The 56654-nt window shown below is 49.3% G+C and carries 65 protein-coding genes and 4 tRNA genes (2 of these 69 only partly in view); 6 read left to right on the top strand and 63 right to left on the bottom strand.

Features of this window, described 5'->3' with window-relative positions:
* The 3 genes in view from QNH46_RS07940 to QNH46_RS07930 are tightly spaced (at most 14 nt apart) and all read right to left on the bottom strand, a layout consistent with a single transcriptional unit that may run on beyond the window.
* Positions 1-212: the 5' end (the start) of a hypothetical protein gene (locus QNH46_RS07940; protein ID WP_283927627.1), read on the bottom strand. The gene continues 292 nt to the left of window position 1, outside the view; the window shows 212 of its 504 coding nt (coding positions 1-212); its start codon is at positions 210-212; the stop codon falls past the left edge of the window.
* Between the two features lie 14 nt (positions 213-226).
* Positions 227-3373 carry a hypothetical protein gene (locus QNH46_RS07935; RefSeq protein WP_283927626.1) on the bottom strand — a complete coding sequence of 1049 codons (3147 nt, stop codon included), beginning with the start codon at positions 3371-3373 and terminating at the stop codon, positions 227-229.
* The gene (locus QNH46_RS07930; protein WP_283927625.1) at positions 3339-3554 is read right to left on the bottom strand and encodes a hypothetical protein; all 216 of its coding nucleotides are present in this window, start codon (positions 3552-3554) and stop codon (positions 3339-3341) included. Before QNH46_RS07930 ends, QNH46_RS07935 begins: the two co-directional genes overlap by 35 nt.
* Before the next feature lie 98 nt (positions 3555-3652).
* Between QNH46_RS07930 and QNH46_RS07925 the strand changes: the two genes are divergently transcribed.
* Positions 3653-3991 (top strand): hypothetical protein, encoded by a 339-nt coding sequence (locus QNH46_RS07925; protein WP_283927624.1) that lies wholly within the window; start codon positions 3653-3655, stop codon positions 3989-3991.
* On the opposite strand, the gene QNH46_RS07920 is transcribed toward QNH46_RS07925, so the two are convergent.
* From QNH46_RS07920 to QNH46_RS07715, 42 genes are all read right to left on the bottom strand, one after another.
* Positions 3964-4191: a hypothetical protein gene (locus tag QNH46_RS07920; RefSeq protein ID WP_283927623.1), complete on the bottom strand. Its 228-nt coding sequence runs from the start codon at positions 4189-4191 to the stop codon at positions 3964-3966. The genes QNH46_RS07925 and QNH46_RS07920 overlap by 28 nt on opposite strands.
* 59 nt (positions 4192-4250) lie before the next feature.
* Positions 4251-4817 (bottom strand): stalk domain-containing protein, encoded by a 567-nt coding sequence (locus QNH46_RS07915; protein WP_283927622.1) that lies wholly within the window; start codon positions 4815-4817, stop codon positions 4251-4253.
* 40 nt (positions 4818-4857) lie between these two features.
* Positions 4858-6897 carry a hypothetical protein gene (locus tag QNH46_RS07910; RefSeq protein ID WP_283927621.1) on the bottom strand — a complete coding sequence of 680 codons (2040 nt, stop codon included), beginning with the start codon at positions 6895-6897 and terminating at the stop codon, positions 4858-4860.
* Between the two features lie 4 nt (positions 6898-6901).
* Positions 6902-7264, bottom strand: a complete 363-nt coding sequence (locus QNH46_RS07905) for a DUF6711 family protein (protein ID WP_283927620.1) — start codon at positions 7262-7264, stop codon at positions 6902-6904.
* 11 nt (positions 7265-7275) lie between these two features.
* Positions 7276-10089, bottom strand: coding sequence for a phage tail protein (locus QNH46_RS07900; RefSeq protein WP_283927619.1), 2814 nt, complete (start codon positions 10087-10089; stop codon positions 7276-7278).
* 58 nt (positions 10090-10147) lie between these two features.
* Positions 10148-10423 carry a Gp15 family bacteriophage protein gene (locus tag QNH46_RS07895; protein ID WP_283927618.1) on the bottom strand — a complete coding sequence of 92 codons (276 nt, stop codon included), beginning with the start codon at positions 10421-10423 and terminating at the stop codon, positions 10148-10150.
* 52 nt (positions 10424-10475) lie between these two features.
* On the bottom strand, positions 10476-10799 hold the full coding sequence (locus tag QNH46_RS07890) for a hypothetical protein (RefSeq protein ID WP_283927617.1): 324 nt from the start codon (positions 10797-10799) through the stop codon (positions 10476-10478).
* Positions 10800-10847: 48 nt separating this feature from the next.
* Complete coding sequence (locus QNH46_RS07885) at positions 10848-11294, bottom strand: phage tail tube protein (RefSeq protein ID WP_283927616.1); 447 nt, start codon at positions 11292-11294, stop codon at positions 10848-10850.
* A gap of 8 nt (positions 11295-11302) precedes the next feature.
* Positions 11303-11698, bottom strand: coding sequence for a phage tail terminator protein (locus QNH46_RS07880; RefSeq protein ID WP_283927615.1), 396 nt, complete (start codon positions 11696-11698; stop codon positions 11303-11305).
* The gene (locus QNH46_RS07875; protein ID WP_283927614.1) at positions 11695-12069 is read right to left on the bottom strand and encodes a minor capsid protein; all 375 of its coding nucleotides are present in this window, start codon (positions 12067-12069) and stop codon (positions 11695-11697) included. Before QNH46_RS07875 ends, QNH46_RS07880 begins: the two co-directional genes overlap by 4 nt.
* A 1-nt stretch (position 12070) precedes the next feature.
* Positions 12071-12388, bottom strand: coding sequence for a hypothetical protein (locus QNH46_RS07870; RefSeq protein WP_283927613.1), 318 nt, complete (start codon positions 12386-12388; stop codon positions 12071-12073).
* 1 nt (position 12389) lies between these two features.
* On the bottom strand, positions 12390-12755 hold the full coding sequence (locus QNH46_RS07865; RefSeq protein ID WP_283927612.1) for a head-tail connector protein: 366 nt from the start codon (positions 12753-12755) through the stop codon (positions 12390-12392).
* Positions 12756-12766: 11 nt separating this feature from the next.
* Complete coding sequence (locus QNH46_RS07860) at positions 12767-13108, bottom strand: hypothetical protein (protein WP_283927611.1); 342 nt, start codon at positions 13106-13108, stop codon at positions 12767-12769.
* A gap of 17 nt (positions 13109-13125) precedes the next feature.
* A complete protein-coding gene (locus QNH46_RS07855; protein WP_283927610.1) occupies positions 13126-13317 on the bottom strand; it encodes a hypothetical protein in 192 nt (63 codons plus the stop codon).
* 13 nt (positions 13318-13330) lie between these two features.
* Entirely contained in the window at positions 13331-14284 is a 954-nt protein-coding gene (locus QNH46_RS07850; RefSeq protein WP_283927609.1) for a major capsid protein, read from the bottom strand.
* A gap of 18 nt (positions 14285-14302) precedes the next feature.
* Positions 14303-14893, bottom strand: coding sequence for a phage scaffolding protein (locus tag QNH46_RS07845; protein WP_283927608.1), 591 nt, complete (start codon positions 14891-14893; stop codon positions 14303-14305).
* Between the two features lie 141 nt (positions 14894-15034).
* Positions 15035-15232, bottom strand: a complete 198-nt coding sequence (locus QNH46_RS07840; protein ID WP_283927607.1) for a hypothetical protein — start codon at positions 15230-15232, stop codon at positions 15035-15037.
* A gap of 5 nt (positions 15233-15237) precedes the next feature.
* Positions 15238-16977, bottom strand: a complete 1740-nt coding sequence (locus QNH46_RS07835) for a phage minor capsid protein (protein ID WP_283927606.1) — start codon at positions 16975-16977, stop codon at positions 15238-15240.
* Positions 16977-18485, bottom strand: coding sequence for a capsid protein (locus QNH46_RS07830; RefSeq protein WP_283927605.1), 1509 nt, complete (start codon positions 18483-18485; stop codon positions 16977-16979). Before QNH46_RS07830 ends, QNH46_RS07835 begins: the two co-directional genes overlap by 1 nt.
* Positions 18486-18487: 2 nt before the next feature.
* Positions 18488-19807: a phage terminase large subunit gene (locus tag QNH46_RS07825; RefSeq protein ID WP_283927604.1), complete on the bottom strand. Its 1320-nt coding sequence runs from the start codon at positions 19805-19807 to the stop codon at positions 18488-18490.
* Positions 19800-20525: a phage terminase small subunit gene (gene terS / locus QNH46_RS07820; RefSeq protein ID WP_283927603.1), complete on the bottom strand. Its 726-nt coding sequence runs from the start codon at positions 20523-20525 to the stop codon at positions 19800-19802. Before terS ends, QNH46_RS07825 begins: the two co-directional genes overlap by 8 nt.
* A 65-nt stretch (positions 20526-20590) precedes the next feature.
* The gene (locus QNH46_RS07815; RefSeq protein ID WP_283927602.1) at positions 20591-21250 is read right to left on the bottom strand and encodes a hypothetical protein; all 660 of its coding nucleotides are present in this window, start codon (positions 21248-21250) and stop codon (positions 20591-20593) included.
* A gap of 14 nt (positions 21251-21264) precedes the next feature.
* On the bottom strand, positions 21265-21981 hold the full coding sequence (locus QNH46_RS07810) for a hypothetical protein (protein WP_283927601.1): 717 nt from the start codon (positions 21979-21981) through the stop codon (positions 21265-21267).
* 149 nt (positions 21982-22130) lie between these two features.
* Positions 22131-22204 (bottom strand) — tRNA-Pro (locus QNH46_RS07805).
* A 3-nt stretch (positions 22205-22207) separates the two neighbouring features.
* Positions 22208-22291 (bottom strand) — tRNA-OTHER (locus tag QNH46_RS07800).
* A gap of 145 nt (positions 22292-22436) precedes the next feature.
* On the bottom strand, positions 22437-22886 hold the full coding sequence (locus tag QNH46_RS07795) for a hypothetical protein (RefSeq protein ID WP_283927600.1): 450 nt from the start codon (positions 22884-22886) through the stop codon (positions 22437-22439).
* A 101-nt stretch (positions 22887-22987) separates the two neighbouring features.
* Positions 22988-23527: a hypothetical protein gene (locus tag QNH46_RS07790; RefSeq protein WP_283927599.1), complete on the bottom strand. Its 540-nt coding sequence runs from the start codon at positions 23525-23527 to the stop codon at positions 22988-22990.
* Between the two features lie 5 nt (positions 23528-23532).
* Positions 23533-24753: a DEAD/DEAH box helicase gene (locus QNH46_RS07785; RefSeq protein WP_283928382.1), complete on the bottom strand. Its 1221-nt coding sequence runs from the start codon at positions 24751-24753 to the stop codon at positions 23533-23535.
* A 146-nt stretch (positions 24754-24899) separates the two neighbouring features.
* On the bottom strand, positions 24900-25382 hold the full coding sequence (locus QNH46_RS07780) for an HNH endonuclease signature motif containing protein (RefSeq protein WP_283927598.1): 483 nt from the start codon (positions 25380-25382) through the stop codon (positions 24900-24902).
* Positions 25379-25660 (bottom strand): PDDEXK family nuclease, encoded by a 282-nt coding sequence (locus tag QNH46_RS07775; RefSeq protein ID WP_283927597.1) that lies wholly within the window; start codon positions 25658-25660, stop codon positions 25379-25381. Before QNH46_RS07775 ends, QNH46_RS07780 begins: the two co-directional genes overlap by 4 nt.
* A 259-nt stretch (positions 25661-25919) precedes the next feature.
* Positions 25920-28322 carry a virulence-associated E family protein gene (locus QNH46_RS07770; RefSeq protein ID WP_283927596.1) on the bottom strand — a complete coding sequence of 801 codons (2403 nt, stop codon included), beginning with the start codon at positions 28320-28322 and terminating at the stop codon, positions 25920-25922.
* A 41-nt stretch (positions 28323-28363) separates the two neighbouring features.
* The gene (locus tag QNH46_RS07765; RefSeq protein WP_430691924.1) at positions 28364-28801 is read right to left on the bottom strand and encodes a nucleoside triphosphate pyrophosphohydrolase family protein; all 438 of its coding nucleotides are present in this window, start codon (positions 28799-28801) and stop codon (positions 28364-28366) included.
* 186 nt (positions 28802-28987) lie between these two features.
* On the bottom strand, positions 28988-29239 hold the full coding sequence (locus tag QNH46_RS07760) for a hypothetical protein (protein ID WP_283927594.1): 252 nt from the start codon (positions 29237-29239) through the stop codon (positions 28988-28990).
* Between the two features lie 5 nt (positions 29240-29244).
* The gene (locus QNH46_RS07755) at positions 29245-29763 is read right to left on the bottom strand and encodes a hypothetical protein (protein WP_283927593.1); all 519 of its coding nucleotides are present in this window, start codon (positions 29761-29763) and stop codon (positions 29245-29247) included.
* Between the two features lie 145 nt (positions 29764-29908).
* The gene (locus QNH46_RS07750; RefSeq protein WP_283927592.1) at positions 29909-30844 is read right to left on the bottom strand and encodes an AAA family ATPase; all 936 of its coding nucleotides are present in this window, start codon (positions 30842-30844) and stop codon (positions 29909-29911) included.
* Between the two features lie 5 nt (positions 30845-30849).
* Complete coding sequence (locus QNH46_RS07745; RefSeq protein WP_283927591.1) at positions 30850-32826, bottom strand: DNA polymerase; 1977 nt, start codon at positions 32824-32826, stop codon at positions 30850-30852.
* Between the two features lie 56 nt (positions 32827-32882).
* Positions 32883-33680, bottom strand: coding sequence for a DUF2815 family protein (locus QNH46_RS07740; protein ID WP_283927590.1), 798 nt, complete (start codon positions 33678-33680; stop codon positions 32883-32885).
* Positions 33681-33772: 92 nt separating this feature from the next.
* Entirely contained in the window at positions 33773-34960 is a 1188-nt protein-coding gene (locus tag QNH46_RS07735; RefSeq protein ID WP_283927589.1) for a DUF2800 domain-containing protein, read from the bottom strand.
* Entirely contained in the window at positions 34957-35463 is a 507-nt protein-coding gene (locus QNH46_RS07730) for a hypothetical protein (RefSeq protein WP_283927588.1), read from the bottom strand. The genes QNH46_RS07735 and QNH46_RS07730 overlap by 4 nt, the downstream gene beginning before the upstream one ends.
* 24 nt (positions 35464-35487) lie before the next feature.
* Positions 35488-35742, bottom strand: coding sequence for an AbrB/MazE/SpoVT family DNA-binding domain-containing protein (locus tag QNH46_RS07725; RefSeq protein WP_283927587.1), 255 nt, complete (start codon positions 35740-35742; stop codon positions 35488-35490).
* 115 nt (positions 35743-35857) lie between these two features.
* A complete protein-coding gene (locus tag QNH46_RS07720) occupies positions 35858-36736 on the bottom strand; it encodes a DNA adenine methylase (protein WP_283927586.1) in 879 nt (292 codons plus the stop codon).
* A 196-nt stretch (positions 36737-36932) separates the two neighbouring features.
* On the bottom strand, positions 36933-37211 hold the full coding sequence (locus tag QNH46_RS07715) for a helix-turn-helix domain-containing protein (RefSeq protein WP_283927585.1): 279 nt from the start codon (positions 37209-37211) through the stop codon (positions 36933-36935).
* 93 nt (positions 37212-37304) lie between these two features.
* Here QNH46_RS07715 and QNH46_RS07710 point away from each other — a divergent pair, with 93 nt between their 5' ends.
* Entirely contained in the window at positions 37305-37529 is a 225-nt protein-coding gene (locus QNH46_RS07710) for a YozE family protein (RefSeq protein WP_283927584.1), read from the top strand.
* Here the strand turns inward: QNH46_RS07710 and QNH46_RS07705 are convergent.
* The gene (locus tag QNH46_RS07705; RefSeq protein ID WP_283927583.1) at positions 37514-37696 is read right to left on the bottom strand and encodes a hypothetical protein; all 183 of its coding nucleotides are present in this window, start codon (positions 37694-37696) and stop codon (positions 37514-37516) included. The genes QNH46_RS07710 and QNH46_RS07705 overlap by 16 nt on opposite strands.
* 87 nt (positions 37697-37783) lie before the next feature.
* Positions 37784-37975 carry a helix-turn-helix domain-containing protein gene (locus tag QNH46_RS07700; RefSeq protein ID WP_283927582.1) on the bottom strand — a complete coding sequence of 64 codons (192 nt, stop codon included), beginning with the start codon at positions 37973-37975 and terminating at the stop codon, positions 37784-37786.
* Positions 37976-38269: 294 nt separating this feature from the next.
* Between QNH46_RS07700 and QNH46_RS07695 the strand changes: the two genes are divergently transcribed.
* From QNH46_RS07695 to QNH46_RS07685, 3 genes are all read left to right on the top strand, one after another.
* Entirely contained in the window at positions 38270-38695 is a 426-nt protein-coding gene (locus QNH46_RS07695) for a helix-turn-helix domain-containing protein (RefSeq protein ID WP_283927581.1), read from the top strand.
* Positions 38696-38713: 18 nt separating this feature from the next.
* Positions 38714-39124, top strand: coding sequence for an ImmA/IrrE family metallo-endopeptidase (locus tag QNH46_RS07690; RefSeq protein WP_283927580.1), 411 nt, complete (start codon positions 38714-38716; stop codon positions 39122-39124).
* Positions 39125-39199: 75 nt separating this feature from the next.
* Positions 39200-40438 carry a tyrosine-type recombinase/integrase gene (locus QNH46_RS07685; RefSeq protein WP_283927579.1) on the top strand — a complete coding sequence of 413 codons (1239 nt, stop codon included), beginning with the start codon at positions 39200-39202 and terminating at the stop codon, positions 40436-40438.
* A 96-nt stretch (positions 40439-40534) separates the two neighbouring features.
* Here the strand turns inward: QNH46_RS07685 and QNH46_RS07680 are convergent.
* From QNH46_RS07680 to ilvB, 11 genes are all read right to left on the bottom strand, one after another.
* Positions 40535-40605 (bottom strand) — tRNA-Gly (locus QNH46_RS07680).
* 69 nt (positions 40606-40674) lie between these two features.
* Positions 40675-40751: transfer RNA gene (locus tag QNH46_RS07675), tRNA-Pro, on the bottom strand.
* 132 nt (positions 40752-40883) lie between these two features.
* Positions 40884-43004, bottom strand: a complete 2121-nt coding sequence (locus tag QNH46_RS07670; RefSeq protein ID WP_283927578.1) for a putative bifunctional diguanylate cyclase/phosphodiesterase — start codon at positions 43002-43004, stop codon at positions 40884-40886.
* A 177-nt stretch (positions 43005-43181) separates the two neighbouring features.
* Positions 43182-44141: an aldolase catalytic domain-containing protein gene (locus QNH46_RS07665; protein ID WP_155609366.1), complete on the bottom strand. Its 960-nt coding sequence runs from the start codon at positions 44139-44141 to the stop codon at positions 43182-43184.
* A 334-nt stretch (positions 44142-44475) separates the two neighbouring features.
* Positions 44476-45597, bottom strand: a complete 1122-nt coding sequence (locus QNH46_RS07660) for an ATP-binding protein (RefSeq protein ID WP_283927577.1) — start codon at positions 45595-45597, stop codon at positions 44476-44478.
* A 289-nt stretch (positions 45598-45886) separates the two neighbouring features.
* Positions 45887-46294, bottom strand: coding sequence for a hypothetical protein (locus QNH46_RS07655; RefSeq protein WP_283927576.1), 408 nt, complete (start codon positions 46292-46294; stop codon positions 45887-45889).
* Positions 46295-46575: 281 nt separating this feature from the next.
* Positions 46576-47655: a 3-isopropylmalate dehydrogenase gene (leuB, locus tag QNH46_RS07650; protein WP_155609369.1), complete on the bottom strand. Its 1080-nt coding sequence runs from the start codon at positions 47653-47655 to the stop codon at positions 46576-46578.
* Positions 47656-47845: 190 nt separating this feature from the next.
* Positions 47846-48952, bottom strand: coding sequence for a glycerol dehydrogenase (locus tag QNH46_RS07645; RefSeq protein WP_283927575.1), 1107 nt, complete (start codon positions 48950-48952; stop codon positions 47846-47848).
* 152 nt (positions 48953-49104) lie between these two features.
* The gene (gene ilvC, locus QNH46_RS07640; protein WP_213589091.1) at positions 49105-50097 is read right to left on the bottom strand and encodes a ketol-acid reductoisomerase; all 993 of its coding nucleotides are present in this window, start codon (positions 50095-50097) and stop codon (positions 49105-49107) included.
* A gap of 165 nt (positions 50098-50262) precedes the next feature.
* A complete protein-coding gene (gene ilvN, locus QNH46_RS07635) occupies positions 50263-50757 on the bottom strand; it encodes an acetolactate synthase small subunit (protein ID WP_196427049.1) in 495 nt (164 codons plus the stop codon).
* Positions 50757-52502: a biosynthetic-type acetolactate synthase large subunit gene (ilvB, locus tag QNH46_RS07630; RefSeq protein WP_283927574.1), complete on the bottom strand. Its 1746-nt coding sequence runs from the start codon at positions 52500-52502 to the stop codon at positions 50757-50759. Before ilvB ends, ilvN begins: the two co-directional genes overlap by 1 nt.
* Positions 52503-53188: 686 nt before the next feature.
* Between ilvB and QNH46_RS07625 the strand changes: the two genes are divergently transcribed.
* Entirely contained in the window at positions 53189-53644 is a 456-nt protein-coding gene (locus tag QNH46_RS07625; RefSeq protein ID WP_283927573.1) for a GNAT family N-acetyltransferase, read from the top strand.
* Between the two features lie 21 nt (positions 53645-53665).
* Here the strand turns inward: QNH46_RS07625 and QNH46_RS07620 are convergent, their stop codons facing one another.
* From QNH46_RS07620 to QNH46_RS07600, 5 genes are all read right to left on the bottom strand, one after another.
* Positions 53666-53992, bottom strand: coding sequence for a hypothetical protein (locus tag QNH46_RS07620; protein WP_283927572.1), 327 nt, complete (start codon positions 53990-53992; stop codon positions 53666-53668).
* Between the two features lie 179 nt (positions 53993-54171).
* Positions 54172-54531 (bottom strand): 50S ribosomal protein L20, encoded by a 360-nt coding sequence (gene rplT, locus QNH46_RS07615; RefSeq protein ID WP_055109039.1) that lies wholly within the window; start codon positions 54529-54531, stop codon positions 54172-54174.
* 30 nt (positions 54532-54561) lie between these two features.
* A complete protein-coding gene (gene rpmI / locus QNH46_RS07610) occupies positions 54562-54762 on the bottom strand; it encodes a 50S ribosomal protein L35 (protein WP_019639356.1) in 201 nt (66 codons plus the stop codon).
* A gap of 73 nt (positions 54763-54835) precedes the next feature.
* Positions 54836-55330 carry a translation initiation factor IF-3 gene (gene infC / locus QNH46_RS07605; protein ID WP_213589095.1) on the bottom strand — a complete coding sequence of 165 codons (495 nt, stop codon included), beginning with the start codon at positions 55328-55330 and terminating at the stop codon, positions 54836-54838.
* A gap of 262 nt (positions 55331-55592) precedes the next feature.
* On the bottom strand, positions 55593-56654 hold the 3' portion of the coding sequence (locus QNH46_RS07600; RefSeq protein ID WP_155609375.1) for a glycosyltransferase family 2 protein. Its footprint extends 177 nt past the window's final position; the window shows 1062 of its 1239 coding nt (coding positions 178-1239); its start codon lies off the right edge, out of view; the stop codon is at positions 55593-55595.

The following is a 56654-nucleotide window of genomic DNA, read 5'->3' as shown; positions in this document are numbered from 1 at the left end:
GAGTTGTCCTTGTTCCAGGCTTCTAAATCGAACCTCGGCCGAAACAATCCCTGTGGTACAGGCACACCGACGATATAACCAGCAGCCTCAGGCTCGATCTCTTCCGTCCGTTCGGGTGGATCGTAAAAAGGGACGACACCTAAAAAGGAATCGTCCACTAATTCGACATCCAGATATAAGCCGTCCATATTTACTTTAGGTACTGCTTTCAATTGAATTCACTCCTTTACTGTTCGGCCAAGAATGAAGCGTGTAATGTTAAAAATCCGGTGGATGCCTTACCAACTCTCACATGGCCTAGCGTGTCAATCATTATACGGCCCACGGACTCTGTGCTTGTACTGCTATCTAGTGTAACTTGCGGTATTTGCATATTAGCAGTCTTAGGTCTGTATCCCGGTGGCAAAGTAAAAATGATTGTATCCGAGACGGTCGCCCCGCTTTTAATAAGTCCGCGTATATGGACTATCCCGGAAGAGTCTTTAAAAAAGGCAGCAGGGTAAACGCCGCTGTAATCAAGCCACCCATTCAGCAATACCGGCTTGATCCACCCCGGAGCGTCCTTCTCCGCCTTCTTCTGTTCGACCACGCTTACCCGCTGCAGTGCTTCGGCCACGCCTGCAGTCAAGTCTGAGAGCTGCGCTTTTTCGTTTGCCGCTAGGCTGCCTGTGATAGGGGCAATAGGTGACTTGTCTAGCTTAAGATAAGTGACGCTATAGGCTGCGGATTGGTCATAGTTCGCGTTGCTTATATACGCCTGCTCGATACCCCATGCCCCGATTACAGCCTCCTTAACCCATTTATAGTCGCGTCGGGAATCTCGATATATCGCCTTAATTGCAGATACCTTATTAGAGAGCGATGTTCCTACGCCCATATTATTGATTATCCAGTTTGTATTGGCGTGCTGCTTCGGCTTTACACTTTCTCGCAGCACAATTCCAGTACCGACCTCGACCATGTTATTACCTTCGGTTAGCGTCAGACTCCCTTCTAATGTGATAGACTCAACGGCTTCAAGGGCAAGGCGGTACAATAGCTGGTACGGCGTCCACTCAGCGTAAGAACTCGTAGGGAGAACATCCACGCTTGATTCATTGATTTTATTTATCTTGAACCATTGCTTTTTCCCGCTCGTGTAAGGAGTGTCGCGGTTTCCCTCTTGATACATCTTCCATCCGTTGAAATAAGCCTTAATTTCGTCCGCTGTGGGTGAGTAGGTATCTCCCCATCCACTGTCTGTGTTGGGTATAGAAAGTACTATGTTGCTACTGTCGATATAAAATCCACCTTCAGCGTTTGGTGTAGACGGAGATAGTATAGAACCTCTATAGTTCGTTACACAGCCCTGATTAGTACCTTTTATTTTAGGCAAGCCCGAAATGGATGCAATTGGATTTTTATATCCAGTCCCCGCCGCATGAATAAGACGCCAAGGTAGTGACCCATCGACTATAACCTTTTTCCATTTCGCCAGCTTACGGTACTCACCGTCCTGCTCAAACAGCACGTCTTGATCGCTACCGTCAACTGGATTTGCATGTATCTCCGTTTGAAACGCAAGCACAGATTTGCGCTGCGGCTCAAAAGGCTTAGGGGCGGCCCCGACAGAGAGCATCGGCCGCACCACATGAATAGTATAGGCGTCTAAGGTATTTCGATCGGCACCATCTATTTCGGCTTGTACGTCGTAAGCGTAAAAATGTACTCTAACCACGCCTGTCTGTGTTGCAGTAAAGGACACACTATACGGGGCTCCATCATCCGGATTTCTACTCTCCTTAATTAGATAAGTCGGCACCGAAGCATTATTATCGTGTATAACAACGTATCGGCACCTAAGAATGTCTATTGATAGAGTGTACTCCAACTCAGGAATCACATTAATGTCCGCAAATAAAACTTGAGCCGTGGCTGCCGGAAGGCTTGTACTGTAAGGCTCTTTAATGCCGGAGTAAGATATCCGAGTAACCCAACCATCATAAAACGGCGGCAACAAATTGTCAGATGTAGCAATCGCATACGGATTTTCCGAACCGATTATACCCGAGGGAACGAGTGGATATTTGTCGGCAATTTGATCGTTTGTCATCCCGTCTAGCGCAGCGTATTCAGCGTCGGAAATCTTATATAGATATGCAGAATCAAGGTTTAAGCCTTCTGCCCCGGTTCCGGTAAAATCTAGCTGTCCGTTACTATCTGTGATGCTAACTTGCACCATAAGCCACGCCGCCCCTGCCGGCACTGTTGCCGATACTGTTACGGGCGAAAATCTCGTCGTATCAAATGTCGGCTCAGAGTTTGCCCCTCCTATATTAGATGTAAAAGACGCATCAAAAAAGATAAGAGTAACCGATGCTCCGCTATTTATAAGCGGTTTAACCCAAGCGCCAAGCAGTACCTTTTCACCCGGTGTAACGGGTATTAAATTTTCTAATGTGTTCATGAAGCGAAAATAGTGTGAGCCTGCCGCTGTATTGGAGAGTACTTGTAGTGATGCTGACCCGCTATGCTTAACCGCTGTATCAACGCTTAGTGTGGCTCTGCCAAGATAGTATGACGGGTTTGTTGAATCACAGTTGCCCCGGTTACCTAACAAGTTAATCAACGTACGACCCCGGATCTCGCCCAGCTTAAACCGCGCGTCCTTGGCTGCTGTGACCACCTGTAGGCCCGGCTGAAGTGTAACCGGAACAACTTCGGCTGCGTCCAGACGATCCTCCAGATCTGTTATAGCCGCAGCGTGCTCATCTAGCAGCTCGCCATGGGTGATGATCTCCGCAAGCTGGGCAGCTGACAGCAAACCGCCTTCGGTTAGTGTGGCTGTGGGAATCGGGTCTGCTCCGTGTTCGGTGTGGGTTATGCCGTGAGCCCCTGGGGCAGCTGACCCGGTAGCCGTTACGGTAATTTCACCAGTATTCGGATTAGTAGTCACTGTTATCCCAATCCCGCCGACGATATAAAACTGAGAGGACGGATCCGCCGCCTCGATATCATTCACCTTGGCGAAGGCGTTCTGGTTAACCTGGGCGCCCGTTTCGATGCTGCCTAGCTTGTCGTGATCAGCCTGGGTAACGTGTACCTCCTGATCGGCAATGTGCGCAGCCAGTTCGGTAGAAGTGCTACCGTCGGCCTTCGCGTCCCATGCAGCCTTTTGGGCCGCTGTGACGTGGATATCAGCGTTGGCTACATGGCCGTCCCATTTAGTCTTATCGGCCTTAGTGACGTGGATATCAGCATTTGCGATATGGCTATTGACTGTTGCGGCCTTCGCGTCCACATCGGCCTGGACTTTATCAAATGCGAGGTTTATATTGTTCCAATCCTCGCTAATCTTCTTACTTCCGGTTATTCCTCCGTACCGGTTCGCCATGTGCCTCAACTCCTTTCAATTGCTTAACTGCAACGCCGAGCTCGTCCTGAATCGCTTCAATGATGGCAGCCCGTTCAGCTATTGTATACATGCTGATAATAGCCTGGATAACCTGGCAAGCTTCAGGAACTGGATTATTCGGGTCAAGTTCAACCCTGAGTACATTTTGTATCTGAGCCAAGTTCATCACCTTCCTTGTTGGAATAAAAGGTAAAACCTCCCTAATTGTCGAAGGTATAGGCGGTCAGACCTATTATCGTTAGAAAGGAGGTTTTATAAATGGGTGAAAATTATAAACGGGATTTGACAGTCAAACTACATCAATATCTAAAAGAAATAGAATCAAAGCTAGATAAGTCAGGGAATAGTAACGTACCGATTCTTATTTTCACAAACTTTGGTCATATTGAATGCCACCTAGCAAAACCAGAAAATGTTGATAATGACCCTGTCGCTACAATATTCACTGGAGCTGTTGAACTAGCAAACATCACCGATCTTCCTGCACTCCATCTAAAGGATGCTAAGATAACACCTTATGGGGAAAAGCAGCCAGCTCACATTGTAAAAGATATGGTATTGTTCACTGATCAAATCATTGGATTAAGCTTCAGATAATCAGCTAAAGCCTGTTTCTTATCTTTACTTAAACCAATGATCTCAGGGATAATATTTAGCCGTTCCTCATGAGCGGCTATTTCCTCTCTCACAATCTCCCGAATATAGTTCCGCAACGGGAAACCTTTTTCCTTATCTAGTTCATATTGAGATTTCTCAACAATATCACTACTCTTGATTGTTCCGCCTGTGATTCCCATCCATCTTCACCCTTTCAATGCATAATAAAAGGCCCCGCTGATCAGCGAGACCTCAATGATTATTTTTCTAGAAGCTGTAGAGCTTCGTTTACTAAGCGAAGTTCTTCGGTGTATTTCTTAATATCTGCATTATACTGTTCGAGCTGCTTTTCCTTTGCTTCTAAACCAGGTGAAGGTTCACCGTTTATCCCTGAAGTCTTTAGAATCTCAATATCGGCTAGGATTTCACTTCGCTCTGAGCCAAGTACTTTCAAAGTATCATTCTCCAAACCACTTTTAATTTTCTCAAGTGAAGCCTCAGGTTGCCCAACGTAAGGATTATCCGTTGATGGCAGTGTCCCCGGTGCCGAATCTGTTCCGCTTTGATCGGTAGTAATAGTTATCACCTTACCACTCACTTGTACATCAGCCCCCATTGCTTCTGATAAGGCGCGAGCAGGCACATTGGCCTTACTATCAATTATTGCGCCTTTGTCAGCCAATTCGACGCCATTTACAAATACAGTATATTCACCTGTTACTTTTTTCCCTATCAGACTCTTAACTTGAGCGGACACATCTCCAGCAGATAACGTTACAACAACCCCTAGCAAAAACGCTGCAGCAATAGACACCCATTTTTTCATGACTTGACCTCCGAATGGTATATTTATCCTATATAATACCTTACGGACGAGAGGTCGTAAAGGTTCCGCCCCAGTTCTGGTTGGCTGTATTGCCATGGTTGTGCGTGCCGATATTGACGGTATGAGTGTGATTTCTCAACTCCGATTTAATAGATTCCAACTCACTTCGCAATCCCGATATATCTGCTATACTAAGGCTCAGCCCCGTTACAGATGAGCCATTTGTGAAATGGACAGGCCCCTGCAAGTAGATACTGCCCCCTAAAGCTGCTAACATCATACTACTACTCGCAAGCAGTTGCAGGTACGAGCCTAACCCTATTAGGGTACCGCTCCATGAGCCGCTAGGCCCCGAGAGGTAAAGTCCCCCCATGTCGTTACCGTCGGCGGAGTCTACGCTGATACGCTCCCGTCCACTACTGTCATAGATTCTGAGCCCGGACTGGTCAATTTCAATCCGTCGCCCACTCGCGGCGGTTCGAAGTGTGCTACCAGTGATGGTACTACCGCTAATATTGGATGCTGTGATGGTTCCGCTAAAAGTGCCGTCAACACCCTGTAGCGTCCCGGTGAACGTTCCACCGGCTGCGGATAGGTTACCCGAAAAAGTCCCCGTAGCGGCTTGCAGCGAACCGCTGAATGTACCATCAACGCCTTGCAGCGTGCCGCGGAAAGTCCCTCCGGCTGCCGACAGGTCGCCCGAAAAGGTTCCTGTAGCGGCCTCCAGGTGCCCAGTAAATTTAAGCCGATTGGCCTGAGCATCATAATAAAGAGACGACCGCCCGTTGACTTGCCAGTCCATCTTATCGGAGTTAAGAGTCAGCTTACTCTTATGGTCTTCCCGCTCAATTACGATCCCCTCAGTGCGGCTGTGAGTTACCCCGAAGTACGGCTTGCCATAGCGGACCGTATTTTGATTCAGCCGGTTGACTTGTTGCGTCAGACCGCCTTCAAGTTGGAATTCAGACTGTTGATCAGACTTGGACGGCGCCTCGATCTTGTGCGTCAGGCCACCTTTAAAGCTGTATGTTTGCCGCAGGATGTAAGTCGTGTAGCGCATAATTCCATCCCAGGGGATGTGCATATCCTGCCAGGCAACATTCGTATCAATCCAGCTGCCGCCTTCCCGCTGCTCAAAGCCGATCACGTCGCCCTGGTCAAATTGCGGAAAACCGCGAGCAGTCATTTGCAGCGGCAAGTAGGTTAAGCCGTTGAGCCTCACATGCAACGCATTAACCTGCGCCTGCGTCATAAACGGATTTTCCAAGTATAGTGTATGATTTTCATCCCCGCTGCCAGCTTCGTAGGTCAGGCCGTCCTCCGTGTTATACGTGACCACTATCCGCGTAAAAGTCTTGATCGGGTTCAACTGCTTGACCCTGATATAATCTGCCGTGGTTAGCTCCACCGCTGCCGGTTCCCCGGCCGAAAAACGCTTGAAGCGCATGATGCCGTCTTTGCCCATGTATATGCTGGCGCCGTTGGCTCCGGCGATATAGGCCAGTACCTGACGGCATGTGTAGCCGGCAGGCCCTGCCTGAATTTGATAGCTCGAATTAATAACCACGCTGCTGTCATACGTAAAGCCGATTCGAGAACATATCTCATCAAAAACAGCCTTCTGACTGGCAGGGTAATTGAGCTGAGAGATATAGGCCACGTCGGCCATAATCAGTTTGTCATAGCAAGTGTACGTCCAAACGTCATTGATCTTCTCGCGGCTATCGATGTAGAATTCACCCAGCGGCAGCCATTCCGTCATTCCAGTCGCCCAGGGAATGTGCATGTCCTGCCATGGGTATTTCGCATCCAGCCAGGTCATGCTTTCCAGGGATAGCGCCAGATAGGGAATCACTTTGGCATTAGGTTTGATCGCATCCGGGAGCCGAAGCTTCATTATGAGTTTGGACGGTATGGCCGTCCCGATCTCAAACTCGTCAGCTGCTGCTAGGATGTTCTCGATCTCAAATTCCACGATATTGGCACTGGTGTACTCTACTCCATCGATCAGCGCCTTAACTTTATAAGTCTTGTCGCGGCGCTTAATGTAATCCGCAAATATAGGGCTAATTGGATACATAATATCACTGCTCCGTTAGGGTTACTTTCAACCCATTCCACATAATTTCATTGCCCTGGGCCACGGCAAACGGTGCGGGCCTGTTGCCCACGTAAAAAGTCTTGGTTTCATACCGTCCGGTCATCGGGTCCGGGTAGGTGACTGGAAAAAATACGTCTTCCATCGACCGCAGAATAGAGGATATTTCAGCCCATCTGAGCGGCCCCCACGTCATTTCAATTTGCCGTTTCACGGCGATCCTGTCCCGGCTTAATTTTCCGTCGGTTGTCCGGACGGATGATTCACCGTCATCCAAGTCGAGCACCGTAACCATAAAAGAGGACGGGTACGCAGCGGGCTCTTGGCCGTTAAATCTCAGCAGTTCCATTCCGCGTCCTCCTATCTGGCAAACAGCGGTCTACCGGCTTGTCTTTCGGCAGCACCAATAGCCCGGGCCGCAATGCGTCCGAGCTCTGTTTCCCCAACTTTGATTACTGTCTCTTTGTCGCTGCTCCGTAGAGCGTCCAAAATCATCACCAGCACGTCCACAACGGCCTGGTTACTGGAGCTAAGCATATCCTGCAACGTTGAGAGCGGCGAGATAACTTCCGGATCCGCTGCAGCCCCTTTGTTGTCCCCGACCATGGCTAATGTTGGGCCGTATGCAAGGCCGCCTTTTGCGAGTTTCGGAATTTCCTTAACAGTGAACCCGAGGCTCTTACCGCCAATGCCTGGCACCCACTCCGGCACGTCGATGTTGACCTTGTTAACCTGCCTAATCATGTAGTTCAGTGCATCTATGATAAGGTTAACAGCACCCTTGAAGATGCCGACCAGTGCGTCCTTCCAGCCCTCCATAAAGGTCTGAATACCTTCCCAAGCGCGTTTCCAGTCCAGTGTAAAGACACCGGCCAGAAAGTCTGCAACGCCGCCAAGCGCTTTAATGATCCCTTTCGATACATCGGAAATAACTCCTAGCGCAGTGCCGATCACGTCACCGATAAACGACATCATATTCGCCCAAGTCGGACCCAGCGTTTTAACAAGCCAGTTTATAACCGGCATGATGAATTTATTAAAAATATCCTGTGCCGCTGTAACAAGCTTGCCAATAAAGTTGCCAATCTCTTTTACTAAGTCTTTAAGATGTTCCTCCCAAAGCCATTCCAGCATATCCAACATGTTTGAAATGAAAGGTTCCAGGAAGTTTTCCCATATGTTATTCCAGAGCTCCTTAATCTTATCGAGAGACTCTTTTAAACCATCGACAATCTTCTTTCCCCATTTATCCCACCAGTCGAAAATGATATCGAGAGTGTCCTGGATAATGTTAGAGACAAGCTTCATTGCCGGGTCAACTGCATCTCGCCAAATGTCATCAAATATTTCTTTAACGAGATCGAATAATTTGCCGAAAATCTCTTGCACACCGTTTAAGAATTCTGTGAATCTTGGCAGACCTTCTGATATTAACTTCTCCCAAATCGGAAACACTGCATCCCAGATACTCGACACCACATTACGGATTGATTCGAGCAAACCAGACCATATGTGACCTACTAACTCAATCCCATTTTGCCAGCTTGGAACCAAGTGTTCATGGAACCAACTCTTCAATGGCTCTCCTAATGCCATTACATCGTTGAACATCTTCCCGAACTGTTGTTTCCACTTTTCAAGTTCAGGTGAGATAGAGCTCCAGGCAGTTTGGAACGACGGGCCGAATGTAGATACAACCCAATCCCAGCCTTGCTTAACGCCAGCCCAAGCTCTATCAAATGCAGCCTTAACGTTAGCAGCCAGAGTATCCATCTTAGCCTGTATGCCTGTGATATCCATGTCAGGCATTTGCATCTCAAAGCCTTTGGACCCGCCGCCTGTATCGGCGTCAGCGTCGCTTTTGGAAAAGTCTAAGGTGTTGAGCTCATCAAATGAGGCCAGCGCTCCCTTGGCATCCTTGCCGGCCTTCTTCGCCTTCTTGCCGTAACCCTCCATCGCCTTCTTGGCCGTTTCGATCCCCTTAGCCGCCTGATAGGATTGCTGATATGTCTTGCCAAACAGCGCAGAGATAAACGCCGCGATGTAGGCCGTAATCTTAGCGAGTCCCGCCATGAGCGCATTAATCGCTGGCAAGATCGCCTCATAGATCGGCTGGAAGGCTACTCGCAGGTTCGTCTGAATAGCGTTCAGACTGGCTGCGAATTGAGCGTTAGTCTTAAGCGAGCTGCCCAGGTAAGAATTAAAGTCCCGGATTGCCTTATACAGTACCGCGAAGACAAACACCTGCTTAAGTATTCGCCCCAACGCTCGAGTGAAGGAATTACCCATCATACCCGCGCTGCGCCCAGCGGAAGAAAACGACTTGTCTGCTCCTGCAGCTGCCTTGGCCGCTTTGTTTAAATTGTCCTTTACCTGCTTAATCGGCTTGTTTGTGTTAACGAGCTTCTGCCCAAGATTTTGAACTGGCTTCTCAGCGTTATCCGCAACTTCGCTGGCATTCTTGATGCTATCATCCAGCTCCCAGATCTTCTTAGCTGTCTTGTCGGAGGTCTGAGTCAGCCGGAGCAAAGCGGCTTCGGTGTTGACGATTTTCTCCTGAAGCTTGTTTTTCTTGTCCTCGTTAAATGTCTCGGCATAAGCCAACCTCAGCTCCCCTAGTTTCCGCTCCTGTATCTCGATCTTTGCGTTCACGTTATCTAAGACAGCGGTTAACCTCTCCATCTCAGCCTTAGCCGCTTCGACATCTATTTTTGGAGTCTTTGCTTTGGGAGTAGCAACGGCTGGCGTGGCAGCTCCTGCGGCTGCTGGTTGAAGATTCGGCACCAGTCTACTAAATATTGACGGAGCTTTTAATCCAGCCAATTTATCAGATATGCTGTCAATCGCTTGTTCGGCAGCCGTTTTGTTCTCTTCAATGGACTGCTTCATGGCTTGGCTTGCCGTATCGATAGACTTCACTAAGCGGGCCTCTACAGCTGCCACGGATTGCTCCATACCGTCAGCTATACCTCTCATGGCCGTCTCGGTGGTAGCTTTAAGCGTCTGTGAAATGTTCGACGCAAAGCCTTTCAGGCTAAAGCCGCCGAACGTAGATTGCAGGGACTTGGTCAGCTGCTGGCCGATCGCTCCGGCGGCCATAGTGATCTGTCTATTTAGATCGCTGCCACCCACTAGCTCCAGCCCTAAACTGACCTTACCAACTTCGTCTGACATTCGTTCACCCCCTCGCCAGACAACGTAAAAAAAGGCGGCCCCTATTTCGGAGTCGCCCCTAACCGAATGCTTGCTGAATTATTTTCTGGAATTCCTGTACAGCCTTTCTGGCTTCTTCGTCCGTCCACTTCGCCTGTTTAAGCTCCCGGGTTCGCCACTCGTTTCGGATCCGCTTCTGCTCAGGGGAAAAGTTCTTCAGCTTCTCCCGGTCGTTCTCTGAGCGGATCTGCACGATCTGCCCCAGCGGTGTCTCCGGCATAATGCCGGCCAGTAGAGTGCAAAACTCATCCCAGGACATATCTGGTTCAGCGCGCAGCCGAATGCCATATTGCATCGCGATGGAGGACTCGATCAGGCCCCAATCCTCATACAGGTCATACCACTGCTCAGGTTGCTTGCTTGGCCGTAAGAAATCGCGCCTCTACGGCCTCGTAATCATCGTCAAGCGCTCCTGCCATCGTGGCAATAAAAATGATCTGATAATCAGCAAAAGAGATATCAGAATCATTGATCTCCTTTACGGCTTTCTTACCGAGCGCCATTTCAAGTACTTCGTCAAAATAGCCCACACCTTCAGAACCTTCATCCATCTTGGCTTGGATTGCCAGGACGGTATTCTTTCTATTATCGATTTCATACGTTTTATCGCCCAGTTTCAGCTTCGGGCGCTCATTGGTCAACTTACTAGTAATATCAATTGTCCTTGACATGATTGTCATCCTCCAAATTATGAAATAAGGCGGCCACGAAGGCCACCATTAAGCTGCTGTATAGACTGGCTTCCCGTCGCTCATCAGTTCGCATTCAAGAGCCGACACCGCTGTGCTGTCGCCTCCGTTGGGAGCTGTGACGTTTACGATGCAGTCGAAAGTCAACTTGCTACCGTCTGGAAATTCAATCTCTGCTTTACTGGAGCAATCCAGTCCAGACTGCCAAGCTGTGTTGGCAACGTAATCATTACCTGGGTCGCCTACGTGCCGCTTGCCGTTGAGGGTAATGCTAAATCCCTTTCCAGTCATCAATCGACGGATCCAGCCCTCTGTCTCCATTGGTGTCCACTCTTCAACATTACCGTCAATCGCGATTTGAAACGTCTCCATTTCCTTAATTAGCTCCATTTCAGCCTCTGTGCTGTCGCGACCATTAGTCCCGATCTTAAACTTAATGTCGAAAACGGGAAACACGCCACTTGTTACTTTTGGCATCAAGCTCACTACCTTTCGTGATAAATGTGTACTTCAATTACATATTCGAAAACGCCTTCGCTATCGGTCCCAACGTTAACCGGCTGTGGCGTGACCATTTGAAACTGGGTTACCCGCTTGCCGCCGATCATGGCGCCAGAAACGCCAAAGAAGGCATTGTATACTTCCTGAGCCTTACGCTCTGCAACGTCTGCATTTCGCCCCCAATGGACGAGAATAGAAATAGGCTTGATAACATACCCGGTAGCTTCCAATCCGCCCAAGGCAAGCCGGGGCTGCGCTCCAGTTGTGTTATACAAGCCTATACATTGTTCCTTTTTCCCGTCGATTTTTCCAACGTACCAATAGGTGCTATCGATCACAGTTTCAAGCCAATTCACTACATCACCCAGCGTTATTGTCATTTGATCATCCCCTTGCTGAGCTGCTTCACAAACTGCCCAAAGGTCTGCTGAACAAACTTCTTCTTTTCGCCAGCATAATAAGGCTCCATCCATTTACCCCGAGCGTTCGGGTTTTTATCCGTACGGAAATCATATTCCGGATGCCAGTACAACCTTCGGGCATAAGGGGTATCATACACCAGTTTGGCTTTCCCTTTTCCAGGAACAACATGGCCGCTGCGCTCGAGCTCCCCTATATCCTTTGGAACAACAGCAGATGTGACGATATCCGACTTGACAGCATCCGCAGTCATTTCGATAGCCTGCTGCTGGATCTGCTCTAGGTTCTTAAGGGCTGCCTGGTTAAGCGTTACCTTAACATTCACCTTCATGTTAGCTCAACTCCAACTCTGTCGAGAATACGCTGCCGTCAGGGTTACGCGGCCGCTTTGCCCGGTAAATGTTCTTTCTCTCACCATCGACAACCACATACCCCTCAATGACCTTGCCCGGGTTAATGTCACCCTCAATGACAATCAATCCAGAGAGCAGCACCAGGCGACGTTCAGCGTCGAGTACCTGTCTGGACTTCTCGTCGTAAAAGCACTTGCCGTCATAGATCAGCGTCTCTTCCTCACCATACCTGCCTTGCTCTATCTGATACACCTTAACAGGAGTGACCTGGTTCCATTTTGGGAAGGGAAATTTCATATCACCGCAGCCTCCGATCCGTCAAACCTGTAGGCAGCAGCAAGTCAAGTACAGCGTCAGAGGTCTGCACGCCGCCCGCTCCCGTGGCCGCCTTAAAAGTCATGCTGGTGCTGCCGGCACTATATCCAGATAACGGCATGGTCAAGTAATCACCGTACTTGTAAACAAAATCAGCCTGCTGACAGGTCGCCTTGGTTACGTTGAGTTGCTGAAAAGGAGTGAGGTTATCGAAACCACACGCCACTATCCGGTTATAGGTTAAGCGGTCGATCTGATCGGATGCCCGGTCCAGTGCCTTCTCCAGCTGCTCGACGGGAATTACTCCATCACCGTACCGATCGTAATCCTCTGGTGTTGCGTAGGCCATAGGATCACCGCCTATTCTTTATCGGCCGGCGGTTGATCCTCGCCTTTTTGCTGATCTTTACCGTCACTTAGCTGCTGGGCATCTTGAATTACCTTGAGGATATCTTCTTTCTTAGTAGCCTCTCCTAGGTCAATCTTCTTCTCTGCAGCGTATTCCTTGAGCTGGGGAACCGTCATTTTGTCGATCGGCACATCGCTATTCGAACTATCTAGCTCTGGATGCTCCACCGTATAGCCCTTAGACTCAAACCATGCAAGCAAATGCGGATCGTCTGTCTCGCCCACACCATTCAAAAACATGACAGATGCTGACAAGCCATTATATTGTTTATTCGGCGCGTATACTTTCGTCATTGTTTTTCCCTCCCAAATTACGGATCAACCGGTTCTGGATAATTAGGCTCCAAAGCATCTGGCGTTACCGTGCCCTGTCTCACCGTTCCGCGAGGCACTTCATAGCCGTCCGCAGCAGGCTCCAGCTTATCCGGTGTAGGCGTACCCTGCCGAATACCGACATAGTGGCCGTTAACATAACCGTTTGCTAAATCGTCTTTATACTGCATCAGTCAGCCCTCCTTATTGGACTTTGATTTTCCGCATAACGCCAGCTGCTTTAGTCGCCTTTAGTGCAACGGCTGCAACCATCTCAGCCTCACCCTTTTTGACTGCTCCAGCTGTGGAGAAATCAGGCAGCCATGCCTTTACAGGTGGGTGACCTGCCATGCTTACGCCGTGGAATCCATCCAAACCTAGACGAGCAACGTAAAGACTTGTTTCACCCGATCCGTTTGTTCCGACAATTGGATCATTCGTTCCTGGCTTTGCTCCCAAGTCGATCAACGGAATTTGACCGTAGTACTCAACTTGGTTGCCGAATTCATTCAGCTTTGTCATATACATACCGGACCGACGAGCAACGGCGCGAATTTTGGCGATCAGCTTGAGGTTACCCATTATGGCAGACGGCGTACCATCCAAGCCCATCAAAAATTCATCCAATACGTCTAGAAACTCCTTGTAATTAGTATCAAGCGCCGCCGAAGTGGATAAGTCAATTGCCTCACTAGGGATGAATTCTGTTGCAGATCCCGCCAAAGCCTTATCCAATCCATCGAATGATTTTGCTTCGACTGCACTGTCCCCGTTGATAACCGTATCATTGAATAGCGCTTGCGCTGCCTTGATCTTCTGCGACATTTGCAACTGTACCTCATCGGCAATGCCACCCATACCTGCAATAATACGATCGAGTTCAAATGCACCGCCGAAGACTTTCAAGTCCACATTAAAACGCTGTTTGCTGACCTCTTGCGGTGTGTATTCTTCGTTCACGGCTCGGAATTGAGCTGTCGGTTGCGTAATCAGGCGGGTATAACCATAGGTCAATGTTGCACCGCCGCCAGTCGGGGATACTGCATCATCGAACGTCAGATTCTCCAGTAAAAAGTTATTTTTTCGAAACTCATCGATCACGCCCATCGTCAATGCGTCCTGGACGTTTTTCTTCGCTTCACTCAGAGTTACTGCCATTTAAATCACTCCATTTCGTTATTTTTGAAAATGTGCTGCAATTGCGTCCTTAAGGGTCAACGTAGCTGCAGGTGGGTTAGGGTTACCGCCTCCACCAACTCGGAAGCCTGGAGGCGACTGCTGCTGTTGCTGGTTGTCTTCTTGTTTCCATAGAAACGCCTTAGACTCTTGCAGCGTCTTTTCTTGCTCTTCATAGCCTTGAACGATGTTCCCATCGTCTCCAAGCTTGATGACTTGCTTATCAAGCATGCCGATAACTAGATCTACATCGTGAACCTTGCCTTCAAGCTTCTGCCTTAAAGCATTTGTCATCTTAATATCGTGCAGTTCAGCTGCGTATCTTTCTGCAGCTGCCTGGTTCTCTGTCTGTAGCGTCTCAATCTGCTTTTTCAGTTCTTCAGACAGCCCGGCCGTTTTGCCTAAATCCGCAATCTGCTTGTCACGTTCAGCGATATCCTTCTCGGCCTTCTTCTTGGCTTCGGACAATTCGTTATACTGAGACTTCGGTACAAAATGCATAGGCAGCTCCTTGCGGACTTCAGCATCGATCTTGTCCACATCTGCTTCCGCAACGCCCAATTTCTTCAAAAGCTCTTTCAACCAATCCATTTATAATCAGCCTCCATTGATTTTTATAGCTGCTCTCCAGCTACGGGAGCGGGCCGCTATGCTCCGGCCTGAGCAAATAAGGCCCCGGTAGTCTCAACCGGAGCCCATAGAAAAAGCACCCTCGCTTATTGCGTGAGTGCTCTACTCAATGACTTCTATGCTTTTAATATCTGGCTCATCGATCATAGCCACGTGTGAGCTCTGGTCAAGCCCAATGGAATCATAATCCCGATCCTCCATCTCGCCTACTTCATAACTGATGGCCTCGCCTTCGAAAACCTCGTCATCCTTGGTCACAATGCGAAGGCGCTTATGCATATAACTTGTTAATTTCTCCAATGTTATCACCCCTTTTTGCTTGGGTAGTCCGGTACAATATGGACTCCCTTTTTCCCGTAATGTATTTTAAAGACCGTCGTTTCAGCTTCCTTGCCTGTCAGGTTATCGACGGCAACGCCAATTACTCGGTCATTGGTCACTATCAATTCCTTATTAGTCCAACCATTTTTACCAAACAGTGCTTTACCTGTTCCCGCGTACTGCTTCACCAACTCAGCAGCTTCATCCTGTGTTATGGTCAGCCTCGACGGACCGTGTTGTCCTTTGGCCTTCAGCTTATCCACGTACTGGTTATATTCATGAGTACCCGGTATGTGCTTGTTCTGTTGGCCGCGAAGGATGTCTTTCGGATGCTGATCGCGAATGAGCTTCCGCGTTTCTTCAATCTTGGCATTAAGCTCTGCATTTTTCAAGAGCTCCTTCCGTTCGGCTGCCGGCACTTCGCCGTCAATCTTCTCTCGCCGTTTGTCGCGCCGGAGATGCGGATACTCGGCAAGATGCGCCTTAAGCCGTTCCTGCCACTCAATAACCTTGTTCCCGTACTTGACTTGGTTCGCCTCATCGATCGAGCCAAGTTCCAGACGCTTGTACTTCCTGATCACGTTCTCCATATAGCGCTGCTTCTGCTCAGCTTCATAAAGCGCAACAGCCTCTTCGGGATCCGCTGGCTTAGGCAACTGAGTAATCCCAGGGAAGTATGTCGCTAAAGTATGCCGGCAGGCTGGATGAAACGCTCCTTGCTCCATGGCGTAGGACAGCAACAAATAGCCTGTATCCCGTGAGAGCTGTTCAGCCTGCTCCTTGCTGATTGAGGTATACACGTCATCGATCAGCACCGTGCCCTGGAAAGGTAGGCACCAAGGTGAGCAGTTATCATGGCTACTCATTACTACGGTGAAGATGCCCCATTCGTCGCGCTTCTTTCCTTCACCCAGGAATGTAGCCCGCTGGCTGGCCGTCCGTAACGCCATTTCAGCATAATAAGGCAGCGGAACACGACGGCCGTCTTTAAAAACGATGACATCCAATCCTCTCTCCAGAAAGTCCTTGGTCGCCTTATCGATTGCCTGGTCGAGTGTGATCGCCCCGGCTGCCATATGCGCCTCAGCCTTAAAGATAACCTGCCGATACACGTCATCCATCTTACGCAAAGCAGCCTCGCTCCCCTTCCTAAGATCATCCTTCACGCTATCCTGGAGGGCCTTCAGCTTCTTATCATTCATGCCGAAGAAGTCACTTTCAGGCGGTGCTTTCGGAAGCTCGCTGTGCGGTTTGGGCTTGGGCACAGGAAGTGGTTGGTGCATATCGGGAATAGGCTTCGACGGATCCGCGGGCTTAGACCTTGAAGGCTGCCTAGGTTTCGGCGGTTCGATAGTTTCCTTGAAGTCCTGCGGGAATTCAATCTCGCCCGTTACCGGCACTCGCTTTCTGCCAAACGGCTTCAAAATGGCATTGGTGAATTTATCCCACATCCGGGAAAATCTACTTTGCCCGTCATCAAAGCTCTGCTGCAGCACGTCGTCAATCAACTTGTTTGCTTCGCTGCCAGCCTCTCCAATAAGTCGCTTGTTATCCTGCCTGTACCTGTGTAAGGCCCGGAGCTTGGCGAGCTGCCATTGATCAAACCGGAATCCTACACGCTCTTCCTCAGCCTCATGCCGAGAAAGGTTTCGCTTAAGACTGGCGATCAGGTTCATGGTCATCTCGTCAAAGATGGCTCGGATATCATACGGATCACGAGCCATTATTCTTCACCGCCTGGATCATCGTCCTCAGCCCCTGGAGGATCGTCATGTTTCCGAATTTCCGGCTCGTTCATACTCACTAGCCCTTCCTCCGCTTTCAGGCGCTTTACCTCTTCGGCCTTTTCATCATCGGTCCAGGTATCGCCATAAAGTTCATCCACTGCACGCTCCACGGACATGATGCCATAAGTGCGGGCCTTGCCAACTGTCTCCACCACGCTGTCAAAGCTCGGGCTGGCATACTCCCCGAAGTTTACACTGGCCTCATACTCCCCAGCGTTGCGGCCCTTCATCGTGTCGTAAACCTTCATCACCGTAGCCACCAGCTGCGGAATAATATCATTCAGCCGTTCGATGATTTTCCCTCGAGTGTACAGCGTGGCCTTTTCTTTTTCCCGCTGAGCCTCGGCGTTGTCTGTCTTCTTGAGGTCGATCCCCAACGTAGCTGGGGAAATAATTCCCTGCAAGCACATATCCAGTGTTGATGAGTAGGAGCTGACGAACGCCTCATAGAGAATCTGCGGCTGAACCATATCGATCTGACCTTTTGCATCCTCGGCCATCACGCTACCGATCCTGATAAACTGATTGTCAAAAGGGTTCGGTTTGAGAAGGGCCCCTGTTTTGGGATTCTTAGGTATCAGATCCTCCGGGATGTATTTCTGGACCCTACCGCTCCTGATCGCATCGATCCATTGACTGATCACTTCATCCAATGCGTCGAAGTTGTCAGCTTTGGAGTCGAATATCGACTTACCCCGGCCTTTCCACTTCTTCGATCGGAAAAACATGAGCGGAACGGCCATAATGAAATCACCATCGAATGCGACCTCTGGAGCCAGCTCAGCTGTATCAGGAATCGCGGACAAAGGAGCCTCTTTTCCTTGATCATCCAGGAGCCGGCTGCGAATATAGTTAAAGCCGTAACTCTCTTCAAGCCGATAGTCTTTATCCTTGAATCGATAATCCGTATAGAAAATGACTTCCCGTAATCGACCCCGTTCTCGCTTGTATTCGACTTGATCGCCGCTATAAAACTCGATGATCGGATATTCCGTCACATCCGGATCCACGGTAATCTTGAACGCCCCATCCCCGGCGACCAGCGCCTCGGCAATACTATCGCCCAGCAGCTCGTCAATCTCGTTATCCTCGGCGATCTCCTTCCAGAGCTCTGTCTGCTCCTCGGTCTTCAGCTCGATGCCGTCCAGATCCGCTATCACAATATCCGCCAGGCGCTCAACGATCATAGCAGGCAATCCTGAGTGAATTTTTCTGATCGAGAGATCCTCAGAAGGTACAGCCGCCCAAAAGCGGGACTTGCTTACGCTATCAGAAGCCGTCTGCTTATAGAATTGATCCAGCTCGGACGGATCGCCTCGATACCAAAGCCGATTCCGCAGCACGCTTGTCTGGTAGCTAAACGGCTCCTGGATGATTATCGTCTTATTATCCTGTGCGGGCTGGATCCGCAATATCTTCATGACCATGTTCTTAAACCACCCCATTTCTAAACCTCCAATCTGCGCTTAAACGGCTGTACCGCGTACTCGCTGCTGTCCAGGCAGTCAACAGGATAGCTGCCATCATCCGTTCGTACCCATTCACCCTTTTGTCGTTCGTCCTCATCCCAAGTGGCATTCTCTAGCGCTTCAATCCAGGGTTTTAAATGCTGCATAACCTTGTACCGCCCCTGATTAATCAGAATATTCGTGAGCCTGATCCGATCCACGATACCCTCTTTCTTATAGGCTGCTGTCACCGAAATATTGAACCCCCTTCGGCGCAGCTCGTTGGCTAAAGCCTGGCGAAATAACTTGTCTGCTGATTCCGCAAAAATATGAACGGACGCAAAAAAAGCAGGGTAAGTCTCTGACCACTCTGCTACCTTATCGACGATCTCCTTGGCATACCGATCGTGCGTATATCCTGACTCTTTGCCTTGCTTATGATAATACCCATCAAGCAGAATCACATCTTTATATTGCATCGTAAAGCCCGTCAACGTCGCTACCGTGGCAGCCGTACCACCGATGTCTATCCCGATCGAGAACTCCAGGAATCGGAGATCCTTAACCTGGTCTCGGGTGACTATAACATCTTTGCTTGTATATCCGGTATATATCCGCCCCGTGGCCGCTGTGCGCTTGCCTTTGATATCGGCCTGAAACCAAAGGCTCGACTTATCATAAGTCGCGAGCGTAGCCTTTAAGCGGTCGTCTGGAATCGACAGATTATCAAATACGGTGAAATGCTCGTAATTGTAACCCGGATTTTCCCCTCGGGCTTTGAGCTCGTCCTGGTAATCCAGCACGTCACGGTAGAACCAATGCGCCGGAGGCTTCGGGTTAAGGTCAAAGAATAACTGACGGTTAGAACTCGCCAGCGTCCGGTCAAATACTTCTTGAACGAAGGACTGATGACACTCGTTAACCTCGGTAATGTATACCGTACCGTAGGAGTTACCCTTAATCCGGGCCGCGTCGTTCGCCTTCCCTCCGCCGGCGACAATAACGATCTTTTCACCAGTTTTGGTCTGGATGTACAAAGCGTCACGGTTTTTGTATTCACCCTCTCGACATCTTCCTGCGAAAAGGTGCTGCAGGCCAAAGCCGTTCGAGTCGATTGCGTTCATCTTGGCTGCTGCCAATGAAACGCCGGCCACAAGATGCAGCTTATCCGGATGGATCTCCAGGCACGTAGCATAAGCGATCAGGTTAATAATATTCTTCCCGGCCCGCTTTCCGCCTTCCGCAACGTTCAGCCAGGAATCGACGCTACGGCGTATATATTCGGTCTGCTTGGCCGTTAATGGCGCATACTCAATCATCGTCAATCACCCGTTCTGGTGCGGGGTTATTGATCAGATCCGCTAGCGCTGTAATCTGCGCATTCGGATCAATGCCGTCTCTATTAGGCACTTTAGACCGTAAGACTTCGATACGAGCTTTCTGCTCTTCCGTAGCAAGCTCCGTCTTCAGCAGCTCATCATATTGCTTGATCAAGCTCTGTAGCGTACCCATGGCCCTGCTTTGCGCTTGCAGGAAGGTCGCCTGTTTATCCCAGGCCTGTTGCACTTCCCAGCGTTCGCCGCTGACGTTCCCGCGCTTCTCTTCGATCTGCGTCGTCGTCATGTCTTCACGATCCCGGACGTACATGATCTGCTGTGCCCGTATAATCGCTGTATATTGAATCATGATGTTATCCCAAACGATATCAAGCGGCTGCTTCGTCTGCAGCTGCTCCATGATCTCCAGCGACTCTGCCGGCAGATACTTCTGAAACAGACCATGCTTAACGGCCTTGCTGTTCCGTGGAGGCCCTCCAGGACCGCCCCGATTCCCCCTGGCGTTCTGATTACCCGGCGGGGCGCCTCCTTTATTTGTGTGCACCCTTTTTGGTTTGTGTGCACCCTTTTTACGATCCCATCCGTGCCTCTGCTTCCAGCTCTTGACCGTGTTAAGGGATACACCGTATTTCTCGGCGATGTCCTTATATTTCATGCCGTCCATGTAATCCTGTTCGGCTAATTTGTAGGCTTCAGCCATTACATAATCACCACCCCCGGCAGTTGTGTTGGTTTTGAAAATAGAAAAAGCACCGGTTAGGGTGCTTAGATAGCATAAAGCATGTCAATAAAATCCAGACATTCGTATTCACTAAGATTTGTATAAAAAAGCAAAGTCCCATCGACCGAGACCCTGAAGGTCACTGTTTTATCTCCATGGTCGTAAGTGACAATTACACCTGTTAACTGGCCGGAACTAAGCATGTTAGCATAATATTGAGTATTATTAATTCCTGATCCTTTCAATGAAACTCCAGTTACTGTTTCTATTTTTACATCAAACCGTGCACTTCGGACATCGGTTGAGTCATCAATGATGCCCAAGATATTAAATCTGTGTTTTTCTAGTTGCATCGGAAACCTATTTTCGAAAATTCCAGTCGCTTTAAAAGCATCATCTTTTCGACAAAGTGCAACCAACCGTCTACGATCAGGATGGTAGTAAATTTCATATAAACCTTGTTTAACTACCTGATCAATGAATTCTCCCTTTACCCTCGCTCGGTAGTCAATGACTTCATCTGTAACAATTCTGTAATTTTGATAGCCAGTCGGAGAGGTTTCGTTAGCGTAAATGTAAGTATCCAGGTTCTCATCAAAATTATTTACCCGTTGTGTTTCTTGGAAATGATGAGCCTCCCTTACAATTTCACCAATATGTTCTTGATTAATTGGAGTGACATCAAAGCAACTGACACTAAACAATTTAATTTACCACCTCACTTAAATAATAGAGCCCTCCTTGCAGTCTCCTCTATTATATCGAAAGATGTTTCATTGATTGTTAGCTTATCTTTAAAAACTCGCACTTGGTGATTGCTTCCTGGGCCTCCATCTTTCGATCGAGGAACAATTGCACTTATAGGAAAAAAACATTCAAAATGTGTAATGTTATTTTTCCCCAAACGTTGCACCATCAATCCGTAAAATGGATTTTTCCCTTTTGAAAAATGAACATCCAAGTTATAACTCACTGTATTAGGTCTTAAAGCTCTCTCTATATCATTGAACAGTTCACGAAGTTCCCGAAGCTTTTCTTCTGCTTTATTAAGGGTGACGTTTAATTGCGATATATTCAAAAACATGATATTGCGCGAAAATTGCCCGTCTTGGAAATCATCTTGAACAAGCACTTTGAAAATATCAACATCATACATCTTTTTGTTGGTCATATTAACGGGTCTACTGTACTTGCTACTATTTTTGTATTTAAATTTCAAGACATCTTCTAGCTTTTTATACGAATCACCTAGCTCGTTCAGCCTAAATTCCACATTCACGTTCCAGGTAGTATCGCGCCACTTTGAGAACAGCCTAACGAAAAAGAAATAATATTTTGGGGATTTACTGTAGAGCCATGTATGTACCCCAAATACAGCGGGGATATACATAATGACATATTTTAATACTTTTAATACGACATAAATTGTACTCACCGCTTCATCCCCCTTCGTGATTATTTTATCACAGACAATTAGTTTTATGAATTATATCTACTAATTAGGAAAAATCCTTTAATTGTTTAATAAAAACGCCGCCTCACAAGGAAGCGGCTAGTCAAGGGGGATCTAAAAATGATGAATAATCCGAATGGCAGGATTTGAACCTGCGACTACTTGCTCCCAAGGCAAGCGTGCTACCTGGCTACACTACATCCGGTTATGGCACCCCTGCGGGGAATCGAACCCCGGACCTGAAGTCTGTTATTGCGGCCGCCTTCACGCTTTCCCACTAAGCTACAGGGATGATGTAAGACGCAGCCGCCGAACAGTCTGAAACCATTGCCAGCTGCGCCTACGAATACATAAACGAGAAACACTGTCCAGGTGAAAACTCGTCTATACAATTTGCTATGCTATTACTATATCAGGATTTTTCAAATTAAAAGTGCCTAAAAAGTGCCTTCTTGTTTTACGCTAGGAAAATCAATTTTGCTTTTCACTCTTTTTGCACTTCGGATCCGACTACTTATTTTCTTGATCCAGTCATATGAATATCCCAGTTCATCGGCGATTTTATACAGCGGTTTTCGCTCAATATCCCGCATGTATGCCACCTGATACTCAATCCCCTGAAACCCCCTAATGTTCGCCTCGATCTTCTTCCGTATTAGCTTTTTTGCTTCCAATCGGTTAGAGGTCTCCCCGATCCTTTGCACTACAGCATCATAATATTCCAAGGCCTTGTCCAACGGAACGTGAACAGGAAGTGGATCGGAAGGTAAGCGCCCAGAGAAGCAAAGCTTCCGAGCCTCTTTAAGCTCGTCCTCTAGATCAATCAGCCGTAACTCCAGGATTTCAATCTCTTTGGTGATGTCGTTGTAAGTTCTCACGAAGTCCATCTGTCTTCACCTCGCATTTATGTTTCGGAAACCAACTCAGTGTATATCGTTTCCGGCAGACTGTGCATACCTTGTAACGCATCGAATAAGGCCGGCGGTATTTAGCCATTGGGTTCACGCTCCTTATCGGGGTAAAGGGATGCCAGAAAACTGTCGAACCCATGGGCTTCCCGCGCCTCTTTCGGTATATATTGCAGTATTGTTTCAACACCCCTGTATACTGTTTTCATAGCCTCTTTATAGGCTTGTATCGCTGTATCGCGTTCCGCTTCTGCCTTATCTGCCCGCTCTTCTGCCGCCGCCAGTTCCTTCTTCTGCCGTTGGAACCGCGAAACATCCCCGTTATATTTGCATATCCAATGGGCTGTTTCTTCTGTTTGCTCTCGTAATGCTCTCTCGGCCTTATCCGCTCGATCGTTTGCTTTGGCAACTCGCATTAACATTTCTGAGTAACTAGGAAGTTCCGTATCCTTATGCTGGAAATGAAACTGTGGCTTATACCCTTCAAAGAATGTTTTCTGTTTAGTCATGGGATAACTTTCTACTTGTTTTAGTGCCTGCGCATCTATATCTTTGATGTTTTTTGCCACATCGGGGTTATGCTCTAGGTATAATTCCCTTTGGGCTCGTTTATCCATCATATAGATCAAGCTCCTTTCCGGATTTGCTCCGCTCTCACCTTCAAAGCGTTAAGCAATTTCTCCTGGGTCGTCGCCTTCGCTTCTAGTGCAGCCATGACATCCTCGTCAGCGCCGTCCTGGACAACCAGGTGATGCAGAATAACTTTTTGCTTTTGGCCTTGCCTGTGCAGCCGCTTGTTCGCCTGCTCGTATAGTTCCAGGCTCCACGGTAAGCTGAACCACACGACATGGTTACCGCCGTCTTGAAGATTGAGCCCGTAGGCCGCACTGGCCGGATGCGCTAAAAGAATATCGATCTTGCCGGTATTCCAGTCAAGTTGATCCTGCGGGGTTTTAAGCTCCCGGATCCGAAGGCCAGACTTTTCAAGAGCCTTTAGGATCCGGTCCCGGTCATGCTGATAGCTATAAAATACTAACGCCGGCTTTCCGTTCAGCTGCTCGATCAGCTCCATGAACGCCTCAATCTTGCAATTATGAATCTCATGTACATTACGTTCCCCGTCATACAAAGCACCATTACAAAGCTGCAACAGCTTTCCAGTTAGAACGGCCGCACTAGTTGCGGTTATCTCCGTATCGTCGTCAATCTCCAGCAGCAGCTCTTTCTCCATCTGCTTGTACTGCTTCAGGGCTTTATCCTCCAGTACGACCGGAATAATGTTCGTGATTGCGTCCGGCAGCTCCAAGTAATCCTCGGCTTTCATGCTGATGCAAATGTCTGCTATCTTGCGCTGGATTGCGTCATCCGCTCCTGGCTTGGCCGTATAGCCGTAGCCGTTGTAATTCTTTTCAAAATACTTTGTCCGGTAATGTGTAATAAGTTTTTCAAGCCGTTTGCCTTGGTCCAACAGATTCACCTGCGCCCATAAATCAAGTAGCCCGTTCGGCGCTGGTGTACCGGTCAGCCCTACGATACGCTTAATGTGCGGCCGCACCCAGGTTAACACCTTGAATCGCTTCGCTTGGTGATTCTTGAAGCTAGAGAGCTCGTCCAGAACAACCATGTCAAACGGCCAGGCGTTGCGGTAATGCTCTACGAGCCAGGCCAGATTATCCCGGCTAATGACCCATATATCCCCCGGCGTGTTCAGCGCGCGGATCCGCTTCTGCTGCGCCCCCAGTACAGGTATGATCCGTAGATGCTTAAGGTGCTGCCATTTGGCTGCTTCGTTTGTCCAAGTTGCCTCTGCAACCTTTTTCGGGGCTACAACCAGGCAGCGCCTAATCGCAAAGCGGTTATACTTTAAGTCATTGACTGCCGTTAAGGTGATGACAGTTTTGCTAACCTAAGCCCATATCCAAAAATAGACCTAGGGCCTCGTCTGCCAGCAAGCGATTAATGCAATACTTCTGGTAGTTATGGGGTATGAACTTATTCATCGGCACCACCTCCTTTGCTCCCTTTGAGGAGTCTCGCCTCAGCTGCGTGCCATGCGGCGTGTTCTTCTTGGGATGGAAACACCATTAAATTCTCAAGTCTGTTATCTCGTCTATTACCGTTGATGTGGTGAACCACTTCTCCAGGCTTTAATTTCCGGCCTAATTTCTGCTCCGCCAGAATTCGATGTAAATGCCGTCCATAGTATTTTTCGTATGATTTGCCGCTTCCTGTGTCCAACCTTGCTAACCTAAGCTTCTTTCTTGTTTCGTCGTTCATACGCGTCGGGTTAAGCCTGCGGTTTAGTTCCGGTAAATGGTGCGCATTAAAGTTGCGTACGTAGCCTTCCGGGTTCAACTTTTTGGTGACGTGGCAATCTTTGCACTGCTTACTACAAAAGTTTCGCTCTTTAACCTGGCTCGGGTACCTTAAAATTTCCTTTCCGCACCAAAGGCAGGTGACCTTGATCTTACTCACGATCGCATCAGCTCCTGAAGCAGCTCGTCTACCTGCTGCCGGCTATCGATTACCCGGACGTCTTGTCGGTATGATCGAATTCGTTTATGCTGTGCAAGCTGTACTGGTCGCGGTTTTGCTCCAGGCGCTTTTAACTCCACAAATACGATGTGCCCCCCTGGCAAGAATACGATACGGTCAGGCACCCCGTTATTCCCTGGGCTCGTCCATTTCGGCGCCCAGCCTCCCGCCTCTTTGACCCGTTCCCGCAAATACGTTTCTATGTCTCGCTCTCTCATGCTCTCAACCTCCAGCAACATTCTCATGTATACGTGTATGACGTATTTAAATTAGGCGTATTAGGCGTTATATAATTCCTCTAATCTCTCTAATCTCTCTAATTCATATTCTTTTATATATATTGTTGACATTGTTGACATATAGATAAAGCCTTATATATCAAGGTCTAACGGGTTTTCAATTGTCAACAACGTCAACAATCCCAGTTTTTAGGTAATGTTGACATTTCGGGCTACTTTGTTGACATTGTTGACGTATTTACTTCCTCATAAATCCTCTCTGACTTCCGTACCCAGCGCCGAATCTTATCACGCCTGAACGATCCCAGCCGGCCATCTTCGCAAGGATTGAGTTGATTCGATTCGCATCAGCTCTCGTGGCTGTCCTTCTCTCCTGCAGGCATTCTCGCCATATCTCCGCAGCACAAATCCGATCACGAGGCACCAGCCGCCCATCGTATTGCATGCCTCCGCCCCAAAACATTAAACGGCGTTCTAAGTCCCATTTCAGCCAGTCCTCCGGGATCTCCCGCTCCAGGAAATCTTCAATAATACCCTCTAGCGGATCCCGAACCATATGCTCCTGACGTCGCCGCTCTGCCTCTTCTTCCATTTCAGCTGATAGATATAAGGGCTCACCCATCCGCCACCGCATAACGGCCTCCGCCCAGATTTGGTCGATTTCCGAATTAGTTAGATCGCTAAATACATTCTTGGTGGCAAAGCCCGGCCGGGTGTCTACCGGCCAAAAACGCCGATTCCCCGTCGGATCATGAAGGTATTCATGGTCATTGGTTGTTCCAAAGAAGATCGATCGCCGCACCTGATTTTTAACGTTCCGGCCGTATGCCTCACGGTATTGGTCATCCGTTTTCGATAGAAACTGCTTAATCCGGTTAACGTCCACGCGGTTAAACGCCTGAAGCTCTGCGATCTCAACAATCCACTTGCCCTGGATCAGTTCCTCAGCTTCTTTACCTTCGAACGTCTTCAGGCTGTCCGAAAACCACTCTTTACCGATCCTACGGAACAAGGTACTTTTCCCGATACCTTGCGGGCCACACACTACGGTCATGTAGTCAAATTTCACGTTCTCCGCCACTGCTCGGGCAACGGCAGCCACCATGGCCTTACGGGTAATCGTCCGGATGAACGGACAATCCTCGGCCCCTAAGTAGTCGATATACAAGCTATCAAGCCGCGGTACTCCGTCCCACTTTAGCGACATTAAATATTCCTCGACCGGGTTAATGGCGTTCTGCTCTGAACAGTAGACCAGCGCGCTGCGAATGGCCCCCTCCGTTCGGTAACCAAGTACACGCTCGATATATAGAAACAATCCGTGTTCGTCAGCATCGGACCAGATAAATGTCTGATCGCTCGTGTTTCGAGGCGGCCACGGCAGCAGCCCTTTGCCCATGATCCGATCCGTGAAGGTATCGCGGTAAATTTTATCCTTTACCGCTGGATCATGTGTAAGCACGATTAGCACGTTATGAGCCGTCTTTGCCGGCCGGCCCGTCGTCGGGCTTAGCTCCAGCTTCTTAAGCCAGTCCATGCTTTCCTCGCTCGCCTCCGGCAGCTGCTGCTGGTCGAAGGCCGTCACAGCACGCTCATACCGCTCCTGCGCCATAATGGCGGCAACACCAGCATCCTGCAAGGCAAAGGTGACCATTGCGGAGAATGAAGGCATTCGGTTCGTTGGCGTCCCTGGCTTCGCCTCATCGTCCTGGTCACCAAACTTATGCAACCGGACCAGGTCGAAGGCATTGACCAGGCGACCACCGCAGGGATCCGTTGCGTGGTGACTATATAGGAATTGACCATCGTCGTATACGATCGCCCCGCCCGTGGTCGAGCCGCCTACGTACGTAAAGCGGCCATCGTCAGCCGGTGTATAGATGCCGGGTAAAAAGGTCTCCATCGCCTGCAGCACATCATAAACCCGGCAGAACGCGCCAACCACTCCGGGCTTGGTGGTAGGATCACCCTGCTTGGCGGCCAGCCGCACATGCACCTGACTGGCCCCGGGAACCTGCGGCCATTCCTGCCAGTTCCGCCAATCGGCGTACATGCTGAGCACACCGTCAGCAGATAGAAACGGCTTGTCTCCATAGGTGAATACGTATTGACTGTCAGCGCTACAGCTCGGCCAATACATGAGCCGTGTTGCTTGAAACGTCGTCGGATCACAAAGCTCTATGCCTATGATGGCCGCCAGCTTACGGGCTAGCGGCTCGTATTCATCGGCTGTCATAGTACGATCCGTTGGCACAAGAGCCCGAAGCCGCGGCTTCGCCTCTTCATGCTTCCGGGTACTGTAAACGGCATAGGCGCAGCCAAGGGCGTCCAGCCGCCGCAGCACGTCCGCCGTACCGCCCGCAGGAATGCTGTCCAGGTCGAGCGTAATCACATCACGCCCGGTCACCGCCCCGGCCTTCCGGCGGCCTCCAGCGAGGGCCCCGGCGACGAAGCCCCCGACATCCTTCAGATCGTCCTGCTGGGACTTCGGCATTGCCAGGTACTGCGCCAGCGTCTCCGTACCCCTTGTAGCCGTCCGCAGGCGCTCCACCAGCTCAGACCAGTAGATGACTTGAGGTTGCCAGTGCGTAGAGTGACGACTGCCGGCGGCGGATATAGTTAGTTGTCTGTTGTATTGCATGACGCCTGCCTGCCTTTCTGTTTAAATCTAAGTATCAACCGTCATAACACTTTCCCACCGTGCCGCTGCGGCCGTGTTGCGTTATAGGCCATCTTCTCGGAGATCGCCTTTTCCAGATCGATGCCATACCGCCCGCAAGCGTCGAAAACTCTAATTACGATGTCGGCCAGCTCCGAAGGGATGCCACAGAGCTTCCAGGTTGGATCAGGAGTTCCTTCACAATTCATCCGAAATGGTTCTTCATCTTGGGCTACTTTAACCTCGTACCAGACTTCACTCGGGTTATGGCCATTCCGGTAATCTTCCAGCGCCTCCGAAGCCTCACTGTGAATCAATGCGATAATTTCCCCGAAACTCCGATCCTCGTCCCACCATCCCTTACCCACCGCATTCTGATGGGCTATATCACAAAGAACGCCAATAGGGTTTTTTGGATGTAATTCCAAGTCGCTGTTTTCCCAGTGTCCTTGTTGCTTCATCAAATTCAGAACTGCTGGAGCATATTGCTCATCTTGGTTAATAACGAGATAACGATTATACTTTTTTCCATTTTCAACTCTACGATCAGTAATTAAGTTAAGCAGTCTATAAAGTTGATCCCTTTCCTCACCATTAAGCAGCGTATCGATATCAGCGATTTTTACTGTTGCGAATTTATAACCCATCTATAGTTCCTCCTCGGGATCGACGTTCTCGTCATATTCCTCTTGACTAATTGGAATCACGTACTCCGGATTAACTCCGATTTGAGCAGCTACAGCCCCACAAAGCGATTTGTGCATGGCTTCGTAGTTTTCAGGAAGATTTTTTGCACCGCCCAGTTTAACCTGGGTGTAACATTCCGCTGGCTCCCCGGTCTCTGTATCTCTAGCCCAACCAGCCTCAGCCGTCAGGCGAAAACAAAATCTAATTTCCATATCTATCATCCTCTCTTTCCGAAAATTTGAGCAGCCCAATCGCCCTCGCGCTCACGAAGCCGCTGAGCACCTAGCCGCCCTATTTGATGACGCGACCAAACTGGCTCAGTCGCAGCTCGTTCGTAATCCCATCCGCAGTATTTAACCCGATGATGAAATGTTGCATAAGGTATACCGTTGTTCTCTGCTAAAAGAACATATTTTTTGGGGTAGACTCGCACATGCTCAGTCGCATGAAGAGCCTGCTGCCGGATCTCCTCTGGGGTTTGAAGCGGCTGCGTTGCCGCTCGCTCCATCGTCCACCCTCGGTTAACCCGAGACATGAATGTATCGTAGTTAATACCGTTTTTCTCAGCTTCAGCCTTCCAATACAACCGGTTAGTGAGCTTCCTGGGCGGCGTAGTCATAGCACGCTGTTTGTTCCAGCCTTGTTGCCGGACTCTCCGATCTAGCATGTCCGGCCTAACTCCGTACTTTTCTGCTTCTGCATATTCTTCCGGTGTGATATAGAACCAGTGCCCCATTTGTTTTGTCGCCTCCTTGGCGGAGGATCGGGAAGGAGCATATAAACCTCCCCGATCACCCTGCCGCTATCATTTAAGACTAAATCCCAAGGAACATCAGAAACATAGAGATCAACACTATCAGGAAACATCTACAAACCTCCGATCAAACTTTTAAAATTGACCGCAGATCCAGCTCAAACAATCGCCCCTGAGCCTCCTGGATAATTCGCTGTAAGGCTTCACGTTCAGACGCTTGCACGCCTGCAGGAGAATGTACAATATCCGCTGCAGTAAGAGCCGCCAGATCTTTACGGGAAGGCTGTACCATTTGAGAAACCCTCATGGATTGCCTTCGGATTGAACGCTCAACATGATTCCGAACAGTACGGGCATTGCCGAAATTCGGCTTGCTTTTCTCGACCCATAGCACACTAGCAAGCGTATCCAGGTAATCCTGTTCAGGTTGATATTCTTGATCCAGCAGCATTTGCTGTGCAATCCGGACAAGATCCGGAATACTGTAATCTGGAAAATGAATTGAGTTCGGAAAACGAGAGGCCAGCCCAGGATTGAAGGATAGGAACTCTGCCATATTTTTCGGATAACCGGCAGCAATTACGATGATTTGGTCTCTCAGATCCTCAATGTATTGCACCATTGTTGCAATTACCTTCTCGTCTGTACGATGTTCAGACTTCCCTATAAAGGCGTATGCCTCATCGATAAACAGAACGCCGCCTCGAGCTTTTTTAAATGCTGCAGCTATATTCTTTTCACTCTCTCCGACATGAGGCCCTGTAATCTTAGAGTGATTTATCTCAACAAAGGGAACCTCGTCACCCTTACGGTTTAAAAGTCCAATCTCAGCAAAGGCTTCTCCAATCAAACGGGCTGCTGTCGTTTTTCCTGTACCCGGATTCCCGGTAAAAACCATGTGATTAGATTGCGGCTGATTCTTTAATCGATTTTTCTTCCGAAGCTCAGCGACTCTTCGGAATTGGATCATCTGTTCTACTTGATCTTTGACCTGAGCCATTCCTGGCATTGCAGCAAGGCGGTTCAAAGCTTGGCGAGCTTTTTCATTTATAACAACATCCATAGGTATCAGTCCTTCATATAAAACTCAGTTACAAATCCGTCTCCCTTAAGGGGTAATCCTGGCGCCCAGACAACCGGCTGGGCCATGAGCTCTAATATCCGATCCAAGTCCTCGGATCGTTCTGATTCAACCCCAAGCTCGTCATGCACATGCAGGACAGTTTCAAACCCTGCCTGATCCGCTCGCATTAGCGTAACGGCTAGGCAATCCCGGGCGATGGCTTGAACCACGTTCTCCGTCAGCTTCCCGCCATAAGTGGAAAGGGTTGTCCATTTGCCCGTCTTCTGATCAGGGCCCTTATAGTGAAGCGCCGTTTTCCCGAAGTCGTTCAGCGCAAGCGTAGGCTCCACGTAATAGAGCTTACGGCCACTAGGTAGTTGAATCGTGAAGAAGTCTAGCCCATTACCGTAATGACTCTCCCGGGCGAATATGAGCCCTTTCACACCGACAGGCTGCCCCGTCTCCATGACTTCGATCGCAGCTGCTTCCAAGGTGAACCATAGATCAACAATTCTTCGGTTCGCGTTACGCCATCGCATGACAATCTCCGGCAGCTCCTCTTCTGTCAGGCCCATTTCTAGGGCTCCCATGCTGATCAGCGCACCTTTGCCGCCTTGATAACCAAGTGCCAGCTCTGAGACCTTTCCCTTTTGCCGTAGATCACTGTCTTTGCCGATGGATTCGATCGGCACGCCGAACATTTGAGAAGCCGAGGCTTCATATATTTTTCCGTGGCTCGCGAATACGTCCAGCCGCCACTGCTCCCCAGCCAACCAGGCAATCACCCGCGCCTCAATCGCAGAGAAATCTGCAACCAGAAGTTTTTTACCGTTTGGAGCTATAAAGGCCGTCCGGATAAGCTGCGAGAGGGTATCCGGTACGTTTCCATACATCAGTTTGAGCATATTAATGTTGCGCTCTCTAACAAGCTCACGGGCAAAGCCAAGCGTTGACAGGTAGTTTCGGGGCAGGTTTTGAACTTGAACCAATCGCCCCGCCCAGCGTCCGGTCCGGTTCGCGCCGTAGAACTGCAAGAGCCCCCGAACCCGGCCATCCTCACAGGCGACTGTCTTCATAGCAAGGTATTTCTTGACCGAAGTTTTGCTGAGCTCCTGGCGAATCTCCAGCACGCGCTTTGCCCGGCCTTCCTCAACCCCTTGAATCAATTCAGAAACCGTATCTTTTCGTAAGTTATCGACTTCCTCGCCGATCTCTTCCGAAAGCCATTTCTTAAGCTGCTGAACCGACTTCGGATTATCGAGCCCTGAGAGCTGCACAGCTTCGGCCATTAGTTCAGCGGTAATCTGTTCATCGATGGCCAGCGCTCCCTCCACAAGCTCCAAATCGCAGGCAATGCCGCGGGCATTGATTCTCTGATCAAGCTGCCATAGCTGCCATTCCTGATCAGGCACCGGGAACACGGACAGCCGGCGGAGGATTTCCATTTCCGCAACAACGTCACCGATACAGTATTGTTTGAACAGCTCCCATTTCTCCGGTTCGTGGTGCGGTAGCGTCCGGGTACGCTGGCCGTTTGCCTTGGTCGGCTTACACGGCACGCAGAACGTCCGAATCAGGGAGCCCCCGACACCCATTTTCTTCTTGTCCTGGGGAAGCCCCATCGCTTCGCCCACTTTGCCGAGCCCTGCAGGATAGCCGAGGTATAAGCCATGGATCTGCGTACAGCGCCATTGTTTTAGCCAAGTATCAGGTCTAGTGACGGCAAAATGTTTGCAGAGACAATACCATTCAAAAGCAGCGCTATAGGCGTGTTTGGTTGTATCGGTCGCAAACAACGCCTGAATCACCTCATGGGGTATAAACTCGCCTTGTTTAAGATCCACGATCTCCACAGGGCCACCGTCCCACGAATACGCGAACAGGAGGATTTCAAAATCAGGGGATTGAACGTATTTATAAAGACCGGATTTCTTGATGTCGACGCTGCTATATGTCTCTATGTCAATTGATAAGTGCCTCATGATGGCCTCCTTTCGGGTAAAGAAAAGGGGCTCTAAAAAGAACCCCTATGCTTCACTTAGATGCCCCAAATCCCACCATTGAGCGGTTTGCCTGTAATCGGATCAATTTGCGGCGGTTGTGCCGGCTGCTGACCGTAACCCTGTTGCGGTTGTCCATATTGCCCCGGAGCTTGTCCATACCCAGGCTGCGCTGGTGGTTGCTGACCGTAACCTTGCTGCGGAGAATATGCCGGCGGCGCAACTGGAGGCTGTTGGCCGTACTGCTGCGGCGGATTCTGATCATAACCTTGCGGAGCAGGAGCGTAACCTACGCCGCCGCCATTACCGCCGAAAGCCTGTTCAGCACTGATCCGGCCGCCCAACGGTTCGCCGTCAGCCAGCTTTTGCACCGGACCGAGGCCAGCACCGACACCGCGATTGCCATTACTGGAATATGCGAAGAAGTTAATATTCACCCGAGCGTACATGCCGCTGTATACTTCGGTTTGGTTGATAATCGGGTTCATGTTGAGATCGACAACCGCTTGCTGTTGCTTGCTGCTGGCCGTTAAAACCCAATGGCCTTTGCACTCAGGGCCGAACGGCTCGCCATTCTGGCGTACTCCGTCCCCATCCCAAACTGGCGTTTTAAGTTGCGGCGGACGAGCTCCTTTCCAGACCCCGGAAACACCCTTTTGGGCTGCCGCTTCGATAGCCGCATTGATTCGCTGCATAGTGGCCCCATCAGTTTTAGGGATAAGAATCGTCGTGCTATACTTAGGCTCTTGCCCGGGTTGGTTTGCATGCGGTTGGAAAAGATGTACATAGCTCAGTCTTACCTGTCCAGTTGTTACGTTTGTCGCTTCATTTGTCATTTGTCGTTTCCCCTTTTCACTTTTGTATGAGCCACTTGACCAGCGGCCCGAAGTCATTTGATCGATATAATAATCAGCAATGTCACCCATAGTTAGCTCCCTACCGGTTCGCTGAATGCCTCTTCCGGTTTAACTTGATCCGAGATCGCCGGCCGCTTGTCTCCTTCTGGCGCAAGCGTAGGTGCGCCCGGTTTACTGATAACATGTCCCGGTTCTTCCAGCAGCTCTTTGTAAACCTTCTTGGTTAGAGAATTTTCAATCTGCGCCGGCGTTAAAGGCTTCCGATCGTACAGGATCGCCTCGTCAATTCCTTTTTCCTTGAGATAGGCGAACGCGGCATCCAGGTCTGCAAACTCCCGGCTACCTCGACCCTCGACAGCCTTCCAGCCGGGGACGTTACCCCCTTTAAGTACTTCGGATAAGGCAAGCTTCTTCAGCGAGTTGTACCAGCTGACAATTCCGTCCGCCCTGCGAAGCACGTCGCCGACTTCCTCCCAGCTGATCAGCGGCGGCTTTAAAGGCGCTTTATCCTCAACGGACATCAGCTGTCCTACCCGTGCTCTGCAGGTATTGCGAGCCCGGCAAAAGCCACAATGTTCACCGACAACGTAATCCCCTTCCCCTGCAAACGCCTGCTGCGCAATTGGCTTGATAGACTCGCCCCAGGCTAAGAGCTCAGCCGCTGAAAGCGACCACTCAGAAGGTTGATCCCATACCTTCGGTTGCACGATGGCCACGTGAACCTCTTCGATCGGGAACAGCAGCGAGAAAGCTTTAAACGCGCCCAGCGCATACAGCTTCATCTGCGGATTGTCCTCTGCCGGCACGGGTACGCCCTGGCCGTTCTTATAGTCGATCACATAAAGCTTGCCGGCCCCGATGATGATGCAGTCGCTGGTGCCGAAACCTTCCGGAGCAATATGGTCATAAGTCACCTTCCGTTCAATAGCCACAAATGGTGGAGACGGGAAGGAGTGGACGATGGACTGAATGTAATCCAGATAGGCGTCTGTGTGATCATCCATGTTCGGCTCGTACAATTCGTGGGCTTTGAATTTTTTCAGCACAGCGTTATACTTCCGGGTTGTCAGACCTGAAAATAATTTTTGAAGTTTGAGCTCAGCGATCTCATGCGCCAGCGTTCCACGTTTGGCCGCTTCGCTCTCTGTATCCGGCAGAGTATCTTCAAGCCGCGCAGACGGAGTACAGACTAGCCAACGGTGGGCCCCGCTCGCTGAGAGCAAGGCATGATCCCGTTCTGCATGTGCGATTTGGGTCATATCTTCGCCCCCAGGCTGCGTAGGAACGTGGCGAACTCACCATACAAGCTAGGGTTCAGCTCAGTGAGCGCTTGGGCTCCGTGCTGATTCAGCCATCCGAGAATTTGAGCGCTCTGGCCAGCGTCCACAAGCGGCTGAGCTGCTACACCAAGCTGCGTCAAATCGTATTGCGGCGCGCTTGTCGGAACTGCACCTGCAGGCGGCTGCTGGGCTGGCGGTGCATATTGTTGCGCTGGAGGCGTTGTTGGCACTACTCCTGCAGGCGGCTGAGGTTGCTGAGGCTGCTGAGGCTGCTGAGGTTGCTGAGAATATGCGGGCTGAGCTGGAGCAGCTAGATTGGCAGGCGGTGTATACTGCTGCGCTGGAATTTCAGGGGCTGCTACTCCCGCCGTCTGCAATTGAGACGCGCCGGAGAACTTGCCAGCCAGGTCCATAACGAGCTGCTGCACATTGTCGGCGTTGGCCGCCTGTAGGGTAATTTGAATGGGTACAAGATTTTGCATAGTATAAGTCCTCCTAAAATATGATTAATGAATGTTATGAATCCGAGTAATATCCTTGGCGCATTTAGAACAAACAGGCTTGCCAAAAAGGTGTTTAAGTTCTGTCGTGTCCTCGCAAAAGAAGCAGCCAGGCTGGTACTTCCGAAGAATGATTTTGTCGCCATCGACGAACACCTCTAGCGGATCCTGTTCAGCGATCCCCAGGGTATCGCGCAGCTCCTTCGGTAGTACCACGCGCCCAAGATTATCAACCTTGCGAACAATTCCAGTACTTTTCATTGCAATTTCCTTTCTGCCAGTGGTAAACTGGCCTTAGATATGGTTTGATTTGCAGCTTCCCGGGCTCCTACCCCGCAGGAAGCTGTTTTTCATTTCCCAGCGTTTTGCGTTCTCGCTAGCGGCGTACCGCAGGCATACCATGCGCTCGTCCTTTGTCAGTTCCAGCCAGACATCGCGTGTTACGTTCATTTGTCTTGTTCACCTCCTTCTCGGGGTCAAAATTCATTATCAATAACTCAGTTGCCTTCGAATCCCTTCCAGTTACCGTCACCTGCTTCGGATTACTAAACGATCTTCTATGCCAACCAGGATATAAGTTTTCAAGAATTGGATGATCGTAATAGGAGAGAATGACAAATCCTTTTGTGTTGTTGAGCAGTGCTGCCAACTCCTCATGGTGATCCATCGTCCAGTTTCCTGCGTAACGTCTCTCTCTCCCAACATAAGGAGGATCGACGTACCAAACAGCACCGGGGTTATCATACTTCGGAATAAAATAATGAAAGCTCATGCACTCAATCATCACACCTGACATCCTAGCTGCAAAATCAATAATCCGATTACATGCGCTTGCGTAACCCTGAGCTGGATTTTGATTAGATGAATTGCTATGCCGCCAGCCAGTAGTTGGCACTTCCTCAGCATTGCCGGCATTTATGCCTGATCGATTCAGATAGAACCACCTCACAGCGCGCTGGAAAGGATCGTCCGGCCAAGGTTCCTGACGAAATTTATCGTAAAGGAGTCTTGAATACGGTAACCGTAAAGCCTCGTAAGTAAATAATTCCGGATCCCGTCTTACTTCTAAGAGAAAATTCACAAGGTTTCCGTCAACGTCGTTTACAACCTCATGGGCTGCCCTACTTTTTTGAGCTATAACATGGCAGCCGCCTACGCAAGGTTCCCGATAGAAACGGTGTTTAGGTAAAAATGGGATAATGTGTTTCTTGGCAACCACGCCTTTACCGCCGAACCATAGAAGTGGGCTACTCATTTTTAACTGATCCCTCCCTCCCCGCAATCACCGTTTTAGCCCCCAGCACCCGAAGCAAGCAATCTGTTGAGCAAATCAGATCGTGGCCTCTCTTCCAGACCGATTGGCCGAAGAAGATTTCAGCGTTACAATCGGGATCCGCGCAAATGTCGATTACTTCGTTTGAAGCCAAGTCGAGTACTTTACTCATAAGCTGTCACCGTCCGTTCTCTATTAAGTTTTCAATGTGCTTGTCCAGATCGATTTGCCTGAAAAATATCTGCCCTCGCAAACGATAAAATGGAACTTCGCCATCCTTCACCAGTCGCCTTAACGTTGAGGCCGAGACTTTCAGATACTGAGAGGCCTCCGTGACGTCGAAAATATTCGCGTATAGCCGGCGTTCTATTTCGGGCTTTAGCCTTTCGAGGAGCTGATCGAACAAGTTCGATTCAATATCTGAACGGATCGCCTCGATGAAATCAGTGGTTGTCATAGACTCCAACCTCCTATCTGTCGAATATTCCCTATTCCTCTGCTAGAATGGTAGTTGTCCATACCGACCAAAGAAGAGAGGAGTGCGTTAAGATTGAAGCCCAAAACAATACCTTGGACTTTTAAAAACTGGATAGCTAATTTCAATGGCGTCGACCTACCAATAGGTGACTTAGCTCAGGACATCTCTCGTGATCCAAATTTCCCCGATTCGGAAGACCGCGAAGAGCTGCGCAGCTATTTGTCTAGTAAAGCCAAACATCATGCCGTAATCGAAACTTTTGAAACCGTTTGGGATTTCTATCAAGCTTCCAGATGATCAACAATCAAAATCATTTCGGCGCTGACTGTTTCGCGGTCAGCGTCGTATTTCTTCCGCAAGTCATACTCCCCGTACAGTCCTGTGGAAACCACCTTTATCCCTGTACGATTAGACAATTCATCAATCAATGATTTAGTGGATGCATCCTTAAGCGACATAGTCACGGATTGTCACCTCGCTTTCGAAACAGGTATAAATACCAGAATCTTGGGGATACAGAGTATTAATGAGAAAAACAGATGAACGGAAATTCATGATTCGCTTTCCAAGCCCAACATTTCAGCAATGATAGGCTTTTGTTTCTCACCTTTACGATTCCCCCTCAAAATATCGGAAACGTAAGGCGCAGAAACATTTAGTTTTTCTGCAATATCTTTCAAGGTGATTCCTCTTTGGAGCATGATCTTTCTTGCCTCCGCCCCGAACTCTGAATACTTTTCCAACCTTCACCCCTCCCTTAAGAGAAAAATTGCTATTTGATTAGCTAAAATATTGACAAATATTAAAACTAGTTTTAATATATAGGCATAGCTAAATAAGACTTTAAAAAAAGCCTGACACAATACATTTTGTCCGCTCCCCAGCTTCGAAAATTGTATTTATTAGGTCGTATTTTTTATTGTCTTCTTTGGCTAATCAAATAGCTTACCTAGAGTATATTAAAACTAGTTTTAGTTGTCAATGATTTTTTTAAATCTAGTTTTAGATGCGGTAGGGTAACGAAAGGAAATGTTGTCATGACGGCTTTTGATCGCCTAAAAGAGCTTTGCGATTCGCAAGGAATTTCAGTCAACAAACTCGAAGAAAATCTCGATTTGAGCAAAAACACACTGTATTCATGGAAAAAGAACATTCCTAAAGGAAGTAACCTAATAAAAGTCGCCGACTACTTTAAAGTCTCCACAGATTACCTTCTTGGGCGCACTGATGAGAAAGAAACGTCACAGCCCTACTATGCCCTTACAGACAAAGACGAACGTGACATAGCCAAAGACCTGGAGCGCATGATGGAAGAACTCGAGAGCGGATCGTCGATGGCATTCATGGGAGAGCCTATGAGTGACGAGGATCGCGAGTTGCTGCGTATTTCGTTAGAGAATACTTTGAGGATGAGTAAAGAGATGGCAAAGAAGAAGTTCACGCCTAAGAAATTCAGAAAATAGCCTTCCGGGGGTTATCGAATGGAAATTTTACTTTCTAAGAGACTGATCAAAGCCCACGGAACCAACAATCCAACACGAATAGCAGCTGAGTCTAATTTAATGGTTCTGTACGAAGATTTAGGGGAAAATATCTGGGGGTACTACACCTGCATAAGGCGAATCCCGGTTATCCATGTTAACAGCCGCCTAGAGGGGTTCGCCGCTATATTTGCCCTTTCGCATGAGCTCGCACACCATTTTCTACACCAAGGGATAAACACTCCGTTCCTAAGGAGAAACACCCTTTTTTCAGTAGATAGAATAGAGCGTGAGGCTAATCGCTTTGCCCTGCACCTAATGATCGGAGATACAAAGCCCGAGATCGAGGAAACAAAGGGGAGCTTCCTGAAACGCTGCGGCATTCCAGAAGAATTTCATATTTTCTACTAACCTATGCGCTTTCCAGCCTAAGGGCTGTTTAAATATACCCAAAAATAGAACATACGTTTGGAGTGATGTTACAAAATGGCTTGGAGTGAACATCTAGGAGGCAATAAATACAAGATCGTAGAACGGGATCCCGCACTGGCAAAAATGCCGAAGCGATCTATTACTGTAGAAATGCCAGAAGAGATTGCGCGATCCAAATCCGAAAAGAAGAGAGCTGCTTGGTTGGCCGTCCAGGAAGAGGATTGGAGCGAGCTTGTAAAATCCGGAGAGTACAAGAACAAAGGGAAAAACAGAAGTAAGAGTAAAAGCAAACGCAAGGTAACCTTTGCTGATTTCATCCCGACCTGGAAAAAAGTCTATGCCGGCCCTAACATGGGTGGCAAAACGATTTTAAACACCATGAGTATTATTGAATCCAGGCTAATACCCGAGTTCGGTGACCGCTGGATCGATGAGATCACAACGCTCGAGCTAGCTGAATGGTTCGCCGATCTGAAGAACCTGAAAAGCGGCAAGCCCCTTGCTACAAATTCGAAACTGAACATCTACAAAGCGGCAAGCTCGATTTTTGAAAATGCAAAAGAGTGGAAAGTAATCAAAGAGAACCCCATGGATGGCGTCAAACGTCCAAGTCAAAGCAAAAAAGAGAAGAAGGAAATGCGCTCCAAGAAGCAGGCGTATAACCGAGCAGAGGTTGAGAAGCTCCTGGTTGCCCTCTACGCGCTTCCTAACGGGTGGAGGCTATATTTTACCGGGGTAATGCTTGGGGGCTTCAGACGGGGTGAATTCTTGGCCGTAGAGTGGCCTGATTTAGATTATGATCGATGTGCAATCTGGATCGAGAAACAGATTACATTAGACGAAGAGGGAAATAAGATAGAAGGCGAAGTAAAAACGGAAGAATCTGAGGGCTGGGTCGCCATGCCAAAATGGTACATGGACGAGCTAAGGAGATATCGGAAGGAATGGCTTAAGGAAAGATTTAACGCCAAGAACTGGCAAGGCGGCAATAAGGAATATGTATTTCATGGAGGTAATGGTGTCATGTATTATCCAACCACTCCGACGCTGACCTGGGGCCGGTTCCTTAAAAAGAACGGACTTCCCCATGTCAAACTGCACGGGCTAAGACACACCGCGGGGATGCTGTTGCGCGAATCAGGAACTGACCTTAAAACGATCCAGGAGAGATTGCGGCACACCAAACTAGATACAACGGCTAACATCTATACCCACAAGCTAGAAAAGATTAACCGGGCTGCTGCGGATCAACTTGAAGACCTTAATCCTAAAAGGCTCAAAATTGCCCCATGAATTGCCCCATAAGCCGAAAGTCGTCAGCCGTTTGTCGAAAAATGCGCAAAAGAAAAACCCTTGTGGCGCAAGGGTTTCAGGGTGAAAACATGACTAAGCGGGTGATGGGAATCGAACCCACGCTACCAGCTTGGAAGGCTGGAGTTCTACCATTGAACTACACCCGCAACTCTGCCCACAAAAGTGAAGATAAGCTTCAGTAAAAACTGATTACTTCTGCAAGGGCAACTATATTATGGTCGGGACGACACGATTTGAACATGCGACCCCCTGGTCCCAAACCAGGTGCTCTACCAAGCTGAGCTACGTCCCGAGGCTTCAATCGAGCAAGCTGCTCGTGAAGACAAAAATAAATATACCACTTCTGTTCCATCAATGCAACAGCTAATTTATTACAATTGGTCCGCGCACCCTGCGCAACTTTGTTATAACAATGAAGATTGCCCTATCCGGCAATACGGGTGAGAAAACGGCGCTCAAACAACCCTGCTGGCACCGGCTTGCTGAACAAATAACCTTGCCCCTCATGGCAATTCTGAAGCTTGAGAAATTCAAGCTGCTCCTCGTTCTCGACCCCTTCAGCTGTGACTTTCAGCTGCAGATGATGCGCCATCATCGTAATGGTGGAGACGATAGCCGCTCCGCTTCCGTCCATCATAACCTCCTTGACGAAGGAACGATCGATTTTGAGACGATCGATCGGCAGCGTCTTCAAATAGTAAAGAGAGCTGTATCCCGTGCCGAAATCGTCGATGCTAATGTGAACACCTAGCCGCTTCAGCCTCTGAAGCTGCTCAAAAGCCGTGTCGATGTCAAATGTCATGCTTTCCGTCACCTCCAGCTCCAAATATTTTGCTTCCAGACCGACCTCCTGCAAAATGCAATCGACTTTATCGGCCAAATTGTGCTGGCGGAATTGCCGCATGGATAAGTTGACGGACACGCATATCGGGGTATAACCATCGTCCTGCCACCTCTTATTATAGCTGCAAGCGGTACGCAGCACCCATTCCCCCAGTGGAACGATCAGTCCGCTGTCTTCAGCGACCGGAATGAACTCGCCCGGCGAAAGCACTCCCCGGCGTGGATGGTTCCAGCGCACCAGAGCCTCCATGCCAACCACCCGGCCGCTGTCGAGGCTGACCTGAGGCTGAAATTCCAGGAAAAATTCCTCCCGCTCCAAGCCTTTCCGCATATCGTTCTCCAGCTCTATTCGGGATTGGGTCTGATTCTTGATCGCAGCCGTATAGCGGACGAATTCCAGTCCCTGTTCCTTCCCATTATGTACAGCCATATCGGCATTTTGAATGATTTGCTCTACGTTTTGGCCGTCAAGGGGATATATGGAGAGCCCCATGCTCAGGGAAATATGATACTCGGTATTTTCAATTGTTACCGCCGGGTGAATCGATTTAAGCAGCTGCAATGCCCTGATCTCGATCGCCCGCGGATCCGAATATTCCGGGATCGTGACCGCAAATTCGTCTTCTCCCAAACGGTAGACGCCCTCCTCTGGTAAACAACGCCGGCTCACCCGCGCTCCCAAATCGGTTAGCAGCTTGTCGCCCGCTCGATATCCAAAAGCATCATTAATCGCCTTGAAGCGATTGATGTTCAGGACGGCCACTCCTGTGTAAAGCCCCGTCCTGCCTTCTGGCACCAGATGGCCGGCCAGACGTTCCTTCAGCCGTCGAAGATTAGGCAGATTCGTCAAATCATCGTGATAGGCCATATGCATCATTTGAGCCTCCGCAAGCTGTTGGCCGCGAAACGGCTCCTCAATCGTTAGGCGGTAGACCCCTTTTAGCACGTAATAATAGGAAATAGCCGTAAACCATTCCCCGGCAACATGGGCAATTCCAATATCGAAGGGCTCCGCTGCCGTCAGTAATATATGCCCGATCATCATAAATAAAAGCGCACAGACGACTGTTAATGCCGCTGGCGGACGCTCCTTCCGGTACCGGTACAATATCGCGAATATTCCGAGCGTATACAGAAAGGGCACGACAATCCAGACCGCCTGCTTCGTTGTCCCGGGAGCCTGATTCCCAAGAAGCTGGGGAAGCTGAAACTGGTATTTGTACAGCAGTACGATGCCTACTAGCAGTAAAACTGACGCTCCTGAAAAAGCAGCCGCTTTATGGCGCATGGACACCTGCTTGTCCGGCACACTGAAAATAAACAGCATCCCTAACGCCCCGAGCAAATGGGACAATAACATGAACCACGCGGAGACCGTATATCCAGGCATAAAACCAAACAAAGAAACGCCGACGAAAGTGGCGATATGAAGCACATCCAATGTACCGACGATGAAAAACAACACGGCAGAGTAAAGACGCTGCCTGGACAGTTTGTCCGTAAATAGCATCCAGCCCTGCGCAAAGACTGCGAAGGCCACCGATCCATACATCAGCCCAGCGAGCAAATACATCGCCAGACGGGCCGAAGCAGAGATAACGGGAGTATCAATGGCTGTTGAAAGATAAACAACACCCAGCATCGCCAGCAAACCGAGCGAGCCCTGAATGATCGTAGACTTCTCTTCTTTCCTGATTTCCATAATATTCAACCCCCGGAAATGGTAAAATGCGGTGCCCAGTCATGTTGCGTTTAACGAAACTAGGTATTATCCCGATGGTTTGCAGCTATTAATATTTCAACATTTTTCGTTTATTTTCCTGCTTCTTTAGCAAAAAAAAAGCGCCATGGTTTGTTTCACCATGACGCTAAAGTTACATTATTTTTTTTCAAAGCTCACTTCAGGCGTCGTCAGCTTATCGTAGAATTCTACCGCTTTGTCCTTATCAGCCGAAGCGCGCAAAGCCATGGCCGAACGCGGATGCTCATCCAGAGTTCCCGTAATCATGTAAGGGATAAGGTAACCCCATTCTTCCTTCTCGCGAAGCGGAATCATCAGTTCTTCCAATACCCCAAGTACAGGGCGAAGATTGTATTTTGTATTTTTCAAATGAGTAACGAGCAGCTCCGTAGGGCAGTTGCCCGCCGCGCGGCCCATGCCGTATACTGAAGCATCCAGCAGCTCAACCCCCAGGTCTGCAGCGACCAGCGTATTAGAGAATGCTAGCTGCATATTGTTATGCGTATGGACCCCAAGCCGTTTATTCGGCAAATGCGTCTTAAATTTATTCACCAAGTGCTCCATATCTTTGTAATCCAGGCTGCCGTAGGAGTCTACAATGTAAACTACGTCTACGACGCTCTCCTTGATCATTTCGAACGCTTCGAGCAGCTCGTGCTCCATCACATTGGACAGCGCCATGATATTAATCGTCGTCTCATATCCGCGGTCATGGAATACTTGGACAAGCTGCAAAGCTTTATCTACGTCCTTAACATAGCAAGCCACGCGAATGAGGTCGAGAAGGCTCTCGCTGCGCGGCAAAATATCATTCTCGTCAACGCGGCCAATATCTACAAGCGCGGAAAGCTTAGTATGACCCTTTTGTGGGATTACTGTACGCAAAAATTCATCGTCTAGGAAGCGCCAAGGACCTGCATCATCGGCACCCTTCAACAGCTTCGGAGAGTTTTTATATCCGATTTCCATATAATCAACGCCAGCTTCATTAAGTCCGGCATACAGCTTCTGCACAAACTCCACACTGAAATCCCAGTTGTTGACTAATCCGCCGTCGCGAATGGTGCAATCTACAATCTTGCTCTGATTCACTTTCATGTTACCGATTCCCTTCGTCGTATGTTTTACTATCCATCTTACTTTAATAGAATTCAAAAAGTAAAGTAATTATTGTAAGCTAACCTCTTCTTATGAATATGTTAGCAACTGGTACGGGGTAACCGGGACTGATTTACTTCCATGATTGGCATCATTATCTTCATCCTAATATTAGGTATTAAAAAAGCAAAAAAGGCGCCTGCGCCTCCTGCTCCCAGAAAAACTCCCGTCCGTCCAGCAGGCTGCAATAATGCCTCAGCACCTTCCTCCAGCTCTAACTAATATTCGGTTATGTTCAGGAGAGCCGCGATACTTAACACAGTTCTCCTGAAGGTTAAATGACTTTACTTGACACGATTGGAAGCGCTATCACAAAAACAGTCCCAATCCCTTTCATACTATCGACAGAAATATTGCCTTTATGATTTCTGATGATCCGGTAGCTGACGGATAACCCGAGGCCGGTTCCCTTCTCTTTCGTCGTAAAGAACGGGTCGAACAATCGACTTAATAACCCCTTATCCATGCCATTCCCATTATCCTGTATTGAAATATGGACGTACTTATCTACCAGCTTCGCATCTAAATGTATAGTTCCGGTATACTCTGCATCGCTTACTTCCTCAATCGCATCCATCGCATTCTTGATGATGTTGAGCAGAACCTGCTTGATCTGCTTAACGTCAATAGATACGTACATTTCTCCATCCATGACCTGTAAATGGATTTCGCACCCTTTCATCAGTGCCTCGCTCTCTGTCAGCAGAACAACTTCCTTCAGCAAAGAAGAAACGCTGATGACGCTTTTTTGGGGAGCAGACGGTTTGGAAGAGTTCAGAAATTCATGGATAATGTCATTGGCCCGATCGATTTCTGTCAGAATGATTCGCGCATACTCATCGCGGCCAAGCTGAATCAAATGCGGGCGTAATAGCTGGATGAATCCACGGATTGCGGTCAAGGGATTGCGAATTTCATGGGCGATCGCCGCGGAGATTTTACCGAGCATAGCGAGCTTGTCGTTCTGGTAAGCCGTCTGCTCGATCTGCTTGTAATCCGATACATCCTTTACGCTGAGCAAATAATCTCCATCCATCTGATCCCCGTAAGTAATCGTGATCAGCCAATGACGACCGTATTCGTCAATGAGCTCATGATATTTTTTGCGGTGAAAAATAGCTTCTCTGTATATTCGCAATATTTTTCGCTTCTTGAAGCGACTAAGGTGAGGGTGACGCAGCATTTGCAGCAAGTTGCAGCCGATCAGCGACTGGCGTGGCATCTCCATAAGCTTGGCCATTTGTACATTAATAAAAGTTAATACGCCTTCGCTATCAAACAGTATAATTCCACTATCGAGATTTTCTAGGACATTCTCATACTTGTTCTTGACAAGCTGCGTCGATTGAAATGCCTTGACAGACTGCAGCAAAGTTTCCTGGAACTCACTTAACAAGTTGATTCCCCCTTTTCCCATAATGGTATCCCTGCCAATCCGACAACATTCAACCCTACTCCAAGCTGCAACCTTACCATTTCAAACTTCGGGCTCCTTAAGACAAAGGACCGATTAGATTCTCCTATTTATAATCAGACAAATATCAAATGTTATTACCCTAAAATAGAGAACTTTAATCACTCTTATCATAGTAAACATTTTTATTTAACGTCAATCAGAGATACTGTCGAAAAAAGATGGATAAAAAAATGAAGCAGCCCGCTTGGGGCCACTTCATACTAACGTCCTATTTATTGTAATGGAGCCGTGCTTTACGGCGGCTCATGACGGCGAGACGCTTCTTCAACTCGCTTTCCCATTTCGCGTCCTGAATGCCTTTGGCGACCGCAAGCAGATCCAGCGCCATATCAATCTGGCTCTGCACGATATCCAGAGGATCCTCATCCTCTACGTTGACGCAATTGCCAAAAATCGTCTCCTCGTCCTCCATAATAAAATCCCCGAAGTCGATTTCCGAAACGCCGTCGCCATGCGCATATTCCGCCAGTATCTCATATTCATGCTCTACTTTATAATGAACTTCCACCCGATGGCATACCGGACAAAGCAGCAGGGGAACATTATGAACCTGTGTACGATAATGCTTCAACGTCCCCTTAGTCCCGACCATGCTGGCTCCACAGCAAAAACTCATTCCCCATCACCCTTTCCCGATTTAGACTTCGGTATTTCCTTTAATTTATTCGTGACCGCTGCTTTAGATTCCTTCGAATCCTTGTAATTATACACTCTTTTTGCGATTTTTGAGCTTAAAGAACTAAATTTCTCTACTATATATGAGGGAAAAAAAGCCCCCTGCCTCTGGTCAAACAGCCAGACAGGGGACATCATTATTCCGTTCAAAAGCTCAAGTTATTATCGCTTCGTTCCAGTCCACTTCGGATGCCAGCGGCCTCCGGTTATAAACTTAGAACTCTATTTGCGGATAGCCGCTACAATCAGGTCTCCCATTTCTTTCGTGCCGATGGCTTTGCTCTTGTCGACCGCAATATCCCCGGTACGGTGACCCGCGTCCAATACCTCGGCTACCGCTGCCTCGATAGCATCTGCGGCATCGGCGTAACCAAAGGTCAGACGGAACATCAGAGCGACGGACAAAATCGTCGCGATCGGGTTCGCCAGGTTCTGTCCGGCAATGTCAGGCGCAGAACCGTGCACAGGCTCATACAGACCGAAGCTGCCTTCCCCTAGGGATGCGGACGAGAGCATACCGATCGAACCGGTCAGCATCGCTGCTTCATCGCTAAGAATATCGCCGAACATGTTCTCCGTGACGATAACGTCGAAGCTGGCTGGACGGCGCAGCAGCTGCATCGCACAATTGTCTACAAGCACATGTTCCAGTTCAACATCCGGATATTCGGGAGCAACCCGGTTGACGACTTCGCGCCATAGGCGTGAAGTCTCCAGAACGTTGGCCTTATCGACAGAAGCCAGTTTCTTGCGGCGTTTCTGGGCAATCTCGAACGCCTGGCGCACGATGCGCTCCACTTCGTTTACATTGTATGCGCAAGTGTCCACGGCTTCCTGCCCGTTCTCGGTTTCGCGGCGGAATTTCTCACCGAAATAAATACCGCCTGTCAGTTCGCGAACAACCATCAAATCGGTTCCTTCAAGCACTTCCGGTTTCAGTGTGGAAGCATCCTTCAGGCAATCGAACACAACTGCCGGACGAAGGTTCGAGAACAATCCCAGCGCTTTGCGGATGCCAAGCAGCCCTGTCTCCGGACGAAGCTCCTTCGGATTGTTGTCCCATTTTGGACCGCCAACTGCCCCAAGCAGAACAGCGTCGGCACGCTGACAAATTTCCAAGGTTTCCTGCGGCAGCGGAGTGCCTTTCTCATCAATCGCAATGCCTCCAAACAAAGCATGCTCCGTCTCAAAACGGTAACCGAACACTTCCTCCGTACGCTTGAGGACTTTTTCTGCTTCAGCTACAACCTCAGGGCCGATTCCATCTCCAGCGATAACCGCAATTTTCTTCACTTCTGTCATGACTTACAACTCCCTCTTCATCACTATACTCTTCGAACAATACTCTTCTTCTAGTTGTAACATAACGGGTAAGGATAAACAAAGATATAGAATCTATTAATGCTATAGGTTTTAGCTATAACACAAAAAGGGATTATATCCGCCTGTAGCGGATCATCCCTGAAAATTACATTGACTTCATGGCAGAGGATTACTCACCGCGGTACGCTTCTGCGATCGCATTGGCCGCCACAATGGCATTATACACGTCATCCGGGGTGACCGGGAATGGCATATTTCCCATCGTATCACCTTCCGCACAGGCCGCCTCGGCCACCTGGCGCCATTCCTCCTCGACGAATTTGGTTACGCCGAGATCCTTTAAGGTTAGAGGAAGGCCGACCCCTTTCACGATGCCGATCACTGTCTCCAGCTCCTCCTTTGGAGCATTTTCCAGCACAAGCTGGGCAAGCAGCCCAAAGGTGACCTTCTCCCCATGCTGCGCCTTATGAAGCGACGGAACGGCGGTCATGCCGTTATGAATTGCATGGGCTGCGGCCAAACCGCCTGATTCGGCGCCGACGCCGCTCAGGTAAATCGTTGCCTCTATCGTATCCTCCACGGCCTTGGTCGCTACACCCTGCTCTACGGCCCGCTGGGCCTTTACCGCATTTTCGATCAGAGTCTCGTAACATAGCCGTGCTAATCCGAGTCCTGTCGTCGACGGCTTCATCAACGCCAAGTTGTCGCCAAATGACTGATAGCAGGCCCGGGCTTCGAAATATGTCGCCAAAGCATCGCCGATGCCAGCCGCAAAAAAACGCGGCGGAGCTGCGGCCAATATTCCGGTATCTGCCAACACGATGTCCGGGTTACTTGGCAGGAACAGATACTCGTCGAAGGAGCCATCCTTCTTGTATATGACCGCAAGTGCAGTGCATGGAGCATCGGTAGAGGCGATCGTAGGGAAAATAACGACCGGCAGCTTCTCATAATACGCCGTCGCCTTGGCGGTATCGAGCGTCTTGCCGCCGCCGATGCCAACGATGATGTTGGCTCCTGCTTTGCGGGCCAGCTCGCGGTGGCGGTTGATTTCTTCCTTCGTGCATTCATAGTTGAACTTTTCAAATACAGCTTTATTGCCGCCCTCCTCGATGGATTTCCCCGCCTCCTGCCGGGCGCGCTCCAGAATGAACTCGTCGCAAACGATATAGGCGCTGTCGCCAAAGAACTGCATGTATTCATTAAAGCTCGCAAGAAGTCCTTTTCCGGTAATGTATTTCTTAGGGGAAGTAATCGATTTAACGTTGTTCTTCATGCTGGTTTGATCTCCTTTGGTTAAATTTCTGCTCCGTTCCCCTTTAGGATAAGCTAATCCGACTGGATTTAAACACATAAGCGCGATATGATCTGGCGGGCGCAAAAAAGCCGCGGAGTTATCTCCACGGCTTGATTTGTAAGTATGAATAATTACTTCTTGATCCAGTGCATCAGACCGCGAAGCTCTTCACCCACAACTTCGATCGGATGGTTGGCTTCATTGCGGCGGGTAGCCGTCAAGAAGGCACGGTTGGATTGGTTCTCCAGGATGAAGTCGCGCGCGAATTTACCTTGCTGGATGTCGGACAGCACTTCTTTCATCGCTTTCTTCGTTTCTTCGGTTACGATGCGAGGTCCTGTAACGTAGTCGCCGTATTCCGCAGTGTTGGAGATGGAATCGCGCATTGTCGCAAGACCGCCTTCATAGATCAGGTCAACGATCAATTTCAGCTCATGCAAGCACTCGAAGTAGGCCATCTCCGGAGCATAGCCAGCTTCTGTCAACGTTTCGAAACCCGCTTTGATCAGGGCGCTTACGCCACCGCACAGAACAGCTTGTTCACCGAACAGATCTGTTTCTGTCTCTTCGCGGAAGGAAGTCTCGATAACCCCGGCACGCGTACAGCCGATGCCTTTAGCATAAGCCAGGCCGATTTCTTTGGCTTTGCCAGTCGCATCTTGGTGGATAGCGATCAAGCCAGGAACGCCGAAGCCTTCAACATACGTACGGCGAACCATGTGGCCTGGCGACTTAGGAGCAACCAGAAGCACGTCGTTGTCTTTGGAAGGCACGATTTGTCCGAAATGAACGTTGAAGCCGTGAGCAAAGAGAAGCGCAGCGCCTTTTTTCAAGTTAGGAGCAATTTCGTTATGGTATACCGAAGCTTGAGTCTCGTCTGGCATCAGGATTTGCACAACGTCAGCACGGCTTGTCGCTTCAGCAACGGACAATACTTCGAAGCCGTCTTCTTTGGCTTTGTCGAAGGATTTGCCTTCGCGTAGACCGATTACTACGTTCAGTCCGCTATCACGCAGGTTTTGTGCGTGAGCATGACCTTGGCTTCCGTAGCCGATAATCGCGATCGTTTTTCCTTTCAATACGCTAAGCTCTGCATCTTTTTCATAGTACAAAGTAACTGCCATTTGTTATAGCCCTCCTAAAATTTACGGGGCCGCCATTGGCGGGCTCCCTTATATTAGATTCTATCCCCTTGATGAGCGGGTGCTTCAAAGGACCATGCGTCCCGTCCTTGCCGGGAGATCCCTTCAAGCACCCGCTCACCGATGGAAATGATGGTAAAACTCGTCTTATGCGTTGCCGCGGATCATCGCGGTGACTCCTGTACGAGACAGCTCGCGAATACCGTAAGGATGGAGCAGCTCGATCATCGCATCAATCTTCTCCGTATCGCCGACGACCTGGACGATCATGCTGTTTGTCCCGATATCGACAACAGCGGCGCGAAAGGTCTCGACTACGCCCATGATTTCCGGGCGCTCCGCCGGCTCGGATTTCACTTTGATCAGCGCCAGTTCGCGGGCGACCATCGGCTTGGAGCTAAGGTTAACCACTTTAATAACATCGATGAGTTTATACAATTGTTTCTCAATTTGTTCCAGCGTTTTGTCGTCGCCTTGGGTCACGATGACCATCCTGGACAATCCTTCTTCCTCGGACTGGCCCACAGTGATGCTCTCGATATTAAACCCGCGACGGCCGAACAGGCCGGAAACGCGCTGCAGGACTCCTGGCTGATCATTCACTAATACGGCTATCGTATGGCTTGTCATTGTCGTCGTCATTATTCACAGTCCCCCATCAGCATTTGATCAATGGTGGAACCCTGGGTAACCATCGGATACACGTTTTCCTCTTTGCTGACCACGAATTCCACCAGCACAGGTCCCGGCGTCTCCATCGCTTCCTTCCAGGCTTGCTTGGCTTCTTCCTTGTTCGAAGCCCGCAATCCTTTAACGCCGTATGCCTCTGCCAATTTTACAAAATCCGGGCTGCCGGCCAGATCGATATGGCTGTAACGATTCTCGTAAATGAGCTCTTGCCACTGTCGAACCATGCCAAGCACCTGGTTGTTGATCACGACAACCTTGACCGGAATGTTGTTGATGGCGCAGATCGCAAGCTCTTGCGCGCACATCTGCATGCCGCCGTCACCGTTGATCGAAATGACGAGCCGGTCCGGATGGGCCATTTGCGCCCCGATCGCTGACGGAAATCCGAAGCCCATCGTGCCGAGGCCGCCGGAAGTGATCCAGGAGCGCGGCTGATTGAACTTGTAGTACTGTGCCGCCCACATCTGATGCTGTCCGACATCCGTCGTCACGATCGCTTCGCCCTTCGTCGTATCGTTCAGCAGTTCAATAACCCATTGCGGCTTAAGCACCGTATCGGAATCCTTGTACTTGTAAGGCTTGTCGGCCATCCATTGGCTGATCTGGCTTCTCCAGGCATCCGCTTTGTCACTGCGACTCACTAGCGGATTGAGGAGTTCAAGTACTGTCTTCACATCGCCAACTACCGGAATGTCCGTCTTCACGTTCTTGCCGATTTCCGCAGGATCGATATCGATGTGTACTACTTTAGCATGAGTAGCAAATCCGTCAAGCCGTCCGGTAACGCGATCATCGAACCGGGCCCCGATATTGATCAGCAAATCGGAATTCTGAATGGCTTGGTTAGCCGTGTACGTACCGTGCATTCCCGGCATCCCCATCCATAGCGGATTGCCGCTCGGAAATGCGCCAAGGCCCAGAAGCGTCGTTGTGATCGGAATTTCCGTCCGGGTTACGAACTCAAGCAGCTCTTCATGCCCCCCGGAGTAGACAACCCCGCCGCCGGCAAGAATGACCGGACGCTCCGCTTCCTTGATCGCTGCCGCTACCTTCTCCAGTTGATGCTGGTTCGGTACGACCTTAGGGTTGTAGCCGCGAAGGTTAATGCTCTGAACCGGTTCAAACAGGGTCTTGTCTGCGGATACATCCTTCGGAATGTCGATCAATACCGGGCCTTTGCGTCCCGTATTAGCAATGTGGAACGCTTCGTGAATGACTCGCGGCAGCTCTTCTACACTGCGCACCAAGTAGCTATGCTTCGTAATCGGCATCGTGATGCCGGTAATATCTGCTTCCTGGAAGGCATCCGTTCCGATCAGGCTGGATACGACATTCCCGGTAATGACCACGAGAGGAACCGAGTCCATAAACGCCGTTGCGATTCCGGTGACTGTGTTCGTCGCCCCCGGTCCCGAAGTTGCGATACATACACCTACTTTGCCGCTTGCCCGTGCATAGCCGTCAGCCGCATGAATCGCTCCCTGCTCGTGTCTTGTCAGCAAGTGATGGAAATCCTTGAAGCCATACAACGCATCGTAGATATACAATACGGCCCCGCCCGGGTAACCGAAGACGCATTCGACACCTTCTAGCACCAAGCTCCGTAGCAATATTTCTGATCCCGTAATGACTTCTGGTTTCATCCATTTCTCACGTAATTGTTCTGTAGACCGCACTGCTGGTATTTGCGCGCTCATCAGTCATCCTCCTTCCAAAATTTAAGTATTTCTAAAGAAATACAACAAAAAAAACCTTCCGCCCGCCAGAACAGTCTCCTGTTCCGAGGGACGAAAGGTTATCGCTTCCGTGGTACCACCCATTTTTACCCGGTACCTCACAGCACCGAGCCTTGACGAGTAGGGACAGCAAATTCCTTACTCGTGGCCTTTAACGCAGGCCTGACGATTTTCCCTAATAGGCTCGAAGCGGAGTTTATCATGGTATCCGCAGCTTCGCTTTTCAGGAAAACAGCTCCGAGGTGAGCTCGCATTTAAGGGATATTGGTGGGTGGTCTCAGCAAATCCATCCACTCTCTGAGCAAAGAGCCCTTAAACCTTCGTCCTCTTCATCGCCGATAAGCTATGAACGTTAAAATGTTTAGACACATTATATGATTAGTTCGCGCATAGAGTCAATACCCTTTTGCCATATGTTTTCAGACACTGGCCCGAAACACCTCATCACACTGCTGAATTGCAGGGATAAAAGGTTTTTGCTTTCCGCCTTTTATCAAGGCTGTCCTTTTCCATATTCCTCCTCAAAAGCAATTAACCTCCTTCAGCTTTCAACTTCGCCTCATTTCGTGTCAGGAAACCATTTGCCCCGCTGCTTCATATGATATATTAAAATGCCCTTCAATCAGCTCAAGGAGGAGTGCTGGCGAATGATTCGTTATAGAAGACCCAAGCAGGATGATCCCGTCATTATCAATCTTGTCAAAAAGGAGCTTGTCCCTCATTCGAGCATGTCCCGGCCGGAGTTGGAAAAAGCAATTCGGGATATTCCCAGGCGTCTCACTCAGGGGATAACGCTGGTTACTTCTCCTTATTATGAGGCCGATCCCGTCGCTTTTATCCACTTCTTGATCCACGGGGAGCTGCTGTACATCGACATGATGGCCGTAGCCTCCCAGCATCAGCGGAAACGCCACGGCAAAACCCTGATGGCGCATGCCGAAAATTTAGCCGGTTCCAGAGGGTGCACCAAGGCAAAAGTTCTGGTGGACCAGGAGAATACCCGGGCCCACCTGTTTTACCAAAAGTCCGGCTATGAAACCATGAGATATATCCCTGTTTCGCGATGCTTTGAGCTGGAAAAAAGGCTGCTGCTGCGCCTTTAAGCTTTAGCTTCCTGTTAGGCTTTAGAAAAAGCCGTAGGGATAACCGTAACCTCCGTAACCTCCGTAACCTCCATATCCTCCGTATCCTCCGTATCCTCCGTGGCCATGACCGAAAGGAAATCCGCCAAAGCCAAAACCGAAGGGAGACGTTCCAATTGCGAGTAAGTCAAACAAGACGAGCGGAACAAACGCTTTCGTCTTCACCTTCTTGCCCGGCTGGCGCACGATCAAGCGGTTCCCGCTGATTTTGACCAATTTTCCCGTAACGATGGTTCCATCCTTTTTCACGGCGGTTATATTTTTGCCAACATATTTTGCGGCTTCTTTACGCGTAACCGGTTTATTCACTTCATTCTCCTCCTTGAATAGAATTAGCTTGCTTCATGCCAGTGTATTCACCGGCCGCTCTATTCGCTTCCACCATCGCCTTGCACGAAAAAAACATTCTTCCGCCCCGCCTCTGGCCGCTGCAAGCACAAAAAAACAGGCACCCCAAAGGGGTGCCTGTTTGTGCGTTAGCGCAATACTTACGCGTTGATTTTCTCTTTAGCCACTGCAGCCAAAGAGTTAAATGCGTTCAGATCATTAACGGCGAGGTCAGCCAGCATTTTGCGGTTGATGTTCACCTCAGCCAGTTTCAAGCCGTGCATCAATTTGCTGTAAGTCAGTCCGTTCAGACGAGCTGCAGCATTAATACGAACGATCCACAATCTGCGGAAATCGCGTTTTTTCGTGCGACGGTCACGGTATGCATACAGCAGGGATTTCATAACCTGCTCGTTAGCTGTTTTGAAAATGCGGTGTTTCGAGCCAAAGTAACCTTTAGCAAGCTTCAATACTTTTTTATGACGACGACGAACAACGAATCCGCCTTTTACTCTTGCCATATCAATAAACCTCCCAGAAATTTAAGTGAATTACTTCAGATTTGCAAGTTGCTGTTTCAAACGTCTAACGTCCCCAGCGTAAGCTACAGGGCTGTTTGCCAGAACGCGTTTGCGACGGTTCGACTTGTGGGACAGCAGGTGGTTGCGGTTCGCTTTGTAACGTCTAACTTTACCCGATCCTGTAATTTTGAAGCGGCCTTTCAGGCTGCTGTGGGTTTTCATTTTAGGCATTGTACTTCCCCCTCAAAGTTTGTGGGCACAACTTCGCGAAAGCTTCCGGCGAGCGGGCTTACGCAAGCGGCTCTTAATTTTTCGGTGCCAAAATCATAATCATGCTGCGGCCTTCCAGCTTGGGAATCCGCTCGATCGAGGAAATGTCCGCAACCTCGTCTTTGACGCGGTCCAGGATTTTCTTCCCGATATCAGCATGCGTAATTTCGCGGCCACGGAAACGCACCGAGCATTTCACTTTGTCGCCATCCTTCAAAAATTTGATCACATTGCGGAGTTTGGTCTGGAAGTCATGCTCCTCGATGTTCGCGCGGAACCATACTTCCTTGATATCCACTGTCTTTTGATTCTTACGGGCTTCCTTCTCTTTCTTCTGCTGCTCGTAACGGAATTTGCCGTAATCCATAATCCGGCATACCGGCGGCTTAGCCGTCGGCGCCACGTTCACCAAATCCAGATTCAGATCGATGGCCATTTGCAGTGCCTCACGGATCGGCTTGATGCCGATTTGTTCACCTTCAGCGCCTACCAAACGGACTTCTTTCGCCCGTATCTCATCATTGATCAAATGTTCCTTACTGATAATTCTACACCTCCACTTAGAATTTTCGGTCTGCTGCAACCTCAATTGTAAAAATTAAAAAGGGATGCAGGCATCGCCTGCATCCCAAATTGATCATCAAGTCATCATGAATATAAACATTCATAAATCATCGGATCAAAACCAGCCGACATCATCGGTCAGGTGAGAAGACAGCGCCTCTACTTACAATCCATTTATTTGTTCCATGCTTAAATAATTTACCACACGATCAAACAGTAGTCAAGCATCATCCTTGCTTGCTTTGAACTTCCTCCAACCGAACGACACGTGTATGCTCGGTATGGCTCCACTGTTTATTGTTCTGCGTAAAGAACGCATAGAAAGTAATCGGCCACCACGAAATCAGATACAGCGGGAATAAGACGAGATAGGCATATACCTTCTTCGACTTGACCTCCTCCAGCACCATTGCCGCCAGAAAAATAAACACGTTAGCCGCAATCGCGATGAACGACACCCATAGCGGCAGGTATCCGTACAACGTAGCGAAATTCGGACCGTTAAAGAACGATTGGTCGACCCATATCAAAGCGGTTAGCAGGAACGTGAGCAGCACGATATATACGTTCACACCGTACAGAGCCATGTCCAGCTTCACCATACTCCGCTCCTTGATGCTCTGCCAGAGAAGCGGGAAGAAGTAGCGGCGGGCCACCGTAAAGTGCCCCTGCATCCAGCGCAGGCGCTGGCGCGCTGACGCCTTAAAGGTCAGCGGCTTCTCGTCAAACAGCTTCGCGTCGTAATTGAACACGGGATGTACTCCCTTTTCGACGCAGCGCATTGTGAACTCAAGGTCTTCGACCAGGCTCGTTGCTCCCCACCCGATTTCCTTAAGGAGTTCGGTCTCAAAGCACATGCCCGTTCCGCCGAGGAAGTTGGCCAGGCCCAAATTATGCCGCGACAGCTGCCACAGCCGATTGCAGTACCAGTAAGAAATGCCGTAAGCGGCAGTGATCCAGGAATCCTCCGGATTCTTCGTATCGATATAGCCTTGAATGACGCGGGCGCCGGAGCATAGATCATTATTCATTTCGCTAAGGAAATCCGGATGCGCCAGGTTATCGGCGTCGAACATGACGACCGCATCATATTGGCGCGGCATTTTCCAAAGCTGCTTCAGCATCCATTCGATCGCATAGCCCTTGCCCCGCAGGTTCTCGTTGGTGCGGACGCAAGCGGTCATGCCGTGGCTGCGCACGATATCTACCGTTCTGTCGGTACAGTTATCGCAAATGACAAACACGTCATAAAGCTCTTTCGGATAGTTCAACTGCTTCAAATTTTCCAT

This window comes from Paenibacillus woosongensis (assembly GCF_030122845.1).
GTDB lineage: Bacteria > Bacillota > Bacilli > Paenibacillales > Paenibacillaceae > Fontibacillus > Fontibacillus woosongensis_A.
Note: the sequence above shows the minus strand (reverse complement) of the source record. Positions and strands in the feature narration are given on the sequence as shown.

Coding starts and splice junctions, on each gene's coding strand:
- QNH46_RS07935 (WP_283927626.1), bottom strand. CDS start 3,373: ATGGCGAACCGGTACGGAGGAATAACCGGAAGTAAGAAGATTAGCGAG.
- QNH46_RS07925 (WP_283927624.1), top strand. CDS start 3,653: ATGGGTGAAAATTATAAACGGGATTTGACAGTCAAACTACATCAATAT.
- QNH46_RS07920 (WP_283927623.1), bottom strand. CDS start 4,191: ATGGGAATCACAGGCGGAACAATCAAGAGTAGTGATATTGTTGAGAAA.
- QNH46_RS07915 (WP_283927622.1), bottom strand. CDS start 4,817: ATGAAAAAATGGGTGTCTATTGCTGCAGCGTTTTTGCTAGGGGTTGTT.
- QNH46_RS07910 (WP_283927621.1), bottom strand. CDS start 6,897: ATGTATCCAATTAGCCCTATATTTGCGGATTACATTAAGCGCCGCGAC.
- QNH46_RS07905 (WP_283927620.1), bottom strand. CDS start 7,264: ATGGAACTGCTGAGATTTAACGGCCAAGAGCCCGCTGCGTACCCGTCC.
- QNH46_RS07900 (WP_283927619.1), bottom strand. CDS start 10,089: ATGTCAGACGAAGTTGGTAAGGTCAGTTTAGGGCTGGAGCTAGTGGGT.
- QNH46_RS07895 (WP_283927618.1), bottom strand. CDS start 10,423: ATGCAATATGGCATTCGGCTGCGCGCTGAACCAGATATGTCCTGGGAT.
- QNH46_RS07890 (WP_283927617.1), bottom strand. CDS start 10,799: ATGTCAAGGACAATTGATATTACTAGTAAGTTGACCAATGAGCGCCCG.
- QNH46_RS07885 (WP_283927616.1), bottom strand. CDS start 11,294: ATGCCAAAAGTAACAAGTGGCGTGTTTCCCGTTTTCGACATTAAGTTT.
- QNH46_RS07880 (WP_283927615.1), bottom strand. CDS start 11,698: ATGACAATAACGCTGGGTGATGTAGTGAATTGGCTTGAAACTGTGATC.
- QNH46_RS07875 (WP_283927614.1), bottom strand. CDS start 12,069: ATGAAGGTGAATGTTAAGGTAACGCTTAACCAGGCAGCCCTTAAGAAC.
- QNH46_RS07870 (WP_283927613.1), bottom strand. CDS start 12,388: ATGAAATTTCCCTTCCCAAAATGGAACCAGGTCACTCCTGTTAAGGTG.
- QNH46_RS07865 (WP_283927612.1), bottom strand. CDS start 12,755: ATGGCCTACGCAACACCAGAGGATTACGATCGGTACGGTGATGGAGTA.
- QNH46_RS07860 (WP_283927611.1), bottom strand. CDS start 13,108: ATGACGAAAGTATACGCGCCGAATAAACAATATAATGGCTTGTCAGCA.
- QNH46_RS07855 (WP_283927610.1), bottom strand. CDS start 13,317: ATGCAGTATAAAGACGATTTAGCAAACGGTTATGTTAACGGCCACTAT.
- QNH46_RS07850 (WP_283927609.1), bottom strand. CDS start 14,284: ATGGCAGTAACTCTGAGTGAAGCGAAGAAAAACGTCCAGGACGCATTG.
- QNH46_RS07845 (WP_283927608.1), bottom strand. CDS start 14,893: ATGGATTGGTTGAAAGAGCTTTTGAAGAAATTGGGCGTTGCGGAAGCA.
- QNH46_RS07835 (WP_283927606.1), bottom strand. CDS start 16,977: ATGGCTCGTGATCCGTATGATATCCGAGCCATCTTTGACGAGATGACC.
- QNH46_RS07830 (WP_283927605.1), bottom strand. CDS start 18,485: ATGGGGTGGTTTAAGAACATGGTCATGAAGATATTGCGGATCCAGCCC.
- QNH46_RS07825 (WP_283927604.1), bottom strand. CDS start 19,807: ATGATTGAGTATGCGCCATTAACGGCCAAGCAGACCGAATATATACGC.
- terS (WP_283927603.1), bottom strand. CDS start 20,525: ATGGCTGAAGCCTACAAATTAGCCGAACAGGATTACATGGACGGCATG.
- QNH46_RS07795 (WP_283927600.1), bottom strand. CDS start 22,886: ATGGACTTCGTGAGAACTTACAACGACATCACCAAAGAGATTGAAATC.
- QNH46_RS07790 (WP_283927599.1), bottom strand. CDS start 23,527: ATGATGGATAAACGAGCCCAAAGGGAATTATACCTAGAGCATAACCCC.
- QNH46_RS07775 (WP_283927597.1), bottom strand. CDS start 25,660: ATGAGAGAGCGAGACATAGAAACGTATTTGCGGGAACGGGTCAAAGAG.
- QNH46_RS07770 (WP_283927596.1), bottom strand. CDS start 28,322: ATGCAATACAACAGACAACTAACTATATCCGCCGCCGGCAGTCGTCAC.
- QNH46_RS07765 (WP_430691924.1), bottom strand. CDS start 28,801: ATGAAGCAACAAGGACACTGGGAAAACAGCGACTTGGAATTACATCCA.
- QNH46_RS07760 (WP_283927594.1), bottom strand. CDS start 29,239: ATGGAAATTAGATTTTGTTTTCGCCTGACGGCTGAGGCTGGTTGGGCT.
- QNH46_RS07755 (WP_283927593.1), bottom strand. CDS start 29,763: ATGGGGCACTGGTTCTATATCACACCGGAAGAATATGCAGAAGCAGAA.
- QNH46_RS07750 (WP_283927592.1), bottom strand. CDS start 30,844: ATGGATGTTGTTATAAATGAAAAAGCTCGCCAAGCTTTGAACCGCCTT.
- QNH46_RS07745 (WP_283927591.1), bottom strand. CDS start 32,826: ATGAGGCACTTATCAATTGACATAGAGACATATAGCAGCGTCGACATC.
- QNH46_RS07740 (WP_283927590.1), bottom strand. CDS start 33,680: ATGACAAATGAAGCGACAAACGTAACAACTGGACAGGTAAGACTGAGC.
- QNH46_RS07735 (WP_283927589.1), bottom strand. CDS start 34,960: ATGACCCAAATCGCACATGCAGAACGGGATCATGCCTTGCTCTCAGCG.
- QNH46_RS07730 (WP_283927588.1), bottom strand. CDS start 35,463: ATGCAAAATCTTGTACCCATTCAAATTACCCTACAGGCGGCCAACGCC.
- QNH46_RS07725 (WP_283927587.1), bottom strand. CDS start 35,742: ATGAAAAGTACTGGAATTGTTCGCAAGGTTGATAATCTTGGGCGCGTG.
- QNH46_RS07720 (WP_283927586.1), bottom strand. CDS start 36,736: ATGAGTAGCCCACTTCTATGGTTCGGCGGTAAAGGCGTGGTTGCCAAG.
- QNH46_RS07715 (WP_283927585.1), bottom strand. CDS start 37,211: ATGACAACCACTGATTTCATCGAGGCGATCCGTTCAGATATTGAATCG.
- QNH46_RS07695 (WP_283927581.1), top strand. CDS start 38,270: ATGACGGCTTTTGATCGCCTAAAAGAGCTTTGCGATTCGCAAGGAATT.
- QNH46_RS07690 (WP_283927580.1), top strand. CDS start 38,714: ATGGAAATTTTACTTTCTAAGAGACTGATCAAAGCCCACGGAACCAAC.
- QNH46_RS07685 (WP_283927579.1), top strand. CDS start 39,200: ATGGCTTGGAGTGAACATCTAGGAGGCAATAAATACAAGATCGTAGAA.
- QNH46_RS07670 (WP_283927578.1), bottom strand. CDS start 43,004: ATGGAAATCAGGAAAGAAGAGAAGTCTACGATCATTCAGGGCTCGCTC.
- QNH46_RS07665 (WP_155609366.1), bottom strand. CDS start 44,141: ATGAAAGTGAATCAGAGCAAGATTGTAGATTGCACCATTCGCGACGGC.
- QNH46_RS07655 (WP_283927576.1), bottom strand. CDS start 46,294: ATGAGTTTTTGCTGTGGAGCCAGCATGGTCGGGACTAAGGGGACGTTG.
- leuB (WP_155609369.1), bottom strand. CDS start 47,655: ATGACAGAAGTGAAGAAAATTGCGGTTATCGCTGGAGATGGAATCGGC.
- QNH46_RS07645 (WP_283927575.1), bottom strand. CDS start 48,952: ATGAAGAACAACGTTAAATCGATTACTTCCCCTAAGAAATACATTACC.
- ilvC (WP_213589091.1), bottom strand. CDS start 50,097: ATGGCAGTTACTTTGTACTATGAAAAAGATGCAGAGCTTAGCGTATTG.
- ilvN (WP_196427049.1), bottom strand. CDS start 50,757: ATGACGACGACAATGACAAGCCATACGATAGCCGTATTAGTGAATGAT.
- ilvB (WP_283927574.1), bottom strand. CDS start 52,502: ATGAGCGCGCAAATACCAGCAGTGCGGTCTACAGAACAATTACGTGAG.
- QNH46_RS07625 (WP_283927573.1), top strand. CDS start 53,189: ATGATTCGTTATAGAAGACCCAAGCAGGATGATCCCGTCATTATCAAT.
- rplT (WP_055109039.1), bottom strand. CDS start 54,531: ATGGCAAGAGTAAAAGGCGGATTCGTTGTTCGTCGTCGTCATAAAAAA.
- rpmI (WP_019639356.1), bottom strand. CDS start 54,762: ATGCCTAAAATGAAAACCCACAGCAGCCTGAAAGGCCGCTTCAAAATT.